47 protein-coding genes and 1 riboswitch (1 of these 48 running past the window's edge) are annotated in these 57,671 nt (G+C 65.8%); of the genes, 30 read left to right on the top strand and 17 right to left on the bottom strand.

Annotated features, from left to right (window positions below; all coding sequences use genetic code 11):
• The 3 genes from VF167_15135 to VF167_15125 all read right to left on the bottom strand — a co-directional run.
• Positions 1–176, bottom strand: partial view of a hypothetical protein gene (locus VF167_15135; GenBank protein HEX6926754.1) — the start only. The gene continues 514 nt to the left of window position 1, outside the view; only the first 176 of its 690 coding nucleotides appear in the window; the start codon lies at positions 174–176; its stop codon lies beyond the left edge, outside the window.
• Between the two features lie 37 nt (positions 177–213).
• On the bottom strand, positions 214–1,428 hold the full coding sequence (locus tag VF167_15130; protein ID HEX6926753.1) for an META domain-containing protein: 1,215 nt from the start codon (positions 1,426–1,428) through the stop codon (positions 214–216).
• Positions 1,429–1,600: 172 nt separating this feature from the next.
• Positions 1,601–2,536: a phosphotransferase gene (locus tag VF167_15125; protein ID HEX6926752.1), complete on the bottom strand. Its 936-nt coding sequence runs from the start codon at positions 2,534–2,536 to the stop codon at positions 1,601–1,603.
• A gap of 140 nt (positions 2,537–2,676) precedes the next feature.
• Between VF167_15125 and VF167_15120 the strand changes: the two genes are divergently transcribed.
• Complete coding sequence (locus tag VF167_15120; protein ID HEX6926751.1) at positions 2,677–3,390, top strand: DUF4893 domain-containing protein; 714 nt, start codon at positions 2,677–2,679, stop codon at positions 3,388–3,390.
• A gap of 154 nt (positions 3,391–3,544) precedes the next feature.
• On the opposite strand, the gene VF167_15115 is transcribed toward VF167_15120, so the two are convergent.
• The 5 genes from VF167_15115 to VF167_15095 form a co-directional block, all read right to left on the bottom strand.
• Positions 3,545–4,360: a hypothetical protein gene (locus VF167_15115; protein HEX6926750.1), complete on the bottom strand. Its 816-nt coding sequence runs from the start codon at positions 4,358–4,360 to the stop codon at positions 3,545–3,547.
• Between the two features lie 54 nt (positions 4,361–4,414).
• Positions 4,415–4,864 (bottom strand): DUF2214 family protein, encoded by a 450-nt coding sequence (locus VF167_15110; protein ID HEX6926749.1) that lies wholly within the window; start codon positions 4,862–4,864, stop codon positions 4,415–4,417.
• A 202-nt stretch (positions 4,865–5,066) separates the two neighbouring features.
• A complete protein-coding gene (locus VF167_15105; GenBank protein ID HEX6926748.1) occupies positions 5,067–5,696 on the bottom strand; it encodes a class I SAM-dependent methyltransferase in 630 nt (209 codons plus the stop codon).
• Entirely contained in the window at positions 5,693–6,931 is a 1,239-nt protein-coding gene (locus VF167_15100; GenBank protein HEX6926747.1) for a Gfo/Idh/MocA family oxidoreductase, read from the bottom strand. The genes VF167_15105 and VF167_15100 overlap by 4 nt, the downstream gene beginning before the upstream one ends.
• Before the next feature lie 211 nt (positions 6,932–7,142).
• Positions 7,143–7,577, bottom strand: coding sequence for a DUF302 domain-containing protein (locus VF167_15095; protein ID HEX6926746.1), 435 nt, complete (start codon positions 7,575–7,577; stop codon positions 7,143–7,145).
• Between the two features lie 336 nt (positions 7,578–7,913).
• Here VF167_15095 and VF167_15090 point away from each other — a divergent pair, with 336 nt between their 5' ends.
• From VF167_15090 to VF167_15080, 3 genes are all read left to right on the top strand, one after another.
• On the top strand, positions 7,914–8,156 hold the full coding sequence (locus VF167_15090; GenBank protein HEX6926745.1) for a hypothetical protein: 243 nt from the start codon (positions 7,914–7,916) through the stop codon (positions 8,154–8,156).
• A 95-nt stretch (positions 8,157–8,251) separates the two neighbouring features.
• Positions 8,252–8,599 (top strand): hypothetical protein, encoded by a 348-nt coding sequence (locus VF167_15085; protein HEX6926744.1) that lies wholly within the window; start codon positions 8,252–8,254, stop codon positions 8,597–8,599.
• Positions 8,589–9,704, top strand: coding sequence for a COX15/CtaA family protein (locus VF167_15080; GenBank protein HEX6926743.1), 1,116 nt, complete (start codon positions 8,589–8,591; stop codon positions 9,702–9,704). The genes VF167_15085 and VF167_15080 overlap by 11 nt, the downstream gene beginning before the upstream one ends.
• Positions 9,705–9,751: 47 nt before the next feature.
• Here VF167_15080 and VF167_15075 read toward each other — a convergent pair whose 3' ends face one another.
• Positions 9,752–10,285, bottom strand: coding sequence for a hypothetical protein (locus tag VF167_15075; protein ID HEX6926742.1), 534 nt, complete (start codon positions 10,283–10,285; stop codon positions 9,752–9,754).
• Between the two features lie 388 nt (positions 10,286–10,673).
• Here VF167_15075 and VF167_15070 point away from each other — a divergent pair, with 388 nt between their 5' ends.
• Both VF167_15070 and VF167_15065 read left to right on the top strand, forming a co-directional pair.
• Positions 10,674–11,600, top strand: coding sequence for an alpha/beta hydrolase (locus VF167_15070; protein ID HEX6926741.1), 927 nt, complete (start codon positions 10,674–10,676; stop codon positions 11,598–11,600).
• 20 nt (positions 11,601–11,620) lie between these two features.
• Positions 11,621–12,088: a DoxX family protein gene (locus VF167_15065; protein HEX6926740.1), complete on the top strand. Its 468-nt coding sequence runs from the start codon at positions 11,621–11,623 to the stop codon at positions 12,086–12,088.
• Between the two features lie 285 nt (positions 12,089–12,373).
• Here VF167_15065 and VF167_15060 read toward each other — a convergent pair whose 3' ends face one another.
• The 3 genes from VF167_15060 to VF167_15050 all read right to left on the bottom strand — a co-directional run bounded on the left by VF167_15060 (position 12,374) and on the right by VF167_15050 (position 18,551).
• Positions 12,374–13,999, bottom strand: a complete 1,626-nt coding sequence (locus VF167_15060) for a RagB/SusD family nutrient uptake outer membrane protein (GenBank protein HEX6926739.1) — start codon at positions 13,997–13,999, stop codon at positions 12,374–12,376.
• Positions 14,000–14,039: 40 nt separating this feature from the next.
• On the bottom strand, positions 14,040–17,108 hold the full coding sequence (locus tag VF167_15055) for a TonB-dependent receptor (protein HEX6926738.1): 3,069 nt from the start codon (positions 17,106–17,108) through the stop codon (positions 14,040–14,042).
• A gap of 198 nt (positions 17,109–17,306) precedes the next feature.
• A complete protein-coding gene (locus VF167_15050) occupies positions 17,307–18,551 on the bottom strand; it encodes an ROK family transcriptional regulator (protein ID HEX6926737.1) in 1,245 nt (414 codons plus the stop codon).
• Positions 18,552–18,703: 152 nt separating this feature from the next.
• On the opposite strand from VF167_15050, the gene VF167_15045 reads away from it, so the two are divergent.
• The 8 genes from VF167_15045 to VF167_15010 all read left to right on the top strand — a co-directional run bounded on the left by VF167_15045 (position 18,704) and on the right by VF167_15010 (position 29,275).
• Complete coding sequence (locus tag VF167_15045; protein ID HEX6926736.1) at positions 18,704–20,647, top strand: sodium:solute symporter family protein; 1,944 nt, start codon at positions 18,704–18,706, stop codon at positions 20,645–20,647.
• The gene (locus VF167_15040; GenBank protein HEX6926735.1) at positions 20,550–22,517 is read left to right on the top strand and encodes a hypothetical protein; all 1,968 of its coding nucleotides are present in this window, start codon (positions 20,550–20,552) and stop codon (positions 22,515–22,517) included. Before VF167_15045 ends, VF167_15040 begins: the two co-directional genes overlap by 98 nt.
• Before the next feature lie 38 nt (positions 22,518–22,555).
• A complete protein-coding gene (locus VF167_15035; protein ID HEX6926734.1) occupies positions 22,556–23,338 on the top strand; it encodes a gluconate 2-dehydrogenase subunit 3 family protein in 783 nt (260 codons plus the stop codon).
• 46 nt (positions 23,339–23,384) lie between these two features.
• Positions 23,385–25,103, top strand: coding sequence for a GMC family oxidoreductase (locus VF167_15030; GenBank protein HEX6926733.1), 1,719 nt, complete (start codon positions 23,385–23,387; stop codon positions 25,101–25,103).
• Between the two features lie 301 nt (positions 25,104–25,404).
• Entirely contained in the window at positions 25,405–26,241 is an 837-nt protein-coding gene (locus VF167_15025) for a methyltransferase domain-containing protein (GenBank protein ID HEX6926732.1), read from the top strand.
• Between the two features lie 198 nt (positions 26,242–26,439).
• Positions 26,440–26,892 carry an SRPBCC domain-containing protein gene (locus VF167_15020; GenBank protein ID HEX6926731.1) on the top strand — a complete coding sequence of 151 codons (453 nt, stop codon included), beginning with the start codon at positions 26,440–26,442 and terminating at the stop codon, positions 26,890–26,892.
• Between the two features lie 277 nt (positions 26,893–27,169).
• The gene (locus VF167_15015) at positions 27,170–28,180 is read left to right on the top strand and encodes a hypothetical protein (GenBank protein ID HEX6926730.1); all 1,011 of its coding nucleotides are present in this window, start codon (positions 27,170–27,172) and stop codon (positions 28,178–28,180) included.
• 9 nt (positions 28,181–28,189) lie between these two features.
• Complete coding sequence (locus tag VF167_15010) at positions 28,190–29,275, top strand: alpha/beta fold hydrolase (protein ID HEX6926729.1); 1,086 nt, start codon at positions 28,190–28,192, stop codon at positions 29,273–29,275.
• Positions 29,276–29,411: 136 nt separating this feature from the next.
• Here the strand turns inward: VF167_15010 and VF167_15005 are convergent, their stop codons facing one another.
• Both VF167_15005 and VF167_15000 read right to left on the bottom strand, forming a co-directional pair.
• The gene (locus VF167_15005; GenBank protein HEX6926728.1) at positions 29,412–31,091 is read right to left on the bottom strand and encodes a RagB/SusD family nutrient uptake outer membrane protein; all 1,680 of its coding nucleotides are present in this window, start codon (positions 31,089–31,091) and stop codon (positions 29,412–29,414) included.
• 126 nt (positions 31,092–31,217) lie between these two features.
• Complete coding sequence (locus VF167_15000; protein HEX6926727.1) at positions 31,218–34,274, bottom strand: TonB-dependent receptor; 3,057 nt, start codon at positions 34,272–34,274, stop codon at positions 31,218–31,220.
• Between the two features lie 699 nt (positions 34,275–34,973).
• Here VF167_15000 and VF167_14995 point away from each other — a divergent pair.
• The 5 genes from VF167_14995 (at position 34,974) to VF167_14975 (ending at position 40,996) form a co-directional block, all read left to right on the top strand.
• The gene (locus VF167_14995) at positions 34,974–35,933 is read left to right on the top strand and encodes an aldo/keto reductase (protein HEX6926726.1); all 960 of its coding nucleotides are present in this window, start codon (positions 34,974–34,976) and stop codon (positions 35,931–35,933) included.
• Entirely contained in the window at positions 35,930–36,952 is a 1,023-nt protein-coding gene (locus VF167_14990; GenBank protein ID HEX6926725.1) for a zinc-binding alcohol dehydrogenase family protein, read from the top strand. Before VF167_14995 ends, VF167_14990 begins: the two co-directional genes overlap by 4 nt.
• A 2-nt stretch (positions 36,953–36,954) precedes the next feature.
• On the top strand, positions 36,955–39,411 hold the full coding sequence (locus VF167_14985) for a glycoside hydrolase family 95 protein (GenBank protein ID HEX6926724.1): 2,457 nt from the start codon (positions 36,955–36,957) through the stop codon (positions 39,409–39,411).
• A gap of 33 nt (positions 39,412–39,444) precedes the next feature.
• Positions 39,445–40,458 carry a LacI family DNA-binding transcriptional regulator gene (locus tag VF167_14980; protein HEX6926723.1) on the top strand — a complete coding sequence of 338 codons (1,014 nt, stop codon included), beginning with the start codon at positions 39,445–39,447 and terminating at the stop codon, positions 40,456–40,458.
• 211 nt (positions 40,459–40,669) lie between these two features.
• Positions 40,670–40,996: a hypothetical protein gene (locus tag VF167_14975; protein ID HEX6926722.1), complete on the top strand. Its 327-nt coding sequence runs from the start codon at positions 40,670–40,672 to the stop codon at positions 40,994–40,996.
• 32 nt (positions 40,997–41,028) lie between these two features.
• Here the strand turns inward: VF167_14975 and VF167_14970 are convergent, their stop codons facing one another.
• Together VF167_14970 and VF167_14965 are read right to left on the bottom strand one after the other, a co-directional pair.
• Positions 41,029–43,203, bottom strand: coding sequence for an alpha-amylase family protein (locus VF167_14970; GenBank protein ID HEX6926721.1), 2,175 nt, complete (start codon positions 43,201–43,203; stop codon positions 41,029–41,031).
• 311 nt (positions 43,204–43,514) lie between these two features.
• Positions 43,515–44,951: a PLP-dependent aminotransferase family protein gene (locus tag VF167_14965; GenBank protein ID HEX6926720.1), complete on the bottom strand. Its 1,437-nt coding sequence runs from the start codon at positions 44,949–44,951 to the stop codon at positions 43,515–43,517.
• A 173-nt stretch (positions 44,952–45,124) separates the two neighbouring features.
• Here VF167_14965 and VF167_14960 point away from each other — a divergent pair, with 173 nt between their 5' ends.
• From VF167_14960 to VF167_14910, 11 genes are all read left to right on the top strand, one after another.
• Positions 45,125–46,195 carry an EamA family transporter gene (locus VF167_14960; GenBank protein ID HEX6926719.1) on the top strand — a complete coding sequence of 357 codons (1,071 nt, stop codon included), beginning with the start codon at positions 45,125–45,127 and terminating at the stop codon, positions 46,193–46,195.
• Positions 46,192–46,686 (top strand): DinB family protein, encoded by a 495-nt coding sequence (locus VF167_14955; protein ID HEX6926718.1) that lies wholly within the window; start codon positions 46,192–46,194, stop codon positions 46,684–46,686. The genes VF167_14960 and VF167_14955 overlap by 4 nt, the downstream gene beginning before the upstream one ends.
• A gap of 120 nt (positions 46,687–46,806) precedes the next feature.
• Complete coding sequence (locus VF167_14950; protein ID HEX6926717.1) at positions 46,807–47,556, top strand: SDR family oxidoreductase; 750 nt, start codon at positions 46,807–46,809, stop codon at positions 47,554–47,556.
• 149 nt (positions 47,557–47,705) lie between these two features.
• A riboswitch (Fluoride riboswitch) is annotated at positions 47,706–47,769 on the top strand.
• A 41-nt stretch (positions 47,770–47,810) separates the two neighbouring features.
• Complete coding sequence (gene crcB, locus VF167_14945; GenBank protein ID HEX6926716.1) at positions 47,811–48,194, top strand: fluoride efflux transporter CrcB; 384 nt, start codon at positions 47,811–47,813, stop codon at positions 48,192–48,194.
• Between the two features lie 627 nt (positions 48,195–48,821).
• Positions 48,822–50,315, top strand: a complete 1,494-nt coding sequence (locus VF167_14940; GenBank protein ID HEX6926715.1) for a hypothetical protein — start codon at positions 48,822–48,824, stop codon at positions 50,313–50,315.
• A complete protein-coding gene (locus tag VF167_14935; GenBank protein ID HEX6926714.1) occupies positions 50,312–51,256 on the top strand; it encodes a hypothetical protein in 945 nt (314 codons plus the stop codon). The genes VF167_14940 and VF167_14935 overlap by 4 nt, the downstream gene beginning before the upstream one ends.
• Before the next feature lie 371 nt (positions 51,257–51,627).
• The gene (locus VF167_14930; GenBank protein ID HEX6926713.1) at positions 51,628–51,951 is read left to right on the top strand and encodes an antibiotic biosynthesis monooxygenase; all 324 of its coding nucleotides are present in this window, start codon (positions 51,628–51,630) and stop codon (positions 51,949–51,951) included.
• Positions 51,939–52,340: a hypothetical protein gene (locus VF167_14925; protein ID HEX6926712.1), complete on the top strand. Its 402-nt coding sequence runs from the start codon at positions 51,939–51,941 to the stop codon at positions 52,338–52,340. The genes VF167_14930 and VF167_14925 overlap by 13 nt, the downstream gene beginning before the upstream one ends.
• On the top strand, positions 52,337–53,008 hold the full coding sequence (locus VF167_14920) for a cobalamin-dependent protein (protein HEX6926711.1): 672 nt from the start codon (positions 52,337–52,339) through the stop codon (positions 53,006–53,008). Before VF167_14925 ends, VF167_14920 begins: the two co-directional genes overlap by 4 nt.
• The gene (locus VF167_14915; protein ID HEX6926710.1) at positions 53,005–54,213 is read left to right on the top strand and encodes an ATP-binding protein; all 1,209 of its coding nucleotides are present in this window, start codon (positions 53,005–53,007) and stop codon (positions 54,211–54,213) included. Before VF167_14920 ends, VF167_14915 begins: the two co-directional genes overlap by 4 nt.
• Before the next feature lie 92 nt (positions 54,214–54,305).
• Positions 54,306–56,411, top strand: a complete 2,106-nt coding sequence (locus tag VF167_14910; protein HEX6926709.1) for a response regulator — start codon at positions 54,306–54,308, stop codon at positions 56,409–56,411.
• Between the two features lie 72 nt (positions 56,412–56,483).
• On the opposite strand, the gene VF167_14905 is transcribed toward VF167_14910, so the two are convergent.
• A partial coding sequence (locus tag VF167_14905; protein ID HEX6926708.1) for an FtsX-like permease family protein occupies positions 56,484–57,671 on the bottom strand: 1,188 nt, incomplete at its 5' end.

Here is a 57,671-nt window from a genome sequence, read left to right as displayed (position 1 = left end):
GAATCCGCCGTGTCCTGAGCGACGCCTGAGCCATCCACTTCCACGCTGTCCGCGGACGCGGCGACCTCGTCGGAGCCAGGTTCGGGAGAGCCGCAGGCGAAGAGGAGGAGTGCAAGCGCGGGAAGCGCGATGGATCGCCGGCGCGCAACGGAAAGATCCGGGCGGGTTGTGCTCATTGGTCGCTATCCACAGCTATCGGCGCCGGCCCAGCGCTCAGCGCCGGGCCGCGATGATGGGTCGATCGAGGGCAAGCAGCACCAGCCTGCCGTCCTCGGCGATATCGAAGCGGGTCACCTGCTCGAGCAGCGCGAAGAAGCGTGTCTCCTGCGCGTTCGCGGCCTCGTCAAGACACGCCATACGGGTCGCCGCGGCCGGACCGATTCGCAGCCCTTCCCCGGTCATCTCGTAGCTCGCCCGGAAACGGTTGCAGCCCCCGGTGCCGGTCACCGCCCCCTCGGAAGAGAACTGCAAAGTCGGCCGCCGATCCCCGGAGGTCTCCTCGCCTTCGAGATCCTCCACCACCCACTCGCCGCCGGTCAGGAGCGAAGCCGTATCACCCCCGCACCCGCTGTAGTCGCGTCCCAGGACGGCCACGGTGACCGAGTGCGGGAAGGGGCGGCCGCTCATCGAATCGTTGCAGCGCCGGTTCTCGATCTCGACCACGAAGGGCTGTCCGTTTGCTGTGGCGGAGAACCTCCAGCCGTTGGACAGGGGCTCGGGCTCCGGACGGGGCGCGTGCACCGAATCTTCGATGCCGATGTCGGAGAACGCCATCGCGGACTCCGCGAAGGTCAGCGTCCAGAAGGGTTCGTTGCCGCCCGCCCGATAGCCGGTCGCGGGTGGGGCTCCGCCGTCAACCGGAGCGCGCGATACTGCCCCCGGGTCTCCACCGGGCAGCGAATCACCCTCTCCCCGCGCCGTGTCCCCTGCCGAGTTGCCGATGCGAACCGAGCGGAAGATGGCGATCAGCTCCGCCTGGTCTTCCGCCTGCCCCACCACCCCTTCGATGGTCAGAGACAGGCTCCGACCGCCACGCTCCTGCACGTTCGGCCAGTGGGCGGCGACGGCATATCCACCCTCGGCAGGCGAATAGCGAATGATGCGCGGCGAGCCCTGGCCGTCGCTCTCCTGGCAGACCACGAGGTCGGGGAACGCATTCAGGCCGTCGGGCTCCAGAGGATTCGAATACGCGCCGAAGTCATAGCTCACCTGCTTCCCCGGCGCCTCCCAGCGCCCCACCTGGGAATCGATGCCCTGCACGTCACCCCGCTCGTAGTCCGGCGGTAGCTGGAGGGTGAACGCCCCCTCGTCGTACGAGGTCCAGCCCTCGGTGGAGGGAGTGGCCATTACGCAGGGATCGTCCTGTCCCGGATTCGAGGCGCAGGCGAGCAGTCCCGCGAGCGCCGGCAGCAAGAGGTGGCGAGTCATGGGCGTCCTGGGCTGGGTTCGAGGAGCATTTCCCTGCAACCGAGGGGCATGCCCACGGGCTCCAGGATCATCTCCCGCTCAGTTCGAGCCGAGCGCTCGCCCTGCCGCAACCCCTGTTCCCCGGGTGTGGGGGCGCTCGAGGTTCGACAGTGAGTGAAGGGGACTCGAGCGGTCAGCCGATCCCTCCGGCCAAAGGCATCGCCCGCCATGCCTCCAGCGCCGGTCGAAGCCCCTCGGCGAGCACAGGCAGCTCGGGCACCAGGGCAAACGCCGCCACCAGCTGGAGCATCCTCGCGGTCGTCATCACCCGCAAGACGGCGGGATCGAGTGGCCGAAGCCCAAGGCGTCGAGCTTCGCGGTTGTAATTCTCGACATCCTCAGGGATGCCGCCCGCGAGATCCCACTCCACCGGTCCGCACGTCACGTCCTCGAAATCGGCGAAGCGCGGTCCCGAGCGGGTCAGGATGATGTTGTACGAGGGCGCATCGCCATGGACAGCCTGCACCGGCGTCTCCGGGAACAGCGCCTCGAAACCCTCACGCGATCCGAGCACCGGCTCGAGCACCTCCCACTCGCGACGGGCACGGTCCAGGTCGCTGGCGGAGATCAGCTCGGGGGTGGCGGCGAGGGACTCGAGTAGCGCGGGGACCACGGCGTTCACCGGCGACAGGAAGGCTAGCCCTTCGGCGGGATAGTCGCGCAGGACGGCGTGCAGCTTCACCACCCGCCCGCTGTCGCCAGGTCCGTAGGGAACGTGCTCCTCGGAGGCCTCCGCGAGCTCCCAGAAGGTCATCGAATAGCCGTCGCGCTGGATCGGGTTCGCGGGCACGAGCGAACTGGGGGCGACGACCGCGACCCCACGGCGGGCGAGCCACCTGACAACGTCGATCTCCCGCTGCTGACGCGCGACCAGGGCAGCGCCGCGAAGCGGCTGCGGAAGCACCACCGGCACCCGCACCACCACGGGCAGCGGAGCGAGGTGTACGACGACGGAGAACACATCGTGCAGCACGACTGGCTCTCCGACGTCGAGCCCCAGCTCCCGGGCCGCCGCGACCGCTGCCTGCACGGCGCGCTTGGTACGCGCCCGGAGCTCCGCCGGTGTCATTCTTGATAGGCTGCTCACGAAGTCGAGAATTCGAACGTGGTCTGGTGAGACCGACCGCTGTGCTCCGCTGATCAGGGGCGGCCCGGATGCGCCCCTCGGTTTCGATGACGAGGAGATGCTCTCACGATGAGGAGACGCCCGTGACTGTCCGCAAGACCGACACCCGCGCTCGCTCAGCCCTCGTTCACCTGACATCCCCGGGCTGGCTCCTGGCCGGTCTCCTGTTCGCTGCATGCGCTGTATCGGCGCCGCCCGACGACCCCCGGGAACAGGGCGGCGAGCCGGAGGTGGAGGATGCCCGCGGCTGGAGCGCCGTGATCACCGAGGAGGATCGGGAGCGGTTGAACCGCCTTCCCGAAGCCTGGACCACCGCGCTCGCGCAGGCGCGCGAAGCCGGATTCGGCGACGAGCTCTCGGATCTCGGCGAGCTGGTCAACCCGAACACCGTCCTACCGGATCCCGCGCCCCCGCCGGGCAGCTACCGCTGCCGGACCATCAAGCTCGGCACCCAGAGCGACCTCCTCGCTTTCGTCTCGTACGGCTGGTTCGGATGCCGGGTCACACAATCGGGAGACACGCTGCGGCTGGAGAAAGTGAGCGGGAGCCAGCGGCAGCAGGGCACCCTCTACCCGAACGACGACCGTCGCCTGATGTTCCTCGGCACGGTGACGATGGGATCCGGCGAGGGTCCGGGACCGGCCTACGGCACCGATCCAGAGCGAGACGTGGTGGGGGTGATGGAGCGGTTCGCCCCGGAACGCTGGCGACTGGTCCAGCCGTGGCCGCATTTCGAGAGCGTGCTCGACCTGCTGGAGCTGGTACCGGTCAGCACAGGAGCAGCCGGTGAGGGGTGATGATCTCGTTACAGCGGAGGACTGACCGCCCGGGTTCAATCGAAGGCGCCCGCCCGCCTTCACCTGATGGCGGTCGCCCCTCTTCGCCTGGCGGCGATCGCCTCTCTTCAGCGAAAGCCGCTCGAGCCGCCGGCGAGGTGGACGACTCGGCCCCTCACCGGCGCAGTGTCAAGCTGCTCTCGTACTGGATGGCCTGAGGGATCTGGAACTCACCGCCCGCTCCGGTCACCAGGGTCATCCCGTCCAGACGACCGGAACGCCGGCGCGCGTACAGCACTCCTTCGGCCGGCAGGAATACGGCGATCCCGCTCTCCGTCCCGCGAAGGTCGGTCTCCGCGGTGAAGTCCTGCCCCGGCGTTGGCCCGGATGCCTGGACTCCAATGGTCTGATCAACCCGAATTACAATCCCCCGGACCCCGCCCACCACCGTGTCGCGTTCGACCCGGTAGCTGCGCACCCGGCGGCTCTGGATGGTGCCGGGGCCCCCGCCCTGCGCCGCCCCCACGATCGTGTCGGACCACTCGATGCCGACGGCCAGGATGTCCTCTGGCAGCGAGATGAAGAAGTCGTCGAACTGGCGGCCAAGATCGCCCATGGAGCGGATCTCCGGCGGGATATCGGGTGCTGAGCGGGTCGAGACTCGCCCGCGATCGTCAAAGCTCAGCTCGAACGGCTGATCGAGCAGTGCGTCCGTGGAGGGCTGCTGCGGTCCACCGGGGGTTTCCTGCTCCAGCCGCAGCGCCTCGTACCAACCCGTCGCCGTATCCCCCGGGCCAAAGGCGACGGCGATCGTGGCCTGGTGGCTGCTCCGCAGCGTCATGGGCCCGCCCGGCGTCTCCATGTCGATGGTCGAGTGGGTCTGCTCCTCGTAGTGCAGGGTATCTCCGACGGTACGTTGATATTGCGCCGCCAGGGGGGAGGCCACGAGCAGCGTGGCCGGGATGACGACCTGCAGCGAGCGAGTGAACATGTGACCTCCCGTCGAAGGGATCCAGGATGAAGGGGAGGGTGTCGGCGAAGGGGATCAGGAGCCGATCCCCCGGGCCATTGCCGTCGCGGCGAAGACCATCGCCACCACGATCACCACCTGCACCGCGCTGATGCGGGCGAGCAAAGGCGCGGCCTCGAGATTCGGCACCCTGCCCTGCGCGTGCTCCCGGCGCCAGCGCATGAGGGTGCCCACGGCCACGATCTCCAGAATGAGCAACACCGCCAGCAGCCCCATCTTGATCCAGAAGGCGGTGCTGGCCAGGTAGTAGGCGGTACCCTTCTCCACGCCCCCGAAGGCGCGCCACAGGCCGGTAGCGATCCATAGGAAGCCCGCAAGGCCCCAGAGGGAATCCGCGAGGAAGGCGCTGCGGAGCCGGGACTCTTCCATCGGCGCCCGGAGGGCGCGAGACCGGGCAGCCACCGCACCCAAGCCGATGCCGAGCGCAAGGAGATGGAATGCCGCCAGCCACCACCGAAGAAGCATGTTTGCCTCCTGTCGATCCGGTTCAGGAGTCGCGCGCGAAAACCGTCCATCGATGCGGGGATCGAGCCGGGTCCCGTATCAAACGGATCCAGCATGATTCGGATCCCGAATCAGGTCGCTTCGTCATTGGGGGGCGACCTCTGCGCCCGCGCGGGCTTCACTGCGCGAACAGGCGGCTCGCCCGCAGATGATCCCGGACAGGTCAGTCGCTCGCCGCGGGCAGTCGCTCCGCGCAGGCCACGATCGCCGGAACCGGCGCGATCCGGCTCTGGAACTCCCCCGGTCGCACGGCGAGAATGCGCCACCCCCGGACCGGCGTGAAGCGCTCCCTCACCTCCTGCTCGGAGATGGCCCGCGGGGTGTTCGGGACGTCGAACTCCGTGGCAAACTCCTGAAGGTAGTAGCGCCCGCCGGAGCGGAGGACTCGGGCGGCCTCCTCCAGGAACCGGTCTCCCTCTTCGGGAGTGAGGAGGTGGAGAAAGCCCGAATCCACGACGGCACCGAACTCCCGCTGTAGATCCCGCAATCGGAAGGCATCGGCCACCCGGAACTCCAACCGGGCCGCCACCTCCGGAGTGAGGGCGGCGGCCTTGGCCCGCGCCAGCTCGATCGCGGCCTCTACGAAGTCGATACCGAGCACGGCCACACCGGACTTCGCGATATGGATGGCAAGGTCGCCCGATCCACACCCCACGTCCAGCACCGGGCTGCTGGGCGGAAGGGCGGCCAACAGCTCGACCATATCCGGTTGCGGCCCCCCGATATCCCAGGGCGCCACCTCCCGGTAGACGCCGTCGAAGAAGGCGCGCGGATCGGGGCCGAACCGGCTCATGCTCCGGTGGAATCGGCCGCGAGCGCGCGCTCGGCTTCCAGATCGGGCCGAGCGGCCTCCCCCTGCAGATAGGCCAGATTGGCCAGGTGCGAGATGAGGGTGGAGCGATGGGAGGAGAGCACGGGCGCGTTCGGTTGCCGTCGGTCGCGCACGCAGGTCACGAAGTTCCGTGCGTGGTCGCGGGTGATGTCGTGATCCAGGCCGCCGGTCTCCACCTCCCCCGAATTCGGCGTGAAGCGATAGCGGTTGCGGTCGATGTAGAGGGTCCCCTCGGTGCCCATGAACTCGACCCCGTACCCGCGCGCCCCCGGAGCCAGAGAAGCCTCGAAGGAGCAGGTCCACCCGGTGGGATACTTCACCAGCACGCTCACCGTGTCAGGCCAGTCCCGCCCATCGCGGAAATGGTAGATGCCGCCGATCGCCGACGCCTCCTCCAGCAACCCATCGCCCGTGAACCACTGCGCGACATCGACCCAGTGCGTGAACAGGTCGCCCACCTGCCCCTCGCCGAAGTCGGCGTAGTTGCGCCAGTGGTAGAACTGACGAGGGTCGAAGGGCCGCGGCGGGGCGGGACCGACGAAGCGTTCCCAGTCCAGACCCTCCGGGCGTCTCTCCAGCGCCGGGTCGAGCTCCCGCGGATTCTGTCCGTGCCACCACGTGCGCACGTATCCCAGCCTCCCGATGCGCCCGGTGTCGAAGTAGCGCTCCTTCGCCTCCTGGTAGTGGGCACCGCTCCGCTGTTGCAGGCCGACCTGCACGATCCGCCCGGATTCCCGGACCGCCTGGACGATCAACCGTCCCTCCTCGATGGTGTGTGCGAGCGGCTTCTCGAGATACACGTCCTTACCCGCGCGGCAGGCGTCCACGGTCATCGGCGCGTGCCAGTGATCGGGCGTGGCGATCACCACCGCGTCCACGTCCGGCGCATCCAGGACCGCGCGGTAGTCATCCAGGAGTCGTGGAGCGGGCCCGTTCACCCGCGCTCTTGCCTCCTCCAGGGCAGAGGCGAAGACGTCGCAGAGCGCCACGACCTCGACGTCGGACCCCTGCAGGAGTTCCATCACGTAGCGTCCACGCCCGCCCGCGCCGATGAGGGCCAGGCGCAGCCGATCGTTGGCGCCGAGAATGCGCGCGTAGCTCGACGCTGAGAGCGGGGAGACCGCTGTAGCGACGGAGGCCGCTGCCGCGGCGACGAAGCTCCGCCGGGTCACGCGGTCGGTGGGGAGAGGCGTCATCTCACCTCACGTCCAGGGCTGGTTCCGAATCGGGGATGGAGGGGAGCGCCGCCTGCCCGTGGCGCTCGATTCGGAAGAGAGTGCTTCCCCAGCCCGGCGAGTGCAAGTGGAAGGTGTGCCCGCGGACGCGCCGGCCGTAGCGGGGCCATGGCGGCGGAGGTCCGTCACCAAGAGGATTCTGCAGGAAATTGCCTTGGATCGCAGCTCCCCACTACGCTCCTGACCCGGTCTCCGGCTGCTCCGACACCCGGCTCAGGACGCGCTCCAGGCGCGCCCTCACCTCCCTCGCCACTTCACGCACCTGCGGGTTGTCGGTCAGCTCGAGCGCCGCTTCCGGATCCATGGCCGCGACCACGCTCCGCCCCGGCTCGTCGGCCGCGTACACGACCACGTTGCACGGCAGGAGCAGCCCGAGATCCCGCTCGGCAGTGAGCACCCGGTGCGCGAGCGGCGGGTTGCATGCGCCCAGGATGACGTATGGCCGGAAGTCGACCTCCAACTTCTGCTTCAAGGTCTCCGCCACGTCGATTTCGGAGAGAATCCCGAAGCCCTCCTTTGCCAGCTCTTGCCTGGTGCGCTCCACTGCCTGGCCATACTCCAGGCCCACAGTGGTGGAGATGCCGTAACGTGTGCTCTGTTCGATCATGGTATGTCGCTCTCGAGTCCGATTTCACGGAGACCCTTTCCAACCCTCCCGACCGGCGGTCAGGCCGGGCGCGCTTGTATCATCGCATCCCCGACCCGGGCCCGCCAGGAAACCCCGCGGCTCGAGCTCCCCGTTCTACTCGAGAGCCTGGACGAGCCGGACCAGGGTGTCGACGTCGCCGCTGGCGCGGTACCTCGCTCTGCCGCTCCGGTCCAGGAGGGCAGCCTGCATACCTCCGTTATCGAGGTCCTACCTGCGGGCCGGTGCGGCGGGGGTCATGGTGGTCGCCTGTCCGGAGCGTGACTGCTGGCATCGCGAAGGCGCCAGGTGGAGCGTATGTTCCATGGACGGGAGGCGGAGCTGCAGGAGCGGGTTGACCGCGACCGGGTGCATCTCACCTACGCGTCCGAGGGCGAACGAAGGCCCGTCGTGGCGGAGCTCGCCACCTTCCGCGCTAAGCTCCGCGGCCCGGAGGCGGCGGAGGAGCCCGCAGCGATCGATCTGGCGGAGCTCTGCGAGTGGGACCCGGAGGGTCAGGATCAGGCGGACGCTATGCTCACGCGAGGCGAGGCCGGATGAACGCGGCTGCACGTCGTGCGAGCGAGCGAGCCTCGGGCTCACCCGGTCGGTGGAGCTGCGCCCGGGGGAGGTCGTGCTCGTCACTTACGATGCGGATGCTCGTGAGCTGGTGGCGCGCCTCCCCCGCAGCGAGGAAGCCGACGACCGGGATGATGGCCGCCGAGACGATGAAGGCCGAGACAATGGAGGCCGGGACGATAGAGCCCGAGACGCCGGAGTCCGGGGCGCTACCGACGGGGCCGATACCGACGGCGGTGATGCCGAGCGAGGCGATGCTGGTCGGGATGATGGCGCCCGGTACGATCGCGATCGGGATGAGGATGACGAGCAGGATGGCGGTGGCGAGGATGGCCGCCGCAACCCGGCGGAGGGCGCACGCCGATGAGGGATTCCAGGGCGAATCCCCGGTCGGGGGAAGCGAAAGCGCAGACTGTGGCGGATGAGCTCGCCAGTCTCCCCGCGGGCGAGGGCGTCGAGGCGGCCCACTGGGCGCTGGCGATTCCGGAAGACCGGCGTCGACACCTGCGCGTCTGGCTCTGGAGCGGGGCGTGCCTGACCTTCCTGATCATCGTGGTGGGGGGCGTGACCCGTCTCACCCAGTCGGGTCTCTCCATCGTGGACTGGGACCCCATCGTGGGGGTGATCCCTCCGCTCAGCGATCCAGACTGGAGCGAGGCCTTCCGACGGTATCAGCAGTTTCCAGAGTATCAGAAGCTCCGCCAGGGGATGACCCTCGGCGAGTTCCGGTTCATCTACTTCTGGGAGTACACTCACCGGCTGCTGGCACGACTCGTCGGGGTAGCCTTCCTGATTCCCCTCGTTTTCTTCTCCTGGCGCCGTTATCTCACCCGACCTCTCTTCCTGCGCGTGTCACTGCTCTTCGGGCTCGGGGCGCTGCAGGGCTTCATGGGGTGGTTCATGGTGAGCAGCGGCCTGGTAGACGATCCCCGGGTTAGCCACTACCGTCTCGCCGCACACTTCGCCATCGCCCTTACCATTCTTGGCTCCTGCGTCTGGCTCGCCCGCGCGCTCGGGCCCGACAGGCTGCGGTCGTTAGGTGCCCGTCCCTTGCGCGGATCGTCCCGCGCGGCCCTCTGGCTGCTAGGCGGCCTGCTGATCCTGCAGGTCCTCTGGGGGGCCCTGGTGGCGGGGCTCGATGCCGGGCTCATCTTCAATTCCTTCCCGCGGATGGGTGACGGGCTGATCCCACCCGGGGCGTGGCAGATGCGCCCGCGCGCCCTGAACCTGCTGGAGAATCCCGCCACGGTGCAGTGGGTGCACCGCCTTCTCGGCACGCTCCTGCTGGTGGCTTCGCTGGCCGTGTTCGCCCGCCATCGAGCGAGGAGCAGTGGAATCTTCGCGGCCCTGGTGACGGTGCAGTACGGGTTGGGAGTCGCAACGCTCCTGCAGCGGGTGCCTGTCGCCCTCGGGGTCGCTCACCAGGGGACGGCGGTACTGATCGTGGCCTGCTGGCTCCTCTGGCTCCAGACGAGCATCACCGCAAGGGAACGGGAGGGGATTGGCCTGGCAGGGCACATAAACGGTTGATACCAGGCAAACAGGAGGCCGCAAGGGGGCCACCTGCACCCGATTGCTCACTGCTCCTGGGGAGAAGCGGATGCGGAAGCAGACGCAGGCGAGGGGACTGCCAGACCCGAGCGGGTGAAGCGAACGAACTTGTACAGGGTCGCGTTGTCGCCAATGCCGGAGAAGATCAAGGAATCGCCCGTCATTCTCCGTATGGCCGCGCCGTAGAGACCGTCGGTGCGAGGGAAGAAGGTGCTGCTGTCGAACACCAGCACGGTGAACAAGGAATCCGCGAACCCACTCATCTCGCCCCGCGCGAATCCGTAGCCGGTGCGCAGCTCAGAGTCTGCCCGGCGCTCGAGATAGCTGCCATACGCCCCGATCACGATGATCAGGCTGTCATCAGGGGTCTGGGGGCGTACCACCTCGTCGCCCCGCTTCGATTCCACCCACGCCCACCAACCCGCCAGCTCGTCGCCTGATGTCTCCGGGGGCAACTCCACCTCGGGAGGCGAAGACATGGTGTAGATGAAGGTGAGGATCGCCGCGATCAGGAGGGGACCCGGAAGCCAGCGGATGATCTTCTCTACAGCCTGCAGCATGGGTGACCAGAAAGGATGGGGCGACCAGCGAGCCGCCTGCGGGCCGCTGTCGCCGAGGGGGTAGCGCGGTTAACTTCTGCAAACTAGCAACTTTACTGCTGTCCGTCGACCCGGACGGGCCCGACCCTGGCGCATACGGTTGAGTAACGACGGAACCGGTCGTCGGAATCCGGCCATAGCCCGCAATCCACGCCTTCCGGCGCGACAGGACCACTCGTAGCCGGCACGATATTCGGCCACGGCAGTCCAGAGGAGTCCTCGCGACGTTCGCGTCCGCCAGGTCGTGCTCATCGGCCAGGCAGTACCCGACTGCCAGGCAGTCCCCCCACGGTCAGGCGGTGCACGCGCGACCCGTTGTCGATTCTGCTGTCCTGGTTCGACGTAGAGGGTGAGCACAGCATCCATCCCGTCCCAGGAGAGTCGGCGCATGCAGATCGTCCAGCGGATCCCACCGGCAGCCCCGATCGCTGCTGCCGCCTCGCTCGTGACCGCCCTACTATCGACCCCCGAGTCCGCCAGCGGGCAGGAGCCCATCACCGGTTACGCGCCGGTGAACGACCTGCGCATGTACTACGAGATCCACGGCAGCGGCAGCGGCGAACCGCTGGTGCTGCTGCACGGCTCGTTCATGACGATCCCGAGCAACTGGGGAGACTGGATCGACCAGCTCGCGAAACGGCGCCGGGTGATCGCGGTCGAGCTGCAGGGACACGGTAGGACAGCCGACATCGACCGCCCCTTCTCCTACGAGAACCTCGCCGACGATGTGGCCGCCCTGCTCGACCACCTCGAGATTCCGCGGGCCGACGTGCTCGGATACAGCCTGGGCGGCACCGTCGCCATACAGTTCGCCATCCGCCATCCGGACAAGGTGCGTAAGGTGGTCAGTCTTTCGGCCGTCTTCCGGCACGACGGGTGGGTCCAGGAGGCGCAGGACGCCTTTCCGCAGATCACCGCTGAGGCCCTGAGCGGCACCCCCCTGGAGGCTGAGTACAGGAGGCTCAGCCCGACGCCCGACTCTTTCCCCACCTTCGTGAAGCGCTTGATGGCCATGGACATCCAGCCCTACGACCTGGGCGCGGAGAACCTGAGGGCCACCGCGGCGCCGTTCTTCTTCATCCACGGGGACGCCGACGGCGTTCGTCTGGACCACATCGCCGAGATGTTCCGCCTGAAGGGAGACGAGATCTTCGGCGACATGCGGCCACGCTCGAAATCGAGGCTGGCCGTCCTCCCCAACACGACGCACGTCACGCTGCGGGACAGAGCAGACGTGATCGTTCCCCTGGTGAACGATTTCCTCGACGCCGACTGACAGACAACGAAACCTCGACCATGCGAACGTACAGCACGCCTCAGAATGCAGCCCTGCTCGCCCTGCGTGTCATCGTGGCGATCACCTTCCTCCACGCCGGACTGGCGAAGTGGTTCCTCTGGTCGATCGAGCCGATGGAAGGATTTCCCGTGTGGCTACACTATATGATGCTCTTCCTCTCCATCGCCGAGCCGATCGGCGCCGTCGCGGTCTTGGTGGGGTTCCTCACGCGCACGGCCGGCGCCTGCCTCTCCATCGTCATGATCGGCTCCATGCCGGTGTCGCACTTCCTGATGGGCGTGCCCTTCTTCACGGGGCCCCAGGCACCCGGCTGGGATGCCAACCTGATGATCCTCGGGGGGTGCCTGGTGCTCGCCACCTTCGGCGCGGGGGCATGGTCGGTGGATGCAACGAGGCGCGGGAAGAAGATCGGGCTGACTTCCGCGCCGGGCGCGCCGAGGTCCGCTTCTGCGCCCGGCGCCCTCTGAACTGCCTCTGGCGCTGGAGCAACCCACCACCCTTTCCGGACGGAGTCACGCAGCGCGGAACGAATTTCCGTGCTCCCGTGCGAATTTCCTAGGATGCGGATGCAGCTCCGCAAGCCGAGATCACGAAGGTCATGACCATCCAAGAACCCGGGGGCTGCGCCTGGCACATGCGCAGCCCCCGGATTTTCAGCCCCCGCCATGATGCCCGCGCCGGCTTTCAGACCCCTGCGGAGACAGGATCAGTCTCGGACCTTGCCATGACTACAGCCACGCTCATCAGGACACTCAGTAGCCGGGGTTCTGAGCCATCGGAATGCTGTTGGAGTCGATCACTGACTGCGGAATCGGATAGATCGTGTCCCTGGCCGCGAATTTGGGCCCCGCAACGTTGTTGTATCGGGTGACTCGATCGATGAGCACCTGGCCGCCCTGTCGGAGAAGCGTATACCTGCGCTCCTCCTCACCCAGCAGCTCGCGCACGCGTTCCTCGAGCAGGAAGTCGAGATCCACGTCCGCAGCGGTGATCGGCGAGGCCTTGGCGCGCGCCCTCACCACATTGATCGTCGCCGCCGCCTCCGCCAGCTTGCCCTGCTTCAGCTGGGCCTCGGCGAGCAGCAGGTATGTATCAGCCAGTCGAATGTAGACGACATCACCGTAGCTGGCTCCATCGGTGATGTTCTCCGGGTCCGCATAGTCCCATTTGCGGATGCTCCAGTGATCGGGGCGGTTGATCGAATCCGGTCGGATCCGGTTGTTGACCGAGTCGTAGGGAGTGAACGCTGAAAGCACGAAGTTGCCGGCCTCCGGACCCGTGAGCGCAATGTATCCCTTTCTCACGACTGAGGCGTCAAAGCGTTCGTCCTGCGGTTCATAAAGCGTCAGAGCCCAGTTCGTCGGCCCCATCCGCCCCTGTCCGCGCCCTCCGCCTTCCACGCTCGGATTGGCCATATAGGAGAGCAGGTGATACTGCGGCACCCAGGCGCGCCGCATGTAGTGAGCACCGCCGCCCACCACATTCTTCTCGAACTCGAAGGCCCACAGGACCTCGGCATTGCCCTGGCTGCGCAACACATTGCCGTCGATGAACATGTCGGCGAAGGGGACTCCTGGCTCCTCGCTACGAACTCCGTAGCGTGAGGTGATCAATTGGTACTCTCCCGAGTTGATCACCTCCGCCGCAGCTTGCTCCGCGGCGGCATAGTTGCGGGTGCGCAGGTAGTGTTCGGCGAGAAAGTGGAGAGCGACGGCGCGACTCACCTTGCCATCGTTCGCCGGCGCCATCTCCAGATGCTCCGCGGCAAAGAGGAGATCCTGCTCGATCTGGTCGAATATCTGCTCCTTCGGCGTGCGCTCCCAATCCGTCTTGACCCCGGCGATCTCCTCGAGCACCAGCGGCACGTCCCCCCAGAGGTAGGTCAGATGCCGGTAGGCCCAGGCGCGCAGAAAGCGAGCTTCCGCCAGGGTCCGATTTCGCTCTGCCTCGGAGGACCAGCGAACGTCATCGATCCTTCCCACGATCTGGTTGGCGGCGTTGACCATCTGGTATAGCCAGGTCCACACCGTGTGGAAATGACCCAGGGTTGAAGAATTGTTGGCTCCCCATTCGTTGGTGAGACGCGCGAAATCGTCGTTGTCGAACATCCCGAAGACCGCGTCAGTGCCCCCCGTCATCAGATGGCTGCGAACCTCGTTGAAGCCGCCACCGCCTACCCCCACCGCCCACAGGCGGGCGGTCGAATAGAGACCGTTCAGCGCCAGCTCGAATCCGGACTCGTCTGCATAGAGGTTGTCAATCGTCATCCGGTGCGGGGCTTCCTGCTCGAGAATGGTGTCGCACCCCTCGATCCCAGCGCACGCCAGCACGACGACAAGGATCCCTCGCAAGCTCTTCTTCGCAGATATGCTCAACATGGTATCGACTCTAAGGATGGACTTCAGGGTCAGTTCGGGTTCAGAAGCCGACATCGAGACCAACGAGCAGAGTCCGCTCGAGCGGTGTAGCGAACTGACCGGAGAACTCTGGATCCAGCCCCTCCCACTCCGTGAGCGTCCACAGATTGGTAGCCGTCCCATAGAGCCGCAGATCGTCGATGCCCAGACGCTGGGTGAGCGACAGCGGCAGTCGATAGGAGAGCGTCACCTCCTTCAGGCGAAGGAAGCTGGCATCCTGAAGGAATGGGGCGTTGTGGGGATTGGTGTTCTCCCGGTTGGCGGGCAGCTTGTTGCCTCCCTTTTCGGGCGTCCACACCTGTCGAGCCGCCGCGCGAGGCACATTGCGGCGCGTGCTGTTATAGGCCGTATAGTCGAGGTGGAGGAATTCGTTGTGCCGCTCGACGCCGGTCAACCCATACAGGAAGAAGCTGAGCGAGGCGTTTCCGTAGGTGAGCGAATTGGTCAGTCCGAACGTGAAATCAGGCTCCCGATCGGAGAGAATGATCCGGTCACTGGCGTTGACGATCGAGTCGCCGTTCACATCGAGGATCTTGACGTTCCCGGGCCGGCAGGCAGTCTCCGGGTTCTTCAACCCGCAGGTCTGTGCTTCACCGATCTGCCATACGCCGAGGTTGCGGTACCCGTAATTCGTGGCGATGGGATGGCCGATGAACCAGCCATTGGCCAGGTCGTCGCGACCATCGCCGTACAGCTCGACGATCTTGTTCCGATTGGCAGCGAGATTGAACTGGCTCTCCCAGCGGAGGAGACCCCGGTCGACGTTGATCGACGTCAGTTGGAGCTCGACGCCGCGGTTGCGCAGCTTACCAAGGTTGGCGGCGACCGAGCGGACGGCGTGCGTGCCGGCGATCGTGCGATTCAGCAGCAGGTCGGTGGTGCGGGCATCGTAGAGGTCTACGCTGCCGCTGATCCGGTTATCGAAAAGTCCGAAATCGACACCAAAGTTCAGCGAGGTGCTGGTCTCCCAGCGGAGGTCGGGGTTCCCCAGCTCGGATGAGCCGGCGTTGCCGTCCGCGTTGATCCCGAAGATGAAGCCGGTGAGCGTAGTGCTCCCCCGCACGTACGATTGGGGACGGACGACCGAGAGCGTGCGGTAGGGATCAATGGCCTGGTTGCCGTTCTTGCCGTACGAGAGACGCAGCTTCAGGAAGTCGACTGTACCGGAAAGAGGCCAGAAGCCCTCCTCCGAGACATTCCATGCGGCCGCAATGGAAGGGAATGTCCCCCACTTGTAGTTCTCACCGAAAACCGAAGCACCGTCGCGCCGGGCAGTGAGAGTCAGAAGGTACCGACCGTCATACCCGTAGTTGATGCGGCCCATGTACGACAGGATTCCCGTCTGCGTATAGCCGTAGCCGGGCACGGCGATCTGCGCGACATTACCCTGCCAGTAAGTCAGCGCGTCGCTGGGGAAGTCGGAAGAGTTGACGGAGCGCGACTTGGAGGTGTTGCGCTCGGCGCTGAACACGCCGGTGAAATCCAGGCTGTGCGCGCCGAAGTTCTGGCTGTAGAGCAGCAGATTCTCCACCGTCCAGTCCACGGCGGACTGATCGTTGGTGGAGGCGTTTCCGCGAGGAAGTCCGTTCGCCGTGTTTCTCGGCCAGTACGTCTCGATCTCGCGACTGACGGTGGTCAGGCCGGTATTCAGCCGGTAGCGCAGGCCAGGAACGGGGAGCTGAACCTCGGCGTAGTTGCTCGAAAAGAGACGCCGGGCGACGTCGTGGTTGGAGGCGAGGTATCCTTGCAGAGGGTTGCCCCAGAACGTGTCCTCCGGCCAGGGATGGATCCGTTGGGTCCCATCCTCGTTGTAGGGGAGCGCCAGAGGGTTCATCAGGAAGGCGCCCTGGTCGCTGGACGCCAGCCAGGTTACGGGGATGCCGCTTCGGTCTGTCCAGGCGTACTGAGTGCTTGTCCCGATGTCGAGCCAGGATCGCACCTCCTGGTCCAGGTTCAGGCGAACCGTGTAGCGGTTGAAGTCGTCATTCCTCGCGATCCCGGCCACGTCCAGCGCGGTTCCGGAGAGATAGTATCGCGTGCCGCCCGCCCCCCCGGACATCGCCAGGTTGTGCTGTTGTTGGACGCCGGTCCGTGTGGCGACATCGATCCAGTCGGTGGAAATACCCGCCTTGTAGTTGTCCAGCTCGCTCTGCGTGATGTAGTTCAGCTCACGGCAGCGGTCGACGTCGAAGGCGCCGTTGGTGAGCACGGGCTCGCCTCCATTGCGGCGAGTACACTTGAAGGGAATGTACTCTTCGGCCGTCAGCAGCTCCGGCTTGTCCGCGAATGTCTGGACTCCCACATACCCGTTGTAGGTAAAGCGGGGACGCTCCGTCTGTACTCCCTTTCTGGTTGTGATCAGGATGACTCCATTGGCGCCGCGTGCTCCATAGATCGCCGCCGACGAGGCATCCTTGAGAATGCTGATCGACTCGATGTCGGACTGGTTCAGCTCGGTGAGGGTGCCGGGGAACGGGATTCCGTCGACCACGATCAGCGGGTCGTTGTCCGCGGAGAGAGAATTCTGGCCGCGGATCTGGAGATTGGTCGATGCCTCTGCTCCGCCACCCGAAACCTGCACGGAGACTCCCGGGGCGGCGCCCTGAAGCGCCTGAACGACGCTTACAGTCGGCGCCCTCTCCACGCGTTCGCTGGCGACCGACGCGACCGCCCCGGTCACGTCTCGGCGCTGCTGCTGCCCATACCCCACCGCAACGACACCCTCCAGCTCCACCGCGGCTGGAGCGAGCCGGAAGGTCAGCACCGCGGACTGCCCGCCGGCGAGGGCGATCGACGTGTCCCGCGCCGCGTATCCGATGAGGCTCGCGCGAACGGTGTGCGTCCCCGCAGGCACCGAGGAGAGCTGGAAGGACCCGTCGGCGCCGGCGACCGTGCCGAGTTGGGTGCCCGCAATCGTTACGCTCGCGCCGGGAAGTGGCTGCCCGGCTTCACCCACCACAGTCCCGGAAATGCGTCCGCTCTCCTGGGCATGTAGCGGCGGTGTAAAGGCGAGCGCGCCCAGCGCGAGCGGCACCGCGAGCAGTACCCTGACGAGCAGTACAGGTCTCATTGCGTGTTTCCTCCTGGTGATCGGAAGCTTCTCGCCGAAGGGTGCTAGACGTAAGCGAGCAGGCGAGGATCGGCGCGGACGTGCGATGAGCGAGCGGCGGTGGGCCGCCGCGGGTAGCCAATTTATCAGCTACAGTTATTTCGTCAAGTTGATTGATTTACTGCCGCGAGGGGAGGACGAGGAGGTGGAGGGTTTCAGTCAAGGACCCCCGAGCCCGTGGGAGAGCAGACTGGCGCCCTCGCGGCGCTTGGCCTGCTTGAGCAGGACGTTCAGAGCTGGCGCGAAGGAGGCGTGTATCGGTAGGGTTGCAACGCCCAGGGCGGCCGCATCCATGCCGGCGGTTGCGAGCAGCAGCCGGGGCGAGGTCTGCTTCTCGACGATTCGCCGGACGGGTAGGTGGCGCGTCACCCGCTCCATCAATCCGTGCAGCAGAAGCGTGGGAAAGCGCCCGCCGAGGAAGATGGCGTCGGGATCGAACATGTACTCCACAGCCAGGACGAGGGAGGTGAGATAGTCTCCGGCTGTGTCCATCCAATCGCGCATGCGTCGGTTCCCTTCGCCCAGGAGTCGCGCCAGATCGTCTGGCGAGCGAGCCTCGAACCCCTCCGCGCGGAGGGCGGCGTAGAGACGCGGCAGGCTGAAATGCTGACCGACGTGGAGGCTGTCTCCGTGGGCGCCCGGAACGCTCGACAGGACCGTGGGGATGTACCCGATCTCGCCCGCGTTGCCTGAGCTTCCGCGAAAGGGCTGACCCTGAATCACCAGACCCCCGCCCAGGCCGCTGCCGAAGTGGAAGAAGAAGAAGGTCGAGATGTGCTGCCCCGCCCCGTACCAGCGCTCCCCGATCGCCGCCGCCGTGGCATTGTTCTCCAGATAAACGGGGATCTCGAGACGCTCGCGAAGCCGCGTGGCCAGCGGCACGTTGTGCCACCCGGGAAAGGCCTTCGGATTGACAATGTAGCCGTGACCGTCGGGTGCGGGGTGCATGGGCCCGGGGATACCGACGCCGACCCCCCAGACCCGCTCGCGCGGCAGGCTCTCCCGCTCGATGAGCGCCTCGGTGGTAGAGGTCAGCAGCTCGAGCGCCTCGTCCGGCGGCGGAAAGTCCACTTCGAGAACCACTCGCTGTCGGACGACACCCGCCAGATCCACCAGAACCCCGGTGAGATGATCGCGGTTCAGATCGAGCCCGATGGAGAAGGCTCCCTCGGGATTCAGCACCAGACCGATCGACGGCGCCCCGCGGCCCGACTGCCGCCGCTCCGTCTCCAGGATGAGCCCCGCGTCCAGCAACTCCTTGGCGAGGTTCGACACCGTCTGGACCGAGAGCTCGGTTCGACGCGCGATCTCCGTCCGCGAGACCGGGCCGTACTTGCGAATCGCCTCGTGGACGATGCGCAGGTTGTACTGCTTCGCGTGCGTGAGGTTGGTACCGGTGAGCATGCGCGACCGCGTTCGAGGGTCGGAGCCGCGGGACAGCGCCGCGACCCGAGTTCTCCTACAACGTACGTCGGAAGAGGAATTAAATCAACTTGACGAATCTGATTGACGGGCTAGTTTGGTCTGCCGAGGAAGCGCCAGCCGAGAAAGCCCTCATGCTACACCCCACCGATTTGCTGGTCATCGTCGTCTACGTGCTCGCCACCCTGGGCGTCGGGTTCTGGGCGGCTCGATGGGCGGCGGGTAGCCTCCGCGGCTACTTCCTCGCTGGCAATCGGCTCCCGTGGTACCTGCTCGGGCTCTCGAACGCCGCCGGGATGTTCGACGTGAGCGGGACCATGTGGCTGATGTACCTGCTCTTCGTCTACGGCATGAAGAGCGTGTGGATCCCCTGGTTGTGGCCGGTCTTCAACCAGGTGTTCCTGATGATGTACCTCTCGGCCTGGCTGCGTCGCAGCGGCGTCATGACCGGGGCGGAGTGGATCCGTTTCCGCTTCGGCGACACCCGAGGTGCCCGCCTGGCCCATCTGAGCGTCGTGGGCTTCGCTCTGCTGAGCGTCGTCGGCTTCCTCGCCTACTCCTTCGTGGGCATCGGCAAGTTCGCGGCTGCCTTGCTGCCCTGGCAGCTGTCGGCCGATCCACATCACAACATCGTCATCTACGGCGTTGCGGTCACCGCCCTTACCACCCTGTACGTCGTGCGCGGGGGAATGGTGAGCGCCGTGGCCACCGAAATCTTCCAGTTCGGCGTGATGGTCGTCGCGTGCGTGTGCGTGGCAATCCTGGCCGCTCGCGCGGTATCACCGGACGCACTGGATCGCATCGTTCCCAGCGGGTGGCGCGAGCCCTCCTTCGGCTGGCGGCTCGACCTGGACTGGACGACGGTGGAGGCGGCAAACCACCGGATCGTGGAGGACGGATGGAGCATGTTCGGCATCTTCTTCATGCTCATGCTCTTCAAGGGCGTTCTTCAGAGTCTCGCCGGACCTGCGCCCAACTACGACATGCAACGCATCCTCGCGACCCGATCGCCTCGCGAGGCGGGGATGATGAGCGGGCTGGTCAGTACCGTCCTCTTCGTCCCTCGCTACCTGCTGGTGACAGGGCTCACCGTACTCGTGCTCGCCTATTACTCCGCGGACCTCAACACCATGGGAGCGACAGTCGACCTCGAGCTGATTCTGCCGCTTGCCATTCGCGAGTTCGTCCCTCCCGGTCTGTTCGGCCTGCTCGTCGCGGCGCTGCTCGCCGCCTACATGGGCAACTTTTCCGCCAAGGTCAATGCGGGTAGCGCCTATCTGGTCAACGACATCTACAAGCGCTACCTGCGCCCGGCTTCGTCGGAGCGAACGTACGTCCGAGCAAGCTACATCGCTTCGCTCGGGGTCGTCGTACTCGGCACAATGGCCGGGCTCTTCATCGGCACGCTGCACGAAGTGGTGTTGTGGCTGGTGGCCGCCCTGTACGGGGGATATACGGCGGCCAACCTGCTGAAATGGTACTGGTGGAGATTCAACGCCTACGGCTACCTCTGGGGAATGGTAACCGGAACCGCGGCGGCCGTCCTCGTCCCCGCGCTACTTCCCGTTCCCAGTGCCATCTACGCTTTCCCCGCCATTCTGGCCATCTCGTTCGTCGGCTGCATTGCCGGCAGCCTGCTCACGCCGCCAGACGACGAGCAGGTCCTGCAGAACTTTTACTTGAAAGTACGCCCCTGGGGATTCTGGGCCCCGGTTCGTGCTCGTCTCGACCGGATTCACCCGGGTCTGAGTCCCAATCGGGACTTCCCGCGGGACATGCTGAACGTGGCGATCGGTATCGCCTGGCAGACCGCGCTCGTCGCGATCGGAATCTATACTGTGCTGCAGGACGCCCGCGGCGTGGCCGCCAGTCTGGCGATCGTTCTGGGCGCATCGGCCGTGCTCAAGTTCACGTGGTACGACCGGCTACAGCAGCAGTCGACATACGAAGCGGTCCCTCTACCCTCCGACACCTTCCACCATGCGACGCCGTCATACGCGCACCGCCCTGATCCCGCTGTTGCTCGCCGCCAGCTCGACCGCGCTCTCAGCGCAGGTGGAGGTCGCGGCCTGGGGTAACATTGCGGGGATTCGCGTCGAGGGCGCGCTTCTGCCGGTGGAGAGCGCGTTGTGCGTCCTCGACAGCAGCGGAGAGCAGGTGGAACGCACCGCCAAATCCCGCCAGGATCCCCGCTTCATCCGGGACGGGGGTGCGCGCGTAGTCGCGACTCGGCTGGGTGGCCTCGCCGCGCGTCAGGTCGCGCGCAACACCGGACCGGGCAGCGCGCATCTGCAGGTGACATTCGAGGCCGACAGCGGCGCCACAATGCATACCGGTGCACTCTGCTTCAATCTGACGGCAGCCGGATATGTAGGTGGCCTCGCGCAGGTGAGCGATTCCTCCGACGGTGCTGACGAGCGGATCGTCCTCGCGACTCGAGACGGGAGCGAGGGCTTTTCAGTGAGCCGGACCGCCCAACGCGTCCGCCTGGAAGCTCCGGGGCAAGCACTGGAGATCGCCGCTCGAGCGGCGGGCGACGCGATCATTCGCAGCGTGCGGGGAGAGGAGAGGGAGGAGCTCTGGCTGTACATACCTGTTCTCAGAGGTCCAGCGAAGCGCGGGCAGTCCGCCACGGTCGAGCTCGACCTGCGAGTGACGGGAGAGATCGATCGCAGCGCGGTGGAGCTCGCGCTGGACGCCTCGCGGCCCGGACGCCGCTTTGACGGGATCGGGGGCAATTTCCGGCTCCAGCACCCGCGAACCGACCCCGAAGTCATCGGATACAATCTAACTAATCTGCGCGTGGCGTGGGGTCGGGTCGAGCTACCCTGGCGGCAGTGGCATCCAGAGCTGGACATGGATCCGCTACGCGCGGCGCAATCCGGACAGCTCGATCCTCGGGTCGAGGGCGCCATCCGTATGGCGCGCACGCTTCACGAGCGGGACATCCCCCTGATCCTCAGCATCTGGTTCCCACCGGACTGGGCGATCCTGCCCCCAGAGACGCCGAATCCGCGACGACCCACACGACACAGTCGGCTCAATCCGGAGCGGATGAAGGCAATCCAGAAGTCCATCGCTGACTATCTGGTCTACCTCAAGAGCACATACGGCATCGAGCCGGCATTCTTCTCCTTCAATGAGCCGGAGCGCGGCGTCGATGTCCTTCAGACGCCGCAAGAGCACGCCGAGTGGATCCGCGACTTCGGCTCATACCTCCGCTCTCGCGGGATCTCGACCAAGCTCCTGCTGGGCGACAACGCGGATACGTACCGTACGGATTATATCCTGCCGGCAATGCAGGACCCGGAGGTGCACCCATATGTCGGGGCGGTTTCGTTCCATTCCTGGGGAGGCTGGTCGGAGGAGCTGCTCACCCACTGGGCGAACGCCGCCAGGCAGTTGGATGTGCCGCTGATCATTGCCGAAGCGAGCACCGACGCCTGGGCTTGGACGTACCCCGACATATTCCATGAGCCGCACTACGCCATGGAGGAGATCGAGCTGTACGTGCGGCTGCTCAGCATCACCCAGCCTCTCTCCATCCTGCAATGGCAGTTGACGACGGATTTTTCCATTCTCGCGGGAGGCGGGATCTTTGGAGATCGCTCACCTCTGCGGCCGACCCAGCGCTTCTGGAACCTGAAACAGCTCTCGGCCACCCCCGCGGGGGTCTTTCACCTCCCCATCACCTGCGGCGACGACGAGCTGCGGTGTGCAGCCCTCGGTGATCCGCAGCGAGGCGCCTTCGCCGTTCACGTGGTCAATCGCGGAGCGGAGCGTCCCGCCACGCTTTCCGGATTACCGCATGATGTTCGTGAGATGCGGGTGTTCGTCACCGACGAAACCCGCGGGATGGAGGAGCTGGGCCGAGTGCCCGTCAGTGGAGGTACTGTGCGTTTTTCACTGCCGGCATCGGCATTCATCACCCTGTTGAGTACAGAGTGACCACGTCGAAATCTGGTCAGGAACATCCCGTTTCGGGCATGAATGAGTTGAAGCTCCCAGACATTGTGCCCGCTGGCGAGACCATCACCCGGCGTCATGCTCTGGCGCAGATCACGAGGATGCTCGGAGGCGGTGCCTCGCTCGCCGCGCTGAGCGGCGTGGCGGTCGGTTGCGAGCCGGAAGAACGGTCTTCGACGCTTGCAGGCCGGGGAGCCGGGAGTCTCCTATCCGCGCGCCAGCGGGAAATGCTCGCAACCATCGCCGACCATCTGATCCCACCCACGGACACCCCAGGCGCCCGAAGAGCGGGCGTACCCGAATTCATCGAGATCGCCTTTCGCGAATCGCTGCATTCGGCGCTGCGAGACCAGTTCATAGCCGGGCTATCGGACCTGGACACACGGGCGCAGCGTGAGCACGGACGGGACTATCTCGACTGTACGTCAGAGCAGCAGCGGGCCCTCCTGCTGGCCTTGGATAACGAGGCCTTCCAGCCCGCTTCGAGCTCGGACCAGCGACCGAGAGTCGCCGGCGATCGGCACGAACCTCCGCGGTCCGATGCTCGGCAGAATTCCCCGGCCGCTAGCTCTCCTCCCGCTAGCTCCCCTTCGTCTGCGCCGGCGCCGGAGGCGATTCGCTGGCGCTGGGGTGAGGACAGGTCGCCTTCCTGGGGCGCCACTTCCTTCTGGCGCACGCTGAAGCGCCTCGTCCTGGTGGGCTACTACACCTCCGAGCTGGGTGCCACGCGAGAGCTGCGCTACCTGGCGCTTCCGGGACGCTACGACGGCTGCACCGCGATCGGGCGAACCTGGGCGGTGTAGCCCCATGCCGAATTCACGTCCACGTCATCGAGCCACAAATAAGGTCATGATTCAGGATGCACGCGGGCTCTCTGCTTCTCGCGCGCGGTTCGACGCCATTGTCGTCGGCAGTGGTGTCACCGGGGGCTGGGCGGCCAAGGAGCTCTGCGAGAGAGGCTTGCGGGTACTGGTGTTGGAGCGCGGGCCGTGGGTGGAGCACGGCCAGTATCCCACCGAATGGCTGAATCCCTGGGAGGTCGCGCTCCGTGGCGAACCGCGGAGCGAAGAGTATCAACGCGATTACCCGATCCAGAGCAACAACTACGCGTTCGGAGAGGCGACCAAGCACTTCTTCGTCAAGGATTCGGAGCATCCCTACCTCACCCCGGAGGATATGCCCTTCCGCTGGATTCGCGGCTACCAGCTGGGCGGCCGTTCGCTGCTTTGGGGACGCATCGTCTGGCGGTGGAGCGACCTCGATTTCGAAGCCAATCTGCGTGACGGCCACGGCGTGGATTGGCCCATCCGGTACCGCGATCTCGCTCCGTGGTATTCGCACGTGGAGCGCTTCATCGGGGTGAGCGGGAATCGGGACGGCCTTCCGCAGGTTCCGGACGGTGAATTCCTCCCTCCTTGGGAAATGAACTGTGTCGAGCGAGAGATGAAGACTCGCATCGAGGCAGCGTATCCGGGCCGGAACCTGATCATCGGCCGCGTGACCAACCTGACACGCGCGCATGGCGGTCGCGGCGCCTGCCAGGCACGCAACCAATGCGCGCGCGGCTGCTCGTTTGGAGCCTACTTCAGTTCGCTGAGCTCCACCCTTCCCGCGGCTGCAAGGACCGGACGCCTTACGGTGGTGTGCAACGCAGTCGTGCACAGCGTGCTGTACGATGCGCAGCGGAATCGCGTCAGTGGCGTGCGGGTAATCGACGCGACTACGGGAGACACGCGGGAGTACTACGCCCGAGTGGTCTTCCTGTGTGCTTCGACCCTTGGAACTACACAGATTCTTCTGAACTCCCGCAGCCCCGAGTTCCCTGATGGGCTGGCCAACAGCAGCGGCGTGCTCGGTCACTTCCTCATGGACCATCACTCCAAGGCGGGAGCACGGGGCACGTTCCCGGGGTTCGAGGACCGCTACGTGTACGGCCGACGGCCGGCAGAGACCTACATTCCTCGCTTCCGCAATCTCGGGAGGGAACCCGACGCGGACGTGGACTACGTGCGTGGATACGGCCTGCAGGGAGGGGCAAGTCGCGGCAATTGGCAGCGTGGTTCGTCGATGCAAGGAATAGGGAGCACTCTCAAGGATGCATTGAGAGAGCCGGGCCCGTGGCGCGTGTACCTGCAGGGATACGGTGAGTGCCTGCCACGATACGAGAACTACGTCTCACTCGATCCGGAGAGGACAGATCGGTGGGGCATCCCGCTGTTGCGCGTTCATTGCGCATGGGGAGAGAACGAGCTGAAAATGCGCCAGGATCTGAAGAATCAGGCGGCGGAAATGCTGGAGGCTGCAGGGTGCCGGGAGGTGACTACCTACGACGACCCCTGCCCGCCCGGGTTCAGCGTGCACGAGATGGGCACGGCTCGAATGGGACGCGATCCCAGGACTTCCGTGCTGAACGCGCACAACCAGGCGCACGACGTGCCCAATCTCTTCATCACCGACGGATCGTGCATGACCAGCAATTCTTGCGTCAACCCGAGCCTGACCTACATGGCGCTCACTGCGCGGGCGGCGGCATACGCGGTAGAGGAGATGAAGCGGGGGCACCTCTGAACATCCCCCGAGGCAGTCGGCGGTGCCGATGTCGACGAGTAAGCCGCCGTTAGGCCTGCGAGTCGTCCTTGCAGGTGCGTAGTATGCCGGCTCGCTCTACACACGCCGACCGGTGGCGTAGGCTTCTGCCCTCCGCAAAGTCATTGCGCGCCGTGAGGACCGGCTCATATTCGTCCCACGCAGCGAAGTTGGTCGAGCACGCTCGGCCCACAGCGGGCCGAGACGACCCTCTCCGGCTTACAGACTCATCGACGGCCCCGTCTACCGGAATTCCTTGCGCCACCCCACCACCGGAGGCCGTATGTCCACTCCTCAACCTCCCCGGGCAACACTCGCAACAACGCAGCTCTTCTCCCCGGCGAGCATCCCCGAGATGTACGAGCAGCTACTGGTCGGCCCCCTCTTCAGTCCGTGGGTGGATCCGCTGCTGGACGACGTCGAGCTGCGTCCCGGAGATCGCGTCCTCGACGTGGCCTGCGGCACCGGAGTCGTGGCGAGGGGGGCGGCGGCGCGCCTCGACGACACGGAGAGCGTGGTCGGGGTTGATGTAAGTCCGGGCATGCTGGCGGTCGCGCGCCGAGTCGAGCCGGGGATCGACTGGCGCGAGGGCAGCGCGAGCGACCTTCCGCTGCGTGCCGGCGAGCAGTTCGACGTGGTCGTGTGCCAGCAGGGCTTCCAGTTCTTCCCGGATCGCCATGCCGCCGCGCGGCAGATGCGACGCGCGCTGGCGAATGGAGGACGGGTGGGGATCAGCACCTGGCGGCCCGACGAGGAGTTCCCCGTCCTGCGCCAGTTGCGGGAGATCGCGGAGCGGCGCCTGGGACCGATCGACGATCGTCGGCACAGCCTGAGCGACCCCGCCCCGGTCGAGACCGCGCTCCGCGAGGGGGGATTCCGCGACGTCCGCTCGAGGCGACTCACCCGCACCATCCGCTTCCCGGACGGCGCAGTCTTCGTGCGGATGAACGCGATGGCTCTGGTGGGGATGAGCGCGGGTGCCGGCGACCTCGACGAGGTCGCCCGCAAGCAGGTCGTCGCCGACATCGTCGCGGACAGCGCCGACCTCATCCGCGCCAACACGGATGCTAGCGGGTTCAGCTACGAGCTCGGCACCAACGTGGCTCTGGCAAGGGCGTGAAAGCGGCCGCGCGAGGAAGCCAGGAGCCAGGAGCCGGGGGGAGCAGATTCTGGCTGCTGGCTTCTGACTTATGGCTTCCACGAACCTTGGCCGAGTGGCGTGGGAGACCTATTCTTGCGGGCCGCTCCGGTTCCGCGACGGACGCCCGACGATTACCACGTTCAGCCCCCCATCTCCCCTCAGCGGCGCAGGTGACAAATGCAAACGCTACATCTTTCAGTCCAGATCGATGCACCGAGGCAGAAAGTCTGGCACACGATGCTCGACGACAGATCCTACAGGGAATGGACCCAGGCCTTCAGTCCCGGCTCGTATTACAAGGGTGACTGGAGCAAGGGATCGAAGATGGTCTTTCTCGGCCCGGATCCGGAGACCGGCAAAGAGGCGGGCATGGTGAGCCGGATTGCCGAAAACAGACCCTACGAGTTCGTCTCCATCGAGCACATCGGGATCGTGCAGGACGGGAAGGAGGATACGACCAGCGAGATGGCCAGAAGGTGGGCGCCCGCGTTCGAGAACTACACCTTCAAAGAGAGCAACGGAGCAACTGAAGTTCGGGTGGACATGGACGTCGACGACGAGCACGCTGAGCTGTTCCACCAGTTGTGGTCCAAGGCGCTGCAGAATCTCAAGGAGCTGGCGGAGAGGTAGGGCATTGGTGACATCGGGATAGGGGGTAGCCAGTCATCGTTGGCTACGCCCCTCTCACACCATGGGACCCCCTTTCCCTTTTGGGTGCGGCAACAGTGAATTCTAGGCTCTAGCTTCTAGCTTCTCCTTCTGGCTCCTGGCTACCGGCTTTCCCAGCCCATCCTGCCTCCCCCTGAACTGCTTGACGAGACGCGAATGTGAGCGGTAACATGGCCCGTACGAAAGAGGGTGCATCCGCTGCTCGACCCGTTCGACCCCCCGCCTGAGGATCCCGCGTATGTCGAAACGAATTGCTATCGCCGCCGCCGTGCTGGTGCTCGCCATCCGTCCCGCGATGGCTCAGGTAGGTGATGCCGATCTCGTGGGCTCGGTTTCATTCGATGCGCCGAGCGGACAGCTTCAGCGTTTGATGGTTCAGGTGGGTGACGGTGGCACCGGCCCCTATCCGGCGGTGCTGGCGGGTGATACGAGCCTTCCCACGCACACCATCTATCGCCCGCGGGATCTCTCGCCCTTCGGTGAGAGCAGTCAGCTCCCCATCGTCGCGTGGGGAAACGGCGCCTGCCGCAACAACTCGGGCGAGTACAGAAACTTCCTGTCGGAGATCGCGTCTCATGGCTTCCTGGTCGTCGCCATCGGCCCGGCGGCTCAGTCGCTGGTGATGGGGAGTGGAGCCCCGGGAGGGGGGACGGAGTCCTCGCAGTTGCTGGATGCAATCGACTGGGCGATCGCACAGGCGAACGATCCCGGAAGCGAGTACTTCCAGAAGATCGATACGGGTCGAATCGCCGTGATGGGTCATTCCTGCGGAGGCATACAGGCACTCGACGTCTCCAAGGATCCGCGAGTGACGACCACGATGATCTTCAACAGCGGGGTTTTTCGGGAGCCCCGTCCCGCCCCCCGAAGCGATGTGGGATCGCCGGGTGGCGGACCGCCCGCGGCCGCACGATCGGCAATGGCGGCAATGACCAAGGACAGGCTGCGCGAGCTGCACGCACCGGTCGCGTACATCCTGGGCGGGCCTGGAGACATCGCCTATCAGAACGGCCTGGACGACTTCCAGCGCATCGACCACGTCCCCATCCTCTTCGCCAACCAGAACGTCGGCCACTATCCCGCCACCTTCCTGCAGCCTCATGGGGGCGCCTACGGCGTGGCCACGGTCGCCTGGCTGAAGTGGCACCTCAAGGGCGACACACAGGCCGCGCAGGCATTCATCGGCACCGACTGCGGGCTCTGTCACGATCCGGAGTGGTCGATCCAGAGCAAGAACCTGCGTCCGTGAGGATCACCCATGACCAGGCACGACACGCTACGAGCGACCGTTATCGCGTTGATTGCTTTGACCACTGGCCTCCCCGCGCCCGCGATTGCACAGGTGGAGACGGAAAAGCCCCCGCTCGTGCCCGGCGCCAAACCGGTGACGGTCGAGCGGATCCAGATCTACGGGGCACATCTGGCAGGAAACCTGGAAGGCAACTCGCCGACCCGGGACGTGTTGGTCTTCCTGCCACCCAGCTATTCGCAGGAGCCACAGCGGAGGTACCCCGTCGTCTATGCCCTCCATGGCTACTCGATCGGTGCGGAGCAGTGGTCGCGAGAGATTCGCGTTCCCCAGACGATCGAGGGAGCGTTCGCGCAGGGAGCGAGGGAGATGATCGTGGTCCTGCCGGATTCCAAGACGATGCACAACGGCTCGATGTACTCGAGCTCACAGACCACCGGCGACTTCGAGCGGTTCATTGCCCGCGACGTGGTCGCGTACATAGACAGCCACTACCGCACGATTCCCAGCCGGCGGGCGCGCGGTCTGGTGGGCCACTCGATGGGAGGATATGGCGCCGCACGCATCGGGATGAAGCACGCCGACGTTTTCGGAAGCCTCTATCTGATGAGCCCCTGCTGCCTCTCCCCCCGCGGCGCCGGGCGACCAAACCCTGAGGCCGAAGTTACGCTCGCCGGACTGAAATCCCCCGCTGATTCGGAGGGTTTGCCGTTCGGCCTGCGTGCCCAGCTCGCAGCCGCGGCCGCGTGGTCACCAAACCCGCAGAATCCACCACTCTATCTGGACCTCCCGATCAAAAACGGCGAGGTGCAGCAAGAGGTAATCGCCCGCTTTGCCGCCAATGCGCCGCTGGCCTTCGTGCACCAGTACATTGGCGAGCTCCGTCGCTACGATGCCATTGCGATGGACGTGGGAGACCAGGACGGCCTGAGACGAGATACGGAGCGGTTACACGAGGTCCTGGACAGTTATGACGTCCCCAACTCGTTCGAGGTCTATCCGGGCACGCACACCAGCCACGTGGCGTTCCGCTTTCAGGATCACGTCATACCCTTCTTCAGCGAGCACCTCTGCTTCGACGCGGATTGCGATTAGCTGCGACGCAGAGCACCGTGGAGGGCGGCTCTGGCGGCCAATCCGTCACGAAGTCGCGTGATAGACACGAAAGCCCGGAGGCGGATGTCCGCCCCCGGGCTTGGTTGAAGTATCGGGTCGCCGAAGCGCTACCGCTTTACCATCCGGGAGTCTGGGCGAGCTCGGGGTTCCGTCGGATTTCAGCCGTGGCGACGGGGAGCAGGTTCATCTTCTCCTCGTACGGGGCCTTTTTCAGCAGCTCCACCGGCCTGTAGACCAGCTCTCCCGATGCCTTCTTGATGATGTCCATCCCGCGAATCGGCGTATTCTCGACTTCGGCGGCGATCTTCCATCGCCGGATATCGAAGAATCGGTGGCCTTCGAAAGCCAGCTCGATGCGCCGCTCGTTGCGGATACGGTCCCGCAACTCCGGTCCGGTCACCGTCGCCCGAAGCGGCGGCATCCCCGCCCTCGCCCGCACCCTCGAGACATACTCGCGCGCCAGCGCTTCGTTGCCGAGCTCATACTGTGCCTCGGCGTAGTTGAGGTAGATCTCCGCCAGCCTGAAGTGGGGCCAAGGGATCGTGTACCAGGTCTGCCAGTTCAGCGGCACATCCTCGTCCGGCATGAACTTCTTGAGGGCGTAACCTCCCCTTGGATTATCCCCGCTCTGCTTGTAGGAATCGAACCCCCAGGTCTCGCCATCTTCTGAGACCCACATCTCGAAGCGATCTCCGCGATAAATCGAGCCATTGTGGATGATGGTTGCCTCGAAGCGCGGGTCGCGGTTGGCGTATGGGTTGTCAGGATCGTATTGCGACGCAGGATTGATCGACCGCGAACCATAGGGTCCGATGAAGGGCGGCTCGCCGTTGATCATGTCGTAGTCGTCGACCAGGTTCTGCGAGGGGCCATTGCTCGCCCACCACCCGCCGTAGGCACCGTAGCGGCGGGGCAGGTTGTGCATCGGCGCCTGATGACCATTGGTGGGAGTGAAGTTCCTGGTGAAGATGTATTCGTTCTGAGGCGCTCCGCTGGGTAGAATGAAGAGCTCGCGATAGTCCGGGTGCAGGGAGTATCCGCGGTCGAGCAACGCCTCCGCCGCATCCGCCGCTCGTTGCCATTTCTCCCTGTCATTGGAGGGATTGTGCAGGGGCGAAGCGGCGTACAGCAGCACGCGCGAGCGCAGCGCCATCGCGGCGTCCTGAGTGGCTCGACCGTAGTTGGGATCGGTCGAGGCGTAGCGCGCCGGCAGATCCGGCATCGCCTCGTCCAGGTCACTCTCGATGAACTCCACGCATTCATCGAAAGTGTTGCGCTTGAAGGTGACCTCCTGCGCATCCTTCAGATCGTAGGTGCTGGTGACGATCGGTACCCCGCCGAAGCGCTTGATCAGCTCGAAGTAGACGAAAGCCCTCAGGAATTTGGCCTCCGCGATCAGCCGGGGTTTGCCTTCGAAGTCGATCGCTCCCTCCTCCTCCATCTTCTCCAGGAACATGTTGATCTTGCGGACATACTGGAAACCCATGTCCCAGTAATACATGTGTCCGCCCCAGAAGTCGCCTCCGGCAACCTGATCGATGTTGTCGGGCGAAAAAGTGTTGCGGGCAAACAGGTCCGCGCCACAACAGGGCGCGCTGTTGTAGGCCTCGTCGGTGTACTTGGAGTACATGTGGATGTAGAAGCCATGCGGGATGGCGTTATACAGCTCCGTGTGATAGGCGGCTATCAGGTTTTCGTCCTGCCACACGGCGACCTCGGCAATCCGGTCCTGGGGCGGAATGTCGAGAATGTCGCTCTCGCACGCGCCTACCAGCAGCACGCTCAGACAGGCCATCCACTTTCTCCAACTGCCGGTGTTGCTGCGAGCCGGCGCCGCTGTCCGTGCGAGCTTTATGGTCCTCGATGCTCTGATCATCGCTCTTTGCTTTGAAGATGGCTCGAAAGGCAACCGGTGAGCAGCTCAGAAGCTCACGTTCAGACCGACGTTGATGGTCCGGAGTGGTGGATATTGGGTGAAGTTGCCGGCCAGCTCCGGATCGGCCCATTTGAGCTCTTTCGCCCAGGTCAGCAGATTGAACCCGCTGACATAGAGACGAGCGGATTCGACGGTTCCAAGACGCGAGGTAAGGCTGGTGGGGAGGCGGTAGCCGAGCTCGGCCGTTTTGAGGCGCGCGAAGGTCGCGTCGTAGAGGAAGAAGGTCGTCGGTCCCGGCTCCCAAGCGCCTGCCCTGGGCATCGATCCGTCGGGATTGTCAACGCTCCAACGATCGGCGGCACGATGCACCGTGGCATTCGCGAAATCGCTGCCGCCCAGTACCGACGCGGTGCCGTCGTATACCAGTGCGTTGGTCTGACCCTGGAAGAAGAGGTGCAGATCCAGGTTGCGATAACGAATGTCGGTGGAGAGGCCGCCTACATATTCAGGGATGTTGGAGTGGGGGACGCGGAACATATCCCTGGAGTCGATGACCCCGTCCTCGTTCAGATCCACTACCCGGATGTCCCCCACCTGGGCCCCAGCACCGTGCGGGTAGGCGTCCAGTTCCTCCTGAGTGCGGAAGATTCCGTCCGCTTTGTAGTAGAGACCCGCCCCCACCGGCTTGCCGGTCTGACTCTGATACGGCTGGGCCTGCGGGACCTCGTCCATGAAGACGATCTTGCTGCGGGCGAAGGCAACATTGCCGGAGACGCTATATGAGAAGTCGTCCCCGATTCCGCCCCGATGGCTGAGGATGAGCTCGTATCCGTGATTGTTGACCTTGCCGATATTCTGGTCCGGCAATCCCGGGAAGCCAAAGATCCGGCTCACGGACAGGTTTGGCTGAGCGAGGATGTTCGAGCGCCGCTCCAGCCAGTAGGTGAAGTCGATGCCCAGAAGTCCTCCCCAGAGGCTCGCCTCGAGTCCCAGATCCGTCTTCCGGCTCACTTCCCAGGTGATATCCGGATTCGGCATCGTGTTGGGGAAGATGCCGGGAGCGTCGTTGGTTCCGAAGACGTAATTGCCGCCGAAGGAATACGCCTGCAGGTACTGATACTGGCCGACTCGATCGTTCCCCAGCTCGCCGTAGGAAGCCCGGAGCTTCAGCTCGTCCACGAAGGGAAGGGCGTCCTGGAAGAGCGGCTCCTCCGAGACTCTCCAACCAGCCGACAGGCCCGGGAAGAACCCGTAGCGTCTGCCCTCGGGAAAGATCTGGGAGCCGTCGTAACGGAAGAGGAACTCCAGGAGGTACTTCGAACGAAAATCGTAGTTCAGCCGGCCCAGGTAGTTGTTGTAGGCGCTCCTGGACGCGCTCCCGGCGTTGTCCTTGTTCTCGGGGTCGGTGCTGCCCGCATCGATCTGCGGGACCGCCGGGCTGATGAATTCTTTGCGGTAGGCGGAGCCGAACTTGAAGGTGTTCTTCTGCTGCTCCGCACCAAGCATGAGCGATATCGAATGATCCCGCGCGAACGTTCTCGCATAAGTCGCGCGCAGGTTGTACATGGAGGTCGTCCATTTCCGGTACGTGTCCCGGACCTCGACCGTGGCGCTCCCCGTGCCCTGCCTTCGCTCGTACTCCCCTGTATTGGGATTGTACTCGTGGAAGAAGTACGGCTTGACGAAGTTCTTCTCGAACTGATTGCTCAGATCGTAATTGAAGCTGCCCTCCAGGCTCAGGCCATCGAGGAATGGGACCTGGTAAGTAGCGCTGAAGGTGGCGTACAGCGGGGTGTCTTCGATGGTGGTAGCCCCGCGTTGGTCCAGCAGCAGGGGGTTTTCCCCTAGCCTACCGGGCGCGATCAGGCCGTTCGGGTATTTCGCCGCCAGGGTAGGATTCGCCTGCAGAATGTTGATGAAGTTTATCTCGGTCCCGACCGACGGATAGGTGCGGTCATTGAAAATCCCGGACAGGTTCGCCCCGACGCTCAGGTCTCGGGTGAGATCGGCATCCACCCGCGTGCGAATGTTGTACTGGCGGTACGCGGTAGGCTCGTGACGGAAGTTGCCAGGCTGGTCGAGATAGCTGAAGGAGAGCAGGTAGCGAACAGCCTCCGACCCGCCGGTCGCTTGCAGGCTGGCACGCGTCTGAACGGAGTAGGGCTTCAGCACCTCCTCCACCCAATCCGTATTCGGATACAGAATGGGGTCGGATCCGTCCCGAAACTTCTGAATCGCCTCCGCAGAGTAGAACGGCGTGCTATTCTCCGGTCTTCCCTGGCGATACCACTCGGCTTCGTTGAAGGCCTCCGCGAACGTTGCGGCGTCCAGCATTTCGGGGAGGCGGGTCGGCCGGGAGAAGGCCTGGTTGAAGGAAGCATCGAAGGTCGGCCGGGATGGCGAGCCCTGCTTCGTGGTGACCAGGATGACTCCGTTGGCGGCACGCGCGCCATAGATGGCGGCGGAGGCGTCCTTGAGCACGGTGATGCTCTCGATGTCCTCCGGGTTGAGGCGACCAAGAAGGCTTCGTTCCACCCCGTCGACGATGATCAGCGGCGAGTTGTCCCTGAAGGTTCCCGTGCCACGGACCAGGATGTTTAGGTTCTCCCGGCCGGGCTCACCCGTCCGCTGATTCACGGTCAGTCCGGGAAGCCTCCCCGCCATCGAGCTGACGACATTCGGCGACGGACTCACCGCGATCTCCTCCCCCGCAACGGTGGAGACCGATCCCGTCAGCGTCTCCCTTCGCTGTGTTCCGTAACCCACCGCCACAATTCCTTCCAGGGCGATCGCCTCGACCTGCAGCTCGAAGTTGACCGTCACGGACTGACCGGCGAGGACCGTCACCCTCTGTTCCGCGCCGGCGTAGCCCAGCGAGGTCGCCCGCACGACCACTTCGCCCGAGGCCAGTCCCGTGAGCCGAAACCGACCCTCCGCATCGGATAGCGCTGCCGGTCCGTCGGGCTGCACCTGCACCTGAGCGCCGACCAGCGGCTGGCCGGCCTGATCAGTGACCTGTCCCGCAATGGTTCCTTGCTCCTGCGCGCTCAGCCCGCCTGCGGCGCATACGAGGAGGAGTAAGGCAGCGGATGCTCTGCACATCGATCTTCCTCCGGGTTGGCTGTCAAAGGATGCGTTTTCCGGGGGATGGCGGATCGACGAAGACCCGCCGAGACCGGAGCTGAATCGCGGAGGAGGACGAGACCGTTTCTCCACCTCTCGCCGGAACTGGTCGGTCGCTCTGGGGAACAGGTCGATGAGCGCCCGACAGAAGCCGCAGAACGGGTCTGCACCGGGAGCTCTTCGGATCGCCGTCGCAGGCAGACGCAAGCGCATCACACCGCGGTGGATCAGAGTGGATGGAAGGCGGAGCCGTCGGGCGACGATAGGCGGTTATCGGCCGATCTACACGTAGGCCGTGGCAAAAAGAGCCACGGAACGCTGCTGATACCGATATCATCCAGAGTGCGAGCTCGCCGCGCGCACTACTGAAAGGCAAGTCACCCAGTGAGGGAGTGTTACCGCAAACACCCTAAGCGCGATAGGGCTCTCGCGCAAGGATCATGTGCCGGTGACGCGCGCCTCGATCGGCTTGACAAGCTTACAAAAGCCGTCGTAAGCTTCGCCCTGTCAGTTACCGATACCAGATATCGGTGACGGGGTCGCATTAAGATTTGTCGGAGCCGATGGTCTTCGCCTGCTCACGCCGGATCCCGACCACTGCGGCGTGTGGAGGGCCTCCCTGGAGGGACAGACTCTGGAGGACGTTCTGGGCGCCGCTTGCCACCCCCACCGCACCTCATGAAGTTCACTCGCCTGGGCAGGACGTCATTACAGGTCTCCATTCTGGGTTTCGGTGCCTCGACCCTCGGTGACGAGTACGGGCCTATCGATCTCGGCGACGGCATCCGTGCCGTGCATTCAGCGATCGATCACGGAATCAACTACTTCGACGTCTCGCCGTATTACGGACGAACGCTGGCAGAGGAGCGCCTGGGAAGGGCGTTGCAGGGAAAGCGGGATCGGGTGGTCCTCTCCACCAAGGTCGGCCGTTATGATCGGCACTTACCCGGCGGTTTCGACTTCTCCGCGGCGCGCGTCGCTCAGTCGGTGGAGGAGAGCCTGCGGCGCCTGCGCACGGATCGGATCGATCTGCTGCTCGCGCACGACATCGAGTTCGGCACCCGCGAGCAGATCCTGGGAGAAACCCTGCCGGCGATGCGTCGGCTCCAGGAGCAGGGCAAGGTCCGCTACGTGGGGGTGACGGGTTTTCCGCTCGAGATGCTGACGGAAGTGGCGGTGGAGGGTGAGGTGGACGCGATTCTCTCCTACTGTCATTACAACCTGCTGAACACTCGATTGGAGACGGAGCTGGCGCCGCGCGCCCGGGAGCACGGGATCGGACTGATCAACGCCTCTCCCCTGCACATGGGGGTACTGACGCCCGAGGGACCGCCGCCCTGGCACCCTGCACCTCCGGCCGTGCTCGAGGCGGCCCGAGAGGCAGCCGTCTGGTGCGCAGCGCACGGCGTGAATCTGTCCCATCTCGCGCTTCGGTTCGCGATCGACCAGCGGGACGTCGCGTCGACCCTGGTTGGAATGCGATCCGAGGCGGAGGTGCTGGCGAACGTCCGAGCCATCGACACGCCCCCCGATGCGGCCGCGCTGGCGGCGGTGCGCCGGCTCCTCAGCACGGTGCAGAATATCGAGTGGCCCTCGGGCCTCCCCGAAAACAACACCCCCGCCACCAGCCTCCCGTGAGAGCACTCTTCATCGAAGCGCCCGGCCAGCCAACGCTCGGATCTCTTCCGGAACCGAAATACGCCGCGGATGAGCTCCTCCTCCGGGTGCAGACCGTCGGGTTCTGCGGATCGGACCTGAACACCTTTCGCGGCCTGAATCCCCTGGTGTCCTATCCGCGCGTGCCCGGGCACGAGGTGGCCGCGGTCGTGGCTGCCATAGGAACTGAGGTGCCCGCCGGCCACTTCCGGGAAGGGATGACGGTCACCGTCGTCCCCTACACTGCCTGCGGCCGCTGCGCCGCCTGCCGGCGCGGACGGTCGAACGCCTGCCGCGACAACCAGACCCTGGGCGTGCAGCGCGACGGAGCGCTCACCGAGTGGATTGCCGCACCCTGGACCAAGGTGCTGAGTGCAGAAGGTCTCTTACCTCGAGAGCTGGCGCTGGTGGAGCCGCTGAGCGTGGGTTTCCACGCGGCCTCGCGCGGGCGGGTAGAAGCCGGGGACCGGGTGATGGTGATCGGTTGCGGGGCGGTGGGTCTGGGCGCGGTCGCCGCCGCGGCGTCGGTGGGCGCCGAGGTGATCGCGATCGACGTGGACCCGCGCAAACTGGACCTGGGCCGTGCGGCGGGTGCATCTCACACGCTCGACAATCGCCGGGTGTCGCTGCATGAGGCGCTGCGGGAGCTCACGGAGGGGGAGGGGCCCGACGTGGTCATCGAGGCGGTGGGGCTGCCCGAGACCTTCCTGGTGGCGGTCCAGGAGGTGGCGTTCACTGGCCGTGTCGTTTACATCGGCTACGCCAAGGCGCCGGTTGCCTACGACACGGCGCAGTTCGTCAAGAAGGAGCTGGACATCCTGGGCTCACGCAATGCCACGCCCCAGGACTTCCAGGCGGTGATCGACCTGCTGGCAAGCGGGGCGTTCCCTTCCGAGTCGGCCGTGACCCGGGTGGTGGCCCTGGAGGAAGCGGCCGACGCCCTGCGCGCGTGGAGCGAAGATCCCGCTTCCGTCACACGAATCCACGTGAACCTCTTCTGACCATGCGAAACGGCCCGGATCGCAGCCAGATCGCTACGCTCCTCGACCCCGTCAGACGCCCGACCGGCTTCATCCCCTCTCTAACCATGTTGGCGACGCTTCTCCTCGCGCCGGTCAGCGGTGAGGCCCAGCACAGGAGCGACCTGGCCATGCAGAGAAGCGATGGCGTGCTGCTGACTCGCGCCACGACCCGGCAGCGGAGCGCTGCGGTACAGGAGAGGAGCAGCGACCTCGTGTTATGGTATCCCGCCCCGGCGACGCAGTGGGTGGAGGCGTTGCCGGTCGGGAACGGTCGGCTGGGTGCGATGGTCTTCGGCAGGCCGGTGCGGGAGCGGATCCAGTTCAACGAGGAGACGGTGTGGAATGGGGAGCCGCGCTACTATCATCGTGAAGGCGCGGTCCGCTATCTCGACGAGGTCCGCGAGGCACTCTTCGCCGGCGATCAGGATCGGGCCGACGCCCTGGCCTCGGTCCACCTGATGGGGGCGCCGAAGCGGCAGCAATCGTATCAGGCGTTCGGGGATCTCCACCTCGAATTCCGGACCATCGATTCCACCTCGGTCACCCGATACCGGCGACAGCTCGACCTGGACAGCGCCCTCGTCCGCACCCGCTTTCAGGCTGACGGGGTCACGCACACGCGGGAGGTCTTCGCCAGCCACCCCGACCAGGCCATCGTGGTGCGCCTCTACGCCGATCGCCCCGGGAGCACGACCTTCACGGTGCGGCTGACGAGCGCCCACAGCTCGAATTTCAATCGACCGCTGAGAACCCGTGTGGGCGAGGATCAGCTCTCGCTCTACGGCACGGTGGAGCTCGGCGTGATCGAGTTCGAGGCGCGGCTGCTCGTGCGGGCGGAGGGGGGTACCGTCGAAATCGGGGATACGATCGCCACCGTCACCGGCGCGGACGCGGCAACCCTGGTGCTGGCGGGGGCAACCAACTTCGTCCGCTACAACGATGTCAGCGGCGATCCCAAAGCCCGCAACGACAGGACAATCGAGGGAATTCGGGGCAGATCGTACCCGCAGATGCTCCGCGACCACGTGACCGACCATCAGGCCCTCTTCCGCCGCGTGGAGCTCGACCTGGGCCCGGGGCTAAGCGACGTGCCGACGGACGAGCGGATCACGCGCTTCAAGGACGGACCGGATCCGGGACTCGCGGAGCTCCTTTTTCAGTACGGCCGTTACCTGTTGATTGCCTCCAGCCGTCCGGGCACGCAGCCAGCGAACCTGCAGGGAATCTGGAACGAGAGCAACAATCCGCCCTGGAACAGCAAGTACACGGTCAACATCAACACGGAGATGAACTACTGGCTTGCCGAGCCGGCGAACCTATCCGAGCTCAGCGAGCCGCTGTTCTCCCTGATTCGCGACGTCGCCGAGACGGGCGCCCTCACCGCCAGCGAGCATTACGGCGCCGACGGCTGGGTGCTGCACCACAACACTGACATCTGGCGGGGAACCGCCCCCATCGACGCCCCCTATTACGGCCTGTGGCCCACCGGTGGGGCGTGGCTGACCCAGCACCTCTGGTGGCACTACGAATACCGCAAGGACGAGCGCTTCCTCCGCGAGGTGGCCTATCCCCTCATGCGAGGCGCGGCCCGCTTCTTCGTGGACTACCTGGTGGAGGATCCGCGTACGGGGTTCCTGGTGTCCGGACCTTCGGTTTCACCGGAGATCGGCGGGGTGGTCATGGGGCCGACAATGGATCACCAGATCATCCGGGAGCTGTTCGCCAATACCATCGAGGCGAGCGAGATCCTCGGCGTCGACGCGGGCCTGCGGGATACCCTGGCAGAGATGCGGTCGCGAATCGCTCCCAACCAGATCGGCCGGCTGGGGCAGCTGCAGGAATGGATGGACGACGTGGACGATCCCAACGAGAAACACCGCCACGTCTCGCATCTCTGGGGGCTGCATCCGGGGTCGGAGATCAACGCGTTCGACACGCCTGAGCTCTTCGCGGCCGCCCGTAAGTCGCTCGAGATGCGCGGTGACGAGGGGACGGGATGGTCGAAGGCGTGGAAGATCAACTTCTGGGCTCGTCTGCACGACGGTGATCGAGCGTATCGCCTGCTGGAGAGCCTGCTGACCCTGACCCGCGGGCAACGGGGAGAAGGTGGTGGAGTTTACCCCAACCTGTTCGACGCCCACCCACCCTTCCAGATCGACGGCAACTTCGGCGCGACCGCTGGCATCATCGAGATGCTGATGCAGAATCAGGTCGGAGAGATCCACCTCCTTCCTGCCCTGCCCTCCGCCTGGCCGACCGGGCACGTTCGTGGCCTGCGGGCCCGTGGTGGTTACTCGGTCGATATCTACTGGGAGAACGGGAGGCTGAAGCGCGCGGTACTGGTCTCCGAGCTCGGCGAGCCGGTGCGCGTCCGCTTCGGCGGCAAGGTGCGGGAATATCGGCCGCGCCGGGGCGAGAGGATCGTAATCGAACCCTGAGGATCTGGAACACCACGGACGGAAGAAACCAGCTTGGTCAAGATACGCGACGTCGCACGACTGGCCGGCGTCAGCCCCATGACCGTCTCTCGGACGCTGAACGAGCCGAGCCTGGTCACGCCGGAAACGCGCGCCCGGGTCATGAATGCCATACGAGAGCTCGGATACATCCCCAATGCCGTTGCCCGCAGCCTTACGCAGGGGCGCACGAATATCATCGCCCTGGTCGTCTCGGACATCCAGAATCCGTTCTTTACCACGGTCTCCCGCGGGGCCGAAGATGTGGCTCGCCGGCATGGCTATACGCTGATGGTGGGCAACACCGACGAGCGGCCGGAGAAGGAGAACGAATATCTGAAGGCGCTGGTCTCTCGGCGAGTGGACGGGGTGATCCTCTCCACAACTGGCGCCGACCACGTGCGCCTGCTGCGCGGGCGTAAGATCCCGGTCGTGCTGGTGGACAGGATCATTCCGGGCATGGACGTCGATTCGGTCGTCCTGGACGCCTATGACGGCGGCCGCCAGATTGCCGCACACCTCGCCGATCAGGGTTACCGCAGTGCCGTGTTCATCGGCGGGATGCCGGGGAACTCGACGGTGGAGGCGCGGCTGGTGGGGTGCCGCGACGGATTGCGTGAGGCAGGTATCGACCTGATGGTCCGGCTCGGCCGCCTCGATCAGGCGAGCGGGGAGGAGCTGGTCGCGGCACTGTGCGAGGAGGAGAGCATTCCCGAGGTGATCATCGCGGCGAACAACCTCGTGGCGGTGGGGGCGATGGTGGAGCTGCGCCGGCGCGGGTTGCGCGTACCGCAGGACGTGGGGCTGGCCTGCTTCGGCGAGATCGAGCTTGCTTCGCTGCTGGATCCCTTCCTGACCGTCATCCGCGAGCCCGCCTACGACGTGGGAAAGCGGGCCATGGAGCTGCTCCACGAGCGCATTCGCGGGTCGGACGCCAGGCCGCGGCACGAGGTACTGCCCGTCGAGCTGATTGCGCGACGATCGACGAGGAGGCCGCGGCGGCGACGAACGGCGCGGGCTCCGGCCTGACACCCCGAGCAGGGGCGTCCCCGACCCGTGACCTGCACGGAGGATCGCAGGGGAGCGGCAACCTCTGCGGTTCCAAAACCTGAGAAACCGTAGAGCAAACAACCCGTAGAGTTGATACTGAGCCAAAGCGAGGCGCGAAGGTTGGCAGGCCTTGGCGCCGGCTCATTTTCTATCTTTCCCCGGCCAAGATCACATCTGCACCAGAGGCAACATGAACAAGTGGATCGCGCTTGTCCTGCAAGTTCTCGCCGCCTTTTTGTTCATCGGGGCGGGCGCCGAGGAGGAGATCCTGGTGATCCCGGCCGCCATCACTCAGGTGGCAAGCCTGATTCTTCTGTCCCAGCGGCCGAACCGCCGACGCGCTCTGCCAGAGCCGCAGGAGGAGGCACTCGTCCAGCGATTGGCCCGGATGGAGGAGGTGCTCATCGGCGTGCAGGCCGACGTCGCCAACCTGCGGGACGGCCGTGAGTTCATGGAGGAGCTGTACGGGGTGAAGACCGCTCGCGCACGCAGCCTGCGCAGCCCTTCTGAAGTCTGAAAGGTCGCTCAGTAGAAGTCTGAAGGGGCCGCTCAGTAGGTGCAGACGACCATTTCGAAATCTCTCAGAACGGGAACCTTCACCTCGAGCCAGCCGCCCTCGACCTCTCTGAAGTCGACCGCCGCCCCGGAGCGCTGCAGGAAGACCTCGCGCACGGGCTGCGAGGGCCTCAGCCGCAAGGTGGTGTCGTACACGGGGAGGGGGTCGCTCAGCGTGGGGCCGAGCTGGCTGGCGTGGTTGATCATCCCCACCCACTCGAACGCCCCGTTGCGGTTGACCAGATGCGAGATCTCGACCGTCCCCGGAGCATCGGTCTCCACCAGGCGCTCCGCCCGCAGCACGTTGCGCAGCAGGGCGTTGAAGAAGGCCCGGTGGATGTGGTGGCCTTTGGCGTAGTACTGCGCGCCGATTCCCCAAGGCACAAACACGCTCCGCCCGGAGCCGTGCGAGTTGACGACGACGCCCGGATAGTCGGTGACCTCCTCCTCCAGGAAATAGGCCTTCTCCGGAGGCCCGAACATCGTGGAGGGGATGATGTTGAGGAGGCCGCGCGCGCCGGACCGGGGGCGCACCCGCATGTAGTCGCTGTAGAGCATCATCAGGTCGAAGTCGCTCAGCTCCTGGCGGCCCAGGACGCCGCGGTCCGCCTCCGAGATCTGCAGGTAGGTCGATTGCTCCCGCGGCGAGAACTCGTATGCCGGCGCCACCCCCAGGCACTGCAGCAGGATCCGCGCGTCGGGCCCGGCCAACGGATCTGCACCTTCCTGACCTCCCCTGCCTGAGCCGGCCTCGCCCCCGCGACCGCCCGCACCGGAAGTGCGTACCGAGGTGAACCCGGTCGCCAGCAGCTTGCCGCCCTCCTGCACGTAGCGGTCGAAGCGGCTCGCCAGCTCGTCGCTCATGTTCCTGAGGTCGCCCAGGATCGCGGTGTCGTACGATTCGAGCGGCCGGGGCATACGACTGCTGCCGATCACCTCCGGGTCGAGGATGTCGTAGGGAACGTGCGCCTCGGCGAGCAGCTTGATGAGGCCGCGGTACTCTTCGGTAGGGCCGCGCACCAAAGCGACCCGTGCGGCCGATTGGAGGTTGGTGAAGAGCGCCGCGTTGGTCGCGTGGAAGGCGTAGAGATCCTTCAGGGTGGGCACGAAAGCCCGGTCCGGGTACTCGTGCGCGGGTCCGATGAAGACGTAGTACAGCGAGCCACCGTGCAGCATGTTCTGCGTCTGCCAGACGCGGGCGATGCCGGGCGAGGTGGCGTTGAGGCGGTACCCGATCGCCTGGAATCCGATGACCAGGTTCATCGGCACCAGGTCGTTGTAGGAGTCGAACGTCCGCTTCACGTTGTCGGTCGCCGAGTAGTTCCACTCGTGCGCGAGCGACAGCGACGAGGAGGACTCGGTGGACACCATGTCCACCCCCACGGTCGTATAGGTGCTTATGACGATCTCGGGATTCAGCTCGCGAATGTAGCGGTGCATTCGGGTGAAGAGGTCATTGGCGACTTCGCGGCGCGTCGTCGTCGATCCCTCTCCGAAGAGCCGCAGGCAATCCTCGCAGTGGCAGTCTCCGTAATAGTTGCCGCTGTAATCGGTGGTCTGGTAACCCACCATGTTGAAGAAGACCGCATCCAGCGGGTACGAGGTGATGGCCTCCTCGAGGATGCGGAAGGAGTACTCCTGCTGATAGCCACGACTCGGACAGGTGTGGACCTGCCCGTTGTAGTTCACGTTCTCGCCCTTCTCCGAAACGTACAGCCAGTCCGGGCGCAGCGCCGCCAGCTCCTCGTTGATCTTGCTGAAGTCGAACCGGCCCATCACGCGGATCCCCTCGGCGTGCAGGCGGCTGGTGAGGTCGCCCACCAGGTCCCCCTGCATGAACGGATTGCGGTAGTGGTACTCGAGCCGGGTGGGGTAGTTGGCGACGATCCCGCCCACGTTCAGGAGCACCAGGTTCACTGAGTGATCGACCATCCAGCGGACGTAGGCGTCGAGATCCATCCGCGCGTCGATCTCTCGCAGATTGGTCTGGACCAGCCGCAGCGGGCGTCGGTTCCACCAGCTCTCGTCATAGCTCCCCGGGTCGATCCCCGTCCGCGGCGCGGGCCCCGCCACAGGCGCCGAAGCCGGAGCCGCAACGGGTGCGCACGCAAGCGCGTGCCCGCCTACCACTCCCGTGGACAGTACCTTCACGAAGTCGCGCCGCCTCATAACTGTCCTCCAGTCGGTTGGGAACGAAATGCCCTCCCTGCACCGTCTCAGTAGACCGGGTCCATCACCTCGGTCAGCATCATCAGCACATCCGCTACGTCCGCATAGCGTAACGATCACTTGATGGTTGGCGCCGCCGGTCTGCCCGTCGGCCACAAGATCGCCTTGGTGCCGATCCGGGCTGTCGCGCCGCCGGCGTTCTATATCGGCGCCGTCTCCAGCTCGTGAGAGTGCACCCACGCTCCGCTTCACGGGCGACGCATCTCCTCGCCGAACGTGAGTCGAGCGCGCAGGCGTACGACCGCCGCGACTCAGGCCGCGCTCGCCCGGGCGCCCCGGACGATGCCCGCCAGCTCGTCCACTGCCCGCGCGATGCGGTCGCTCCAGGCGAAGCCTCCGCTCAATCGCAAGCAATCCCGGTAATGGCCCGCGGCGGAGTAGATGGACCCGGGTGACACGCCGATGCCCCTGTGGAGCGCATCCCGGTGGACGTCGCTCGCGTCCACTCCGCCAGGGAGCCGAACCCAGAGGACGAATCCGCCGGCGGGGCGGCTCACCCGGGTTCCCTCCGGGAACCGGTCCAGAACCTCGAAGGCGAGGCGATCGACCGTGTCGCGCAGAATCCTGCGCAGCCGCCGCAGATGGAGGTCGAACAGGTCCTGGCGCAGGTACTCGGCGACGGCCATCTGCGGCGGCGCGGCGACGGCGATGGTGCTGGAATTCTTCAGGAGCTCCACCCGTCGCTGAAAGCGCTCGCCCGGGACGATCCAGCCGAGTCGATACCCCGGGGCCAGGGTCTTCGAAAAGGTGGAGCAGCGGATCACCCACCCATCTGTTTCATGGTCGAGGAGCGAGCGCGGGCGCCTTCCCTCGAAGTACAGCTCTCCGAAGGTGTCGTCCTCGATGAGCGGCACCCTCCGACTGCGGGCGAGCTCCACCAGCTCGCCTTTCGCTGCGTCCGGCATCAGCGACCCGAGCGGATTCTGGAAATTGGGGGTGACCAAGCAGGCGTGGATGGCGTGCTCGTCCAGCGCGCGGCGCAGAGCGTCGAGACAGATCCCCTGGCGGCAGTCCGTGGGTATCTCGAGCGCGCGGCGGCCCAGCGCCTCGATCGTCTGTAACACGCCGAAGAAGGTGGGCGACTCGACGGCGACGGTGTCACCCGGACGAGTCGTTGCCCGCAGCGCCAGCGTGAGCGCCTCGCTCGCCCCGCAAGTCACCAGCACGTCGTCCGCGGTAATCCGGCACCCGGCCGCCCACTCCCGGCGCGCGATCTCGTGACGCAGCTCCGGGCAGCCCGCGGGAGCCATGAACGTCGTGGCACGCGCCGGATCCCTGCGCAGAACCCGCCCCATCAAGCGGTTCAACCGCGCGGTGGGGAGCAGCGCCGCGTCCGGAAGCGCGGCGCCCAGGGGGACGAGCGAGGGATCGGCCGCGGCGGCGAGCACCTCCGCGATCACATCGCCCGTGGTCACCTCCGTCGGCACCGAACGGGGGCGGGTTCGGCCGGGCTCCGCGCGAGCGGTCGGTGTCGGCGCCGCGACGTAAAACCCGGACTGCGGCCGCGCCCGCAGCACCCTGCGCGCCTCCAGGACCCGGTACGCCTGGAGCACGGTGGAGATGCTCACCCCCCGCTCGCGACTCATTCGCCTTACCGAGGGCACTCGATCGCCCGGCCGCAGCAGGCCCGCTTGCACCTGCTGGTGCAGCTCGCTGACCAAGACCTCATAGGCGTACCGCTGGTTCATCGCCACTTCGCACGAGATGGGACGGCAAACTGTACTGGTTGCAATTCGTCCAATCTGCATCTGTTGTCCCGGACGCGAAATGGTGATCGTTCTCCCGGCGGGCGTGCCTGGCGGGTACACGAAGCCCGCGGGCGCGGTCTCGGCGACTTCCTGGGCAACGGAGGGAGGGACGAGTGACGAAGAAACCGGGGCGCCTGGCGTTGCTGTCGGCGTTCGGCGCCGTCTATCTGATATGGGGATCGACCTACCTGGGGATCCGCTACGCGATCGAGAGCATTCCGCCCTTGCTGATGGCGGGGAGTCGGTTCGCCGTGGCGGGGGCGGTGCTGCTTCTGCTGGGGCGTCTGCGCGACGGCAGCCGGCCGGACCGCGCGGAGTGGGGGAGCGCGGCGCTGACGGGGATCCTGCTGCTCGGCGTCGGCAATGGCGGGGTTACCTGGTCGGAGCAGATCGTGCCGTCCGGGATCGCCGCCCTGGTGGCGAGCATCGTCCCGCTCTGGATGGCGCTGATGGATTGGGCGCGGCCCGGGGGCGCCCGTCCGACCCTCCTCACCATGGCCGGACTGATCCTGGGAATGGCGGGGCTGTTCGTGCTGATCGGTGGGGACTGGGGCTCGATGGCGCTGGACGGAGGCGGCGCGGGGGTGGCGCTCGGCATGACGGCGCTGATCGTGGCGACGATCGGGTGGGCGCTCGGCTCGGTGATGGCGAGCCACGTCAGGCTCCCCAGCTCGCCGCTCACCGCGATCGGCGCGCAGATGGCGGTCGGCGGAGGCGCGCTCCTGCTGGCGGGTCTGCTCTCCGGAGAGGCCGCCCGGTTCGATCCCGCGCTGGTGACGACGCGCTCGCTCCTCGCGTGGGGCTACCTGGTGGTATTCGGCGCCTGGATCGGCTTCAGCGCCTACGTGTGGCTGCTGCGGAACACCACCGCCGCCAAGGCATCCACCTACGCGTTCGTGAACCCGCTGGTCGCGGTGATCCTCGGCGTGTGGCTCGGCTCAGAGCCGTTCAGCCCCCGCACCGCGGTCGCGGTGGCGGTCATACTCAGCGGTGTGGCGCTGATCGTGTTGACTCGCAGCCGGCGGGGAGCCGATCGTGGGGCTGGCCGGCCGCACGATCGTACCGCCACTTCCCTCCCGCGTGAGGGCGATGACCTCGCTCCGCTGGCGCCGGGCGACGTGGACCCGCTTGCCCGTCGTCCGGCGCGGCCACGACGCCGAAAGACGAAAGGAGAGATCGCATGACGACCCTGAGCCTGCTGCGCCGCCTCTTCGATTCGGTCTTCTGGGCGGACGAACGCGCCCTCGGGTCCCTCGAGGAGAAGGATACGGAAGCCCGGCGCTACCTCCACCACGTGCTGGCGGCGGAGCGGGTGTGGCTCCTCCGGCTGCGCGGCGAGAGCAGCGCCGGCCAGGAGATCTGGCCGCAACTCAGCGACGAGGAGGCCCGTTCACTGGCGACGGAGAACCGGGAGGGCTACCGCCGCTATCTCGACAGCCTCTCGGAGGCGGATCTGGAGCGGGCGATCGATTACGCGAACCAGGCTGGCCGTCGCTTTCGGACCCCTATCATCGACATCCTGATGCACGTTGCCACCCACGGCGCCTACCACCGGGGCCAGGTGGCCCGCGCGCGGCGCGAGGCCGGTGGCGTTCCCCTCAACACCGACTACATCACCTACGTGCGGGAGCTCGACGAGCTCGCCGCACCCTCCCCTACCCCCAGCGCGACCTGATATGCCTGTGCACGAGCTACACGCGTTCCGGGCCGCCACGCTCCGCGGGTGGCGCCTTGCGCCTGGCGAGTGCGGCGATCCGCCCCCGGCAGCCCCGGCATCGATGCGGAGGCTCGACCCGTGAGCTCGGGCGTCCTGGTGGTGACGGGGGCAAGCCGCGGGATCGGGGCGGCGACCGCGCTGCTTGGCGCCGAGCGAGGCTACGCGGTCTGCGTGAACTATCGCCGGGCGCGAGATGCGGCCGAGGCGGTCGTGGACCGGATCCGGGCAGCGGGAGGGCGCGCGTTCGCCTGCCAGGCCGACGTCTCCCGGGAGGATGACGTCGAGCGACTCTTCCGGACGGTGGACGAGGAACTGGGGACCGTCACGGCGCTGGTGAACAACGCGGGGATCCTGGAGCGGCAAGGGCGCGTGTTGGAGATGACCGCCGAGCGGATAAATCGCGTGCTAGCCACCAACGTAACCGGCTGCTTCCTCTGCTGCCGCGAGGCCGTGCGGCGGATGAGCACGCGACGCGGAGGGAGCGGCGGCGCGATCGTCAACGTCTCCTCCGCCGCCGCACGCCTGGGTTCCGCGGGTGAGTACGTCGATTATGCGGCCTCCAAAGGCGCGGTCGATACGCTGACAATCGGCCTGGCGCGTGAGGTGGCGTCCGAGGGGATCCGGGTGAACGCGGTGCGTCCGGCGTTCATATACACCGAGATCCACGCCGCGGGAGGGGAGCCGGATCGGGTGGAGCGGCTGAAGGACGGCATCCCGATGCGGCGCGGTGGTCAGCCCGAGGAGGTCGCCCACGCGATCCTCTGGCTGCTGTCGGACGAGGCGAGCTACTGCACCGGCAGCTTCATCGACCTGGCAGGGGGGAAGTGATCCGGTGAATCGGGCCTCGTCATTTGCTCAGGATCAACCGCGTGCGCGGAAGCGCGAGCTCAGGTCGAGGACGTAGCACCGAACGGGGGCGCAACCACGCTGTTGGGGTTGCAGAGGCAGGCGGTCCAGCGGTATTGTCAGCGCACAAGCACAAACCTGGCGATGGAGTTCGCCGAAACCGCGGCTGCTGCCGCTGATGACTCCTCCTTCCGACCCTGGGGTCGGGCGGAGGCGTTTCTTTTGGACGACGCCCGATGATCTACCTCTACCTCGCGGTTGGGGGCGTGCTGGGCACACTGGCCCGCTTCAGCCTCGGCAGCTGGGTTCACTCGTGGGCAGGGGTTGGCTTCCCCTGGGGCACACTAGGGGTGAACCTGCTCGGCTCGTTCGTGCTGGGCCTCGCAGTCCGCGCCGCCGAAATCTCGACTCTCTCCGCGGAAGTGCGGGGCATGATCACCGTCGGCTTCTGCGGCGCCTTCACCACCTTCAGCACCTTCAGCCTGGAGACCATTGCGCTGATGCAGGAAGGGGCGTGGTCACGGGCATGGCTCTATGCGCTCGGCTCGCTGACGATGGGCATTGTAGCGGTGGCGCTGGGTCTCTCCAGCGCCAACCTGGTATTTCGGGCGGGAAGCTGAGGGAGCGGTCCGGGGCAACACCCCGGTGATGCTTTCCCGCACGTAGCGCAGGTGAATGCCCGCGAGCAGCAATACAAGGGGGAGGCGCATCTCCTAATATTGTTGTTGCAAGCGCCGGTCAAGCTGTTCAGAAGCTTGCTACGATTGGACACAAACCCCATTCGCTCTTCATTTCCCGACCCTCGGCGGTACCGGTCACCAGATAGTCCCAATCAGGTCCAAGAATGTCCATGACCCGTCGCAGAGCCCGGAGCGCACGATTCACCTCCTGGAGCGCCACGGGTCGAAAGCGGCGGTGATTTCGGCTGCACTCGCGGTGGGATCCAGACAAGATCTGTCAGCCAGCGTAGATCGAAGGTCCGGACGACATCGAGCTCTTCGTCTGCGGGCCCGGTTCACAACAAGCTTGTCTCCATCGCCGTGGCGATGCATCTATACCTGTGGGCTTGGACAACGCACCGGTCCATGCCCGAGCCCTGGAAATCTAACAACACTCGGGGCAGCGCTATCGCCCTGGCGACATCACACTTTCCCGCGAGTCTGGCCGCCAAGCCCCGTCACTGGGGCTGTCCCCTCTAGCTGACTGCAGTACTCCATACCTCTCCACCCAAGCCAAGGTGTCCCGCCATGGCTACCCCTCTCGAGCTCAGGCGCGTGAAATCCGCGGTGGAATCCAGTCTTCTCGAACGTGAGGGCGTCACCGGTGTCGGCGTCGGACCGAAAATCACCAAAGGCCAGCGGACGGGCGAGCTCGCCATCCGCGTCTACGTGAGGAAGAAGAAACCGAAAAGCGAGCTATCGGAGGAGGAGCTCATCCCCGAGACCATCGAGGGCGTGCCCACGGATGTGATCGAGCGGGAGTTCGTGCTGCATCGGGGGCTCGGCGTTCCGGTGGCGGAGCTGGAGGTGCACGCGGACACCGGCACATACGATCCGCTCACCGGCGGCATCAGCATCGGTCCCTGCCGAGCGATCGGGGGGTTTGTCTATACGGGGACGCTCGGGTGTGTGGTGGAGGACAGCGCTACCGGAGATCCCATGCTCCTGAGCAACTTCCACGTGTTCTGCGTGGATGACGCCTGGAGTGTGGGTGACACGATGGCCCAGCCGTCGCGTGTGGATACCGGTACCTGTCCCGGCAGCGTGGTCGGCACTCTGCAAAGAGCTTCTCTCGGAGGTGAGGTCGACTGCGCGGTCGCCAACATTACCGCCACCCGCGGGCACAACTGTGAGATCGTCGACATCGGCGCCATCGCGGGTAAGGCCCTTCCCGTCCTGGACGAGCCGGTCCGCAAGCGAGGCCGCACCACCGGCCTCACGCACGGATTCGTGGACGACCTGGCGCTCTCGGTGTCCATAGACTATGGCAACGGACTCGGAGAGGTGGTGCTGACGAACCAGATCGGGATCGAGGTGGACTCGTCGCAGAGCACGGAATTCGGCAACAGCGGGGACTCGGGCTCGGTGGTGGTAAACGCCAGCAACGAGATCATAGGGCTCTATTTCGCGGGTACCGAAGATGGCAGTTACGGAGTGGCCAACCGCATTGATCCGGTCCTTACTGCGCTGAATGTCCAGCTGTGCTCTCCGTCGGTGGATCCTCCCTGGACGACGGTCTGGGACGACATCGAGCCCCCCACCCTTATCTGGCGAGACACGTCCCCGTGGACCGACATCGGGGCAACGGCGCCGTGGCTGGACCCCGCACGGACGCTGCCCTGGTTCGACGCCGGAGGCTTCACTGCGAACAAGGCCTTCGACGACGTCAAGACGGACTTCTATGATACCCTGATGGAGACGGTCCAGGAGCACGTGAACACCATCCAGGAGCACGGCACCTGGCAGGAGAACATTCCATTCGATCCCTCTCAACCGTGGCAGAACCCTCCCGTCCCCGGCGGATGGGGTCCGAGCTCGAGGATACGCGGACGGCAGGCACGCTCCGGCACCGGAGGAGCGGCGCCCTTTGCGCTTTCCACACCCCACCGTGCCCGCGCGGCCCGGGTGTTCGAATCCGGAGCCAGGGGCGGGCGCGCTGCAGCCGGGTTTGACCTCGATGAAGAGATCGCGCGGGTCGAAGAGTACCTCCGAGAACTACGTCGGCGCCGGGGCCCCCAGTGATCCTCATACTGTCCAGCGCGTCTGACCTCCACGCCCGGAGGGTCATGCAGACGCTGACCGAGATGGGGGAGGTCCCTTTCCTACTGGACCTATCGGAGTTTCCCGTACGCGCGGCGGTCTCGCTGCAATTCGGCGCGAATGGCCAGTCAGGGCGTCGATTCCGGGACCGACGCGACCGCGTGCTGAACCTCGACTCTGTTCGCGCCGTATGGTGGCGCCGGCCTCAGCCTTTTCGACTCGAATCCGCGGTCCAGGACCCCGCGCACCAGATGTTCGCCGTCAACGAGTGCCGCGAGGCGCTGTCAGGCCTCTGGCGCTCCCTCGACGCTTTCTGGATCAACGAGCCCCTTCTGGACGAAGCCGCCCACCGTAAGACGTATCAGCTCGCGGTGGCGGAGTCGTTGGGGCTCCCGATTCCGGACACGCTGGTGACCAACGATCCTCGCGCGGCGCGAGAGTTTGTGCATCGTCGTGAGCCCGGACAGACGGTTTTCAAGTGCTTCACCGGGACCCCGATCGCCTGGAGAGAGACCCGCCTGGTTACATCGGAGGAACTGGAGAACCTCGAATTGGTCCGTATCGCTCCGGTCATATTTCAGGAATACGTTCCGGGTGTGGACGTCCGTGTGACTGTGGTGGGAGAGCGCATCTTTGCAGCGGAGATGGACGTGAGCGATGCCGAGTACCCGGTGGACTTTCGCATGAATCTTAATCGGGCACGTCCCAACGAGACCTCACTCCCGCCCGAGATCGTTGAGGGGATACACCGCCTGATGGGACGACTAGGCCTCGTCTACGGCGCCCTCGACTTCCGGCGGCGCGCAGACGGCGAGCACCTGTTCCTGGAAATCAATCCTGCGGGGCAGTGGCTCTTCGTCGAGGAGGCTACGGGACAGCCGATCACCCGGGCACTAGCGGAGCAGCTCGCCGCCGGCGGGTAGGGGCATGAAGGGGTGAACGGGCGGGACAGAGAGACAAGGAGGGACAAGCTGACAGGGTGGCAAGGTGATCTCGACCCATTGTCTCGCCCGCCCCATTCGTGGTTGTCAGTGCCATTGCCGTCACGCCAAGCGACACCCCTTTGCCAGCGGCCGGCCTTTCTCGAACCGCTCCGGGCCCTCCGCACCGTCGCCCGCTCCCTCCGCCGTTCCCCCACCGCCTCATTCAGGGACCGAAAGCACCCCGCCCGGGTACTGAGTCCACCATTGCCGACGCCTCTTCCGCCTCTTCCCCAAACGCGCGCGCATCGCACCTCCGTGGCCGGTACGAAGCCCTGGCCTCCGTCACTCGCACACCGTAACCCGGGTCAGGCATGTTCGTATTCATCTCGCACCTCACGGTCGCCGAAGAAGATCGGCCAGAGTTGGAGCGGCGCTTCCGCGAACGGTCGCGGCTCGTCGACGAGTTCCCCGGCTTCCTCTACCTGCAGCTCCTCCGACCCCAGGGGAGCGACGCCACACACACCTTCCTCACCGCGTGGGAGGACCGCGAGGCCTTCCGGCGCTACATGAAGAGCACGGAGCACTCGATCTCCCACTCCCGTGAGCCGGGCGAGATCATGCGCCGCACGCTCGTACGGCACGAAGCCTTCGAGGTCCTCATGGACTCCAGGAGGGATCCCGAATGGCTGACCTGACCGCTGCATCTCGCGCCGCCGAGCGCCTGCTCGAATCGAAGGAATCACTCGCGCTCGAGATCACCGAGGCGCTCTACGCGCGCATGCCCGAGCTGATGGCAAAGTACGGGGAGTACGGGCGCGGAAAGTGCCTCCAGGACATGCGCTACAACCTCGAGCACCTGGCCCCCGCCGTCGACCTTGGTCGTCCCGACATGTTCGCTGGATACGTCCGCTGGCTCGACGGGCTGCTGCGCGCCCGCGGAGTCTCGACACACGAGGTGGCCGTCAGCCTGGAGCTGAGCGAGGACCGGATTCGGGCTCGCTTCCCGGAGGATGAGGCGGAGGCCATCTTCCCTTCCCTCCGGGCCGGACTGGCGGAGCTGCCCCCCGGCGGAGGCACGCCATGACGACTGCAACCATCGACGGCACCGTCGAGCTGAGGAAGGCATACCTGACCGCCGTCCTCGGCGGCGACCGGCGCGAAGCCTTTCGGCTGGTGGATCAAGCATGCGAGGCCGGCACCGAGCTCAGCCGGCTCTATCTCGAGGTCTTCCAGCCGGCCATGCGCGAGATCGGCCGCCTCTGGCAGGAGAACGCGATTACCGTCGCGGACGAGCACGTGGCGACCGCCATCACCCAGGCGGCCATGACACGGGCGTTCGGGCAGCTCTTCGCCTGGGGAGAGGGCACGGGGCGCACGCTGGTCGCTGCCTGTGCGGATACCGAGCGCCACGAGGTCGGCCTGCGCATGATCTGCGACCTGCTCGAGCTGCGCGGATGGGACACCGTATACCTGGGGGCCTCGGTCCCGCTGGAGAGCCTGTTGTCGATGATCGAGCGCAAGCGCCCCGACGCCGTGGCGCTCTCCGCTACCATCGCCCCGCACCTGCCACGCCTGCGAGCCATGATCGAGGCCATCCGCAAGACGATCCCGGAGCCGCCGCTGATCCTCGTGGGCGGGCGGCCGTTCCTGGAGAATCCCACGCTGGCGACGCGCCTGGGCGCTGATCTCACCGCTGAGGACGCGGTGCAGGCCGTGGAGCTCCTCCAGCAGAAATTCAGCACCCCTCGATGAACCGTCCATCCGTGCAGCTCCTCCCCGTCTGCTTCCGTCAGTTCCCCGGGGTGGTGCTGCAGCTCTCGGCCGACGGCACGATTACCGACAGCAATGGTCGGCTCGAACGCGAGCTGGGCCGCCAGGTGATGAGACGTCCGTTCGCCGAGCTACTCGACCCGGACTCCTCTCTCTCCAAGTGGAATCGGATCCTGGAGATGGCGAGCGATGATCCGGCCAGTGAGAAACCGACGGGCGCGAGCCTGGCTGAGGAGAGCGACAAGGGTGAGCCTGACCATTCCTCCCCGGTATGGGAGCTGATCTTCAAGGGGGATGAAACGCTCCCGGAGCCTCGTGCCTTCGCGGTGCTCTGGGAGCGGGAAGAGCGTCGATTCTGGCTGCTCGAGCACCGGCCCGACCCTCGCCTGGACGCGCTCCACCGGCAGGTCCTCGAGGTCAACTCCGAGCTGGCCAATACGCAACGCGAGCTGCTCAAAGAGCGTAGCCGCCTGGCGCGAGCCCTCGAGGACCTCGAGCGCAGCAATCGGGCGCTCGATGCCTTCGCTCACGCGGTCTCGCACGATCTCCGAGCCCCCCTGCGGAGCATCGACAATTACGCCACGTGGCTCGAAGAGGACCTGGGCAACGCCCTGACCGGGGAGAGCAGACAGCACCTCGATCGCCTGCGCAACAGGGTGACGCGCATGCACGCCATGATTCAGGGCGTCCTGGAGTACGCGCGCATCGCCCGCTACCAGCCCCCGCCGGAGCCGGTCGACGTAGGTGGGCTTGTGCGGGAAGTGATCGAGTTGCTGGATCCTCCCGAGCGCCTGGATGTCCAGGTGGAGTCGATGCCGGTGGTCGTGACTGGCCGCGCACCGCTTCAACAGGTCTTCTACAACCTCGTTGGCAACGCTGTGCGCTACGCGGGCGGTCCGCGTCCTCGGGTTCGAATCGGCGTCCGCGACGCCGGGCAGTTCCACGAGTTCTACGTCGCCGACAACGGCCCGGGAATGCCGGAACGAGCCCAGGAAAAGATCTGGAGCCTGTTTCACACGGTGGAACCGGAAGAGCGCGCGCAGGGCACCGGCATCGGACTGGCCGTGGTGAAGCGCCTGGTCGAGGGCCAGGGGGGTACGGTGTGGGTGGAATCGCGCGTGGGCGAGGGCGCAACCTTTCGCTTTCTCTGGCTCAAGGCGAACGGCACCAACGGTTTGCGCGGGTGACGAAGGACAGGGCGGATGCAGAGCCGGGCCTTACCGACAACCGATTTCTCCGCCCGACGAGGTGGGTTGGCAGAAAGGGGGATTATCGAGCGATGAATGCACCGCCCAAACGAACGGTGCTGGTCGTCGACGACAGTGCCGACGACCGCGCGATGATTCGCCGCTTGCTCGCAAAACAATCGCGCGAGTACCTGATCCTCGAGGCAGATACGGGCGACGCCGGTCTGGAGATGGTTCGCAAGGAGCAGCCCGACTGCGTGCTCACGGATTTCTATCTCCCCGATATGGATGGCAACGACTTCCTGGACGCCCTCAAGCGCCAGGTGCGTGGAGGGCTGCCCCTGCCCGTTGCCGTTCTGACGGGTGAGCAGAGTGATGAGATCGCCGCCGAGGCGCTGAGCCGAGGTGCACAGGACTACCTTGCCAAAGATGGGCTCAGTTCCACCGCGCTGGCCCGAGGCATCGAGAACGCCATCGAGAAATTCCAGATCCAGCGCGAGCTGATGGAGAGCCGGATGGCCATCGAGCTCCGCAATCACAAGCTGGAGGTGTTGCGCGACCAGCTGCAGGAGAAGGTGAGCGAGCTGGACGCCGCCATGCGGGCCAAAGATCAGTTTATGGCGGTGATGAGCCACGAGATGCGCACGCCGCTGAACGCCATCATCGGCTACTCCGACCTCCTGGAAATGGAGCTGGATGGGACCCTCACCCCCGGGCAGCGCGAACAGGTCAAACGCATCCAGGTGGGAGGGCGGCACCTGCTCGAGCTCATCAACGATGTACTGGACCTCGCCCGGGCCGATGCGAACAAGCTCGACGTCGAGTTGCAGGCAGTGCACCTCGGCGCGGTTCTAGAGGAGGTGGTGTCACTACTCGAGAACCAGGCGGCCGAAAAGAATATCGAGCTGGTGCTGGAACCCCACCAAGGCGAATGGCCGCGGGTTCGAGCCGACCTTCGTCGGTTGCGGCAGATCCTGACCAACCTGATCGGCAATGCTCTGAAATTCACATCTGAAGGGTCAGTGCGCGTTCGCTGCGAGACGGAGGCCGACGGACGCGTCCGCGTGCACGTGACCGACACCGGCATCGGCATCGACCCCCAGATCCTGCCGAGGGTCTTCACCGATTTCTACCAGGTCCGGGGAGAGCTGACGCGTGAAAAGGGCGGGAGCGGACTCGGCCTGGCGATCGCTCAGCGGCTGGCGAGGTTGATGGGTGGGGAGATCCTGGCGGAGAGCATGCCCGGCGAGGGATCCACTTTCACGCTGGTCCTGCTCCCGGCCAGGAGCGCAAGTACGCCGCGGCGGTCCGACCTCGACCATGCGGCCGCGGTCCAGGCGCGGGATACGAGGTCGGAGAGACGCATGTCCGAGCGTCGGCGGGCGGCCCGCTCTCAGCCGGTCTCGGTGGTTGCGTTCGGCAGTGACGAGCTCGCGCTGGCGGAGCTGCAGCGTCGGGTGGAACCCGGAGTGCGACTGAGGTGGACCACCCAGGTGGAACACGTCGCAAGCCTGGCCGTCGAGGAACACGCCGCTCTGATCGTGCTCGACATCGGCAACGGTGAAGCCGCAGTCTGGCGCGCCGCCCACGCACTGCAGGATGTGCCGGAGCTCGACCAGACCGCGATCCTCCTCCTCCCCTCCATTGCCAGCATACCTGGAGAGGACGCTACCACTGGCGGAATCGATCTGGGATGGCTCTCCCTCGTTCCGAAGCCGTTCACGGCGGCGCAGCTCACCCACGCCGTATCCACCGCCGCGCGGGGGTGCGAGCACGAGGAGGAGGGGGAGATGGACGACGACAGCTACGACGTCCTGGTGGTCGACGACGACCCCGACTCGAGGCGCGTCGCCGCCAAGTTCCTCGCGGAGGCGAAGCTGCGGGTGCGTCAGGCACCCGACGGGGAGAGCGCTCTGGCGGAAATGCGGCGTCTACCTCCCGATGTGGTCGTGCTCGACCTGATGATGCCGGTGCTCGACGGCTTCGGGGTCCTCGCCACCATGCGGGCGGATTCGACGCTGGCGGCGATCCCGGTCGTCGTGCTCACCGCCAAGAGCCTGACGGACGCCGAGCGGCGCTTCCTGGCACGGGCTGCCGTGCGAGTGCTGCAGAAGGGCGAGCACCGGCTTGCCGATGTAGCGGACCTGGTGGTGCGGGCAGCGGAGCGGACGCAGTCGGACCTGCGAGAGCTGCGCTGAGCCCGGGTGACAGAGGCTCGCAAGCGAGGCCTGGGAGCACGGTTGTGACGCCCCCGCTTCCCCTCGGGGCAATTATCCCCGCAGCGCGACGACCGGATCCACATGCACCGCCCTCCGCGCCGGCAGATAGCTGGCAGCTACGGCCACCGCCGCGAGAATCACCGCGACGCTCGCCAGTGTCGGCGGATCGGCGGGCGATACCCCGAAGAGTAGCGCCGACAGGAGCCGGGTCCCGACTGCGGCGCCTACGAGGCCTACCGCTACCCCTCCCAGGGTCAGCGTCATTGCCCGTCCGATCACCATCCTCAGAACCGAGCGCGGCGCCGCCCCGAGCGCGATGCGGATCCCGATCTCCCGGGTCCGCTGCACCACCGCGTACGACATGACCCCGAAGATCCCGATCGCCGATAGCAACAGCGCGGCTCCCCCGAAGATGGAAAGCAAAAGCATGTAGAATCGGGGCTGCGATACCGCCTCGCCGAACACCTGCTCCAAGGTTCGGGCATTGAAGACCGGCAGGTCGGCGTCGAGCGCCTGCACCTCGCGGCGTATGGCCGGAATCAGCGCCGTCGGATCGGAGCTCGTGCGGAGGACCAGCGACATGGAGCGTAAGGATCGCTGCGCGTGCGCGAAGTAGATGCCCGGCTCGGCATCCTCGGCCAGGTTGGCGCCGCGCACGTCGCCGACGACACCCACCACCTCCGCCCACTCGTTCTCGTCCTGGAGCGCCACCCGCATGCCCACCGGATCGCGGCCGAGGAAATACCGCGCTGCCGCAGATTTGGTGAGCAGCGCCACCACCGGTGCATCCGGACCGTCACCTGGCAGGAAGCCACGACCGCGCAGAACAGGGACACCCAACGTCGCAAGGAGCTCGGGCGTGACCACGCGGATCTGAACCACGCGATTATCCTCCGGCCCGGGATCGGGCAGCCCGTCGACCCGCAGCGGACTCGCCCAGTAGAAGCCCCCCATGGGCAGGGAGCTGGATGCGCCTGCGGCCTGTACACCCGGGAGCCCGCGCAGCCTCTCCAGCAGCACGGCGTAAAAGGCTCGCACCTGCTCCTCCTCCGGGTAAGCTGAGGAGGGAAGCGCGAGGTCGACCGCGAGCGCGCTCTCCGTACGGAAGCCCGGATCCACCGCGACCAGCTTCGTAAAGCTGCGGATCAGAAGGCCGGCGGCCGACAGGAGCATCACCGCGAGCGCGGTCTGCAGGACGACCAGCGAAGACCGCATGCGGCTTGCACCGCGTCCAGCCAG

The sequence above is a fragment of the Longimicrobiaceae bacterium genome (assembly GCA_036375715.1).
In the GTDB taxonomy this organism is placed as follows: domain Bacteria; phylum Gemmatimonadota; class Gemmatimonadetes; order Longimicrobiales; family Longimicrobiaceae; genus DASVBS01.
This window is presented reverse-complemented; position numbering and strand designations above follow the sequence as displayed.

Bases quoted from the DNA above. Each gene is read 5' to 3' on its own strand.
- VF167_15130 (HEX6926753.1), bottom strand. From the start codon at position 1,428: ATGACTCGCCACCTCTTGCTGCCGGCGCTCGCGGGACTGCTCGCCTGC.
- VF167_15125 (HEX6926752.1), bottom strand. From the start codon at position 2,536: ATGACACCGGCGGAGCTCCGGGCGCGTACCAAGCGCGCCGTGCAGGCA.
- VF167_15115 (HEX6926750.1), bottom strand. From the start codon at position 4,360: ATGTTCACTCGCTCGCTGCAGGTCGTCATCCCGGCCACGCTGCTCGTG.
- VF167_15110 (HEX6926749.1), bottom strand. From the start codon at position 4,864: ATGCTTCTTCGGTGGTGGCTGGCGGCATTCCATCTCCTTGCGCTCGGC.
- VF167_15105 (HEX6926748.1), bottom strand. From the start codon at position 5,696: ATGAGCCGGTTCGGCCCCGATCCGCGCGCCTTCTTCGACGGCGTCTAC.
- VF167_15100 (HEX6926747.1), bottom strand. From the start codon at position 6,931: ATGACGCCTCTCCCCACCGACCGCGTGACCCGGCGGAGCTTCGTCGCC.
- VF167_15095 (HEX6926746.1), bottom strand. From the start codon at position 7,577: ATGATCGAACAGAGCACACGTTACGGCATCTCCACCACTGTGGGCCTG.
- VF167_15090 (HEX6926745.1), top strand. From the start codon at position 7,914: ATGTTCCATGGACGGGAGGCGGAGCTGCAGGAGCGGGTTGACCGCGAC.
- VF167_15085 (HEX6926744.1), top strand. From the start codon at position 8,252: ATGCTCGTGAGCTGGTGGCGCGCCTCCCCCGCAGCGAGGAAGCCGACG.
- VF167_15075 (HEX6926742.1), bottom strand. From the start codon at position 10,285: ATGCTGCAGGCTGTAGAGAAGATCATCCGCTGGCTTCCGGGTCCCCTC.
- VF167_15065 (HEX6926740.1), top strand. From the start codon at position 11,621: ATGCGAACGTACAGCACGCCTCAGAATGCAGCCCTGCTCGCCCTGCGT.
- VF167_15060 (HEX6926739.1), bottom strand. From the start codon at position 13,999: ATGTTGAGCATATCTGCGAAGAAGAGCTTGCGAGGGATCCTTGTCGTC.
- VF167_15055 (HEX6926738.1), bottom strand. From the start codon at position 17,108: ATGAGACCTGTACTGCTCGTCAGGGTACTGCTCGCGGTGCCGCTCGCG.
- VF167_15050 (HEX6926737.1), bottom strand. From the start codon at position 18,551: ATGCTCACCGGTACCAACCTCACGCACGCGAAGCAGTACAACCTGCGC.
- VF167_15045 (HEX6926736.1), top strand. From the start codon at position 18,704: ATGCTACACCCCACCGATTTGCTGGTCATCGTCGTCTACGTGCTCGCC.
- VF167_15040 (HEX6926735.1), top strand. From the start codon at position 20,550: ATGCGACGCCGTCATACGCGCACCGCCCTGATCCCGCTGTTGCTCGCC.
- VF167_15035 (HEX6926734.1), top strand. From the start codon at position 22,556: ATGAATGAGTTGAAGCTCCCAGACATTGTGCCCGCTGGCGAGACCATC.
- VF167_15030 (HEX6926733.1), top strand. From the start codon at position 23,385: ATGATTCAGGATGCACGCGGGCTCTCTGCTTCTCGCGCGCGGTTCGAC.
- VF167_15025 (HEX6926732.1), top strand. From the start codon at position 25,405: ATGTCCACTCCTCAACCTCCCCGGGCAACACTCGCAACAACGCAGCTC.
- VF167_15020 (HEX6926731.1), top strand. From the start codon at position 26,440: ATGCAAACGCTACATCTTTCAGTCCAGATCGATGCACCGAGGCAGAAA.
- VF167_15015 (HEX6926730.1), top strand. From the start codon at position 27,170: ATGTCGAAACGAATTGCTATCGCCGCCGCCGTGCTGGTGCTCGCCATC.
- VF167_15010 (HEX6926729.1), top strand. From the start codon at position 28,190: ATGACCAGGCACGACACGCTACGAGCGACCGTTATCGCGTTGATTGCT.
- VF167_15005 (HEX6926728.1), bottom strand. From the start codon at position 31,091: ATGGCCTGTCTGAGCGTGCTGCTGGTAGGCGCGTGCGAGAGCGACATT.
- VF167_15000 (HEX6926727.1), bottom strand. From the start codon at position 34,274: ATGTGCAGAGCATCCGCTGCCTTACTCCTCCTCGTATGCGCCGCAGGC.
- VF167_14995 (HEX6926726.1), top strand. From the start codon at position 34,974: ATGAAGTTCACTCGCCTGGGCAGGACGTCATTACAGGTCTCCATTCTG.
- VF167_14985 (HEX6926724.1), top strand. From the start codon at position 36,955: ATGCGAAACGGCCCGGATCGCAGCCAGATCGCTACGCTCCTCGACCCC.
- VF167_14975 (HEX6926722.1), top strand. From the start codon at position 40,670: ATGAACAAGTGGATCGCGCTTGTCCTGCAAGTTCTCGCCGCCTTTTTG.
- VF167_14970 (HEX6926721.1), bottom strand. From the start codon at position 43,203: ATGAGGCGGCGCGACTTCGTGAAGGTACTGTCCACGGGAGTGGTAGGC.
- VF167_14965 (HEX6926720.1), bottom strand. From the start codon at position 44,951: ATGAACCAGCGGTACGCCTATGAGGTCTTGGTCAGCGAGCTGCACCAG.
- VF167_14955 (HEX6926718.1), top strand. From the start codon at position 46,192: ATGACGACCCTGAGCCTGCTGCGCCGCCTCTTCGATTCGGTCTTCTGG.
- crcB (HEX6926716.1), top strand. From the start codon at position 47,811: ATGATCTACCTCTACCTCGCGGTTGGGGGCGTGCTGGGCACACTGGCC.
- VF167_14940 (HEX6926715.1), top strand. From the start codon at position 48,822: ATGGCTACCCCTCTCGAGCTCAGGCGCGTGAAATCCGCGGTGGAATCC.
- VF167_14930 (HEX6926713.1), top strand. From the start codon at position 51,628: ATGTTCGTATTCATCTCGCACCTCACGGTCGCCGAAGAAGATCGGCCA.
- VF167_14925 (HEX6926712.1), top strand. From the start codon at position 51,939: ATGGCTGACCTGACCGCTGCATCTCGCGCCGCCGAGCGCCTGCTCGAA.
- VF167_14920 (HEX6926711.1), top strand. From the start codon at position 52,337: ATGACGACTGCAACCATCGACGGCACCGTCGAGCTGAGGAAGGCATAC.
- VF167_14915 (HEX6926710.1), top strand. From the start codon at position 53,005: ATGAACCGTCCATCCGTGCAGCTCCTCCCCGTCTGCTTCCGTCAGTTC.
- VF167_14910 (HEX6926709.1), top strand. From the start codon at position 54,306: ATGAATGCACCGCCCAAACGAACGGTGCTGGTCGTCGACGACAGTGCC.